This is a genomic window from Flavobacterium urumqiense, from assembly GCF_900108015.1.
In the GTDB taxonomy this organism is placed as follows: domain Bacteria; phylum Bacteroidota; class Bacteroidia; order Flavobacteriales; family Flavobacteriaceae; genus Flavobacterium; species Flavobacterium urumqiense.
Window position 1 is genome coordinate 173015 of record NZ_FNVP01000001.1, and the last position, 57671, is coordinate 230685.

The window sequence follows — 57671 nt, forward strand, 5'->3', positions numbered from 1 at the left end:
GGCGTTTTTTAGTCCAATAATTTTTTTGGTATTGAATAAATCCAACTCCACTAATTTATCCCACATAATATCGTCCTGATCAATCTTTAAAATCAGGCGTACTTTTATTTCAACGGAATCCGTTGGATGATAAGGCAAGAAAGAATTAACAAATTTACGGTAGCTCATGTTTTCAGAATCTTCCATAACGTAACTATCGTCAGTCATTCCTAATTGCACAAACATATTCCACGCTTTCGAAAACCCAACCCGACGGATTGTTCCTCTGTATAAGGTAAGTGCATCGTCTAGGCCATATACACTTCTGTATTTTAGGGAATCTCTATTAGAATAAGCTTCAAATCTTCCATAATCTTCTACTTCCAGAAATTCTGTTCTTCTAAATAAATTACAATACGGGATGTATTTATAAGCTCCTTCCTGAATAAACTTAGCAGCACCGCCTTGTCCTGCAAGAACAACGTTACGGGGAGCCCATGTAAATTTATAATTCCAAAGATTAGTGTCTGATTCTGGGGCTACAAGTCCACCACAAAAGGATTCAAACAAAAGCATTTTTCCACCCTTATCTCTAATTTCATCTATGATTTTCATAGCACTCATGTGATCTATTCCCGGATCTAAGCCAATCTCATTCATGAAAATAAGATTATTTTCTTTTGCAGCCGCATCTAATTCTTGCATGGCATCACTGACATAGGAAGCCGTAACCATACTCTTTTTATAAATAACACAATCTCTGGCAACCTCAATATGCAAATGAGCCGGTAACATCGAAATAACGATATCGGCTTTTTGTATCGCTTGCTTTCTTTGATTTTCATCAAAAATATCAAGAGCTATTGCAGTAGCATTGGGGTGATTATTGGTCTTCTTTTGAGCTAATGCCAATGATAAATCACCAATAACAAGATGTAAATTCTCTTTTTCTGATTTATCCAGAAGATAGTGTATCAACGACGAAGCTGATCTTCCTGCACCAATAATAAGTATTGTTCTCATTTTTTACATAATTATAACACAAAAATACAAAATTGTTGTATTTATAACAAATGACTCTAGTTAAAATTTTAAAATAACTCTACTCTATAAATAACTTCAAAAAAATATAAATATGCAGAATGTACCTTTGTGTAAAGTATCTGCTAAATTCTTTTAATTTGACTAGAATATGAGATAAATTTGCAGTGAAAAATAAAGGATAAAAATGGACAAAAAAATAATTTCGACTGGAGCAATGTTTGGAATGTTAGCGATCATATTAGGTGCTTTTGGAGCACATGCCCTAAAAAAAGTACTGTCTCTTGAACAACTTTCGACTTTTGAGACCGGAGTACGCTACCAAATGTACCAAGCACTCTTTTTATTATTCGTTGGCCTAATGACAGATTTGTCTCAAAAAACAAAAAAAACGATCTATTATCTGGTACTTTTTGGTGTTATTTTATTCTCAGGATCTATTTATTTATTGGCCACAAATACACTTACTTCTTTCGATTTTAAAGTAATTGGTTTTGTGACTCCTATCGGTGGGCTCCTATTAATATTGGCTTGGGGAGTATTACTCTTTCATATTTTAAAGAAAAAACAACAAAACTTAGATAATTAAATCCTATCTAAAATATAAGTTCTACTTTTGCAATCGATAAATTAAACAATACAATACATAATTTTATGAATAATAACACACCGTTTACGCAATCGATTTCGCTAAAAGACATAGGAATTGAAAACGCAAAGATTCATTACCAATTATCAGCCAACGAATTACATGAGATGACTATCGAATTGGGTCAAGGAATCGAAATTTCGAATGGCGCTTTAGCTGTCAATACGGGCGAATATACAGGACGCTCTCCACTAGATCGATTTATCGTGAAAGACAGCATCTCTGAAAATCAAGTTTGGTGGGGGAAAGTAAATATTCCATTTGAACCCAGCGCGTTTGATGCTCTATATAAAAAAGTTACGGCTTATTTATCAAACAAAGAAGTTTACGTAAGAGACTCTTATGTATGTGCAGATCCTAATTACAGATTAAATGTTCGAGTGGTGACAGAAACTCCTTGGGCAAATTTATTTTGTTACAATATGTTTTTGAGACCTGAAGTAGAAGAACTTGAAAACTTTACACCAGAATGGACTTTGCTATGTGTTCCTAGTTTTATGGCAGATCCTGCAGTTGACGGAACACGTCAAAGCAATTTTGCTATTTTAGATTTTACCAAAAAAATTGTTTTAATAGGTGGAACCGGGTATACGGGTGAAATGAAAAAAGGAATTTTTTCTGCTTTGAATTTTATTTTACCAGTTTTCAAAAACACTTTACCAATGCATTGCAGTGCCAATGTAGGAAAAGAAGGTGATACTGCCATTTTCTTTGGATTATCAGGGACAGGAAAAACAACTTTATCAGCAGACCCAAACAGAAAATTAATTGGTGATGATGAACACGGCTGGACAAATGAAAATACCGTTTTTAATTTTGAAGGAGGTTGCTATGCAAAAGTAATTAATCTTTCAGAAGAAAATGAACCAGATATCTTTAGAGCTATAAAAAGAGGGGCTATTTTAGAAAATGTAGTCATCAATAAAGAAACAAATGAAGTTGATTTTGAAGATGTTTCAATCACTCAAAATACTCGCGTAAGTTACCCTATTTACCATATAGATAATATTCAGCCTGGTTCTATTGGAAAAAATCCTAAAAATATATTTTTCTTAACGGCCGATTCTTTTGGTATTTTACCTCCAATTTCAAAATTAACACCTGGTCAGGCCGCCTATCACTTTATTTCTGGATATACTGCAAAAGTTGCCGGAACAGAAGCTGGTATTACAGAACCTCAGCCTAATTTCTCCGCTTGTTTCGGCGCTCCTTTTATGCCGTTGCACCCTACAAAATATGCTGAAATGCTAAGCAAAAAAATGAAAGATGCAAACGTAAAGGTTTGGTTAATTAATACTGGATGGACTGGTGGTCCTTACGGAATTGGAAGCCGAATGAAACTGAAATATACACGTGCTATGATTACAGCCGCATTAAACGGGGAACTGGATGATGTAGCATATGAAAATCATAAAGTCTTTGGAATTGCTATACCTCAAACTTGTCCTAACGTACCAGTTGAAATATTAAATCCTAGAAATACATGGGAAGATCCTGAACTGTATGATCAAAAAGCAGTTGAATTAGCTCAAAAATTCAAAGCTAATTTTGCTAAGTTTGAAGAATTTGCAAATCCCGAAATTATGGCGGGAGCTCCTATCGCATAAGTTAATTATAATTCAAAAAAGAAAAAGAGCTATTCAGTACGAATGGCTCTTTTTTATTTAAAGAAGTATTACATTTTGCCTTTTATCATTTTAAAGAAATTTTTGCTACAAGAGCTAAAGCTAATTAAAAACATATCAACTATTTATACCATTATTAAATTATTGGCGTTAAATTTGTAATCATCAATCACCTGAGCTAAAATATCAAACTGGCGCAGCAATCAAATCAATTAATCATGTTAAAACAATTTTTTATCCTCTGTTCCGGAGCCGACAAAGAACTCCTTAAAGGCTGCTCCGAGGGGGAGCAAACCAAATATGTTGGTATTGGCGCCACCGTTTTCTTCACTGCCGTTATGGCTTTTATTGCCAGTGCTTATGCCCTTTTTACTGTTTTTGACAATGTCTATCCTGCCCTACTTTTTGGATTAGTTTGGAGCTTACTTATCTTTAATCTGGATCGTTTTATTGTTTCCACCATTCGAAAAAGAGACAAATTTGGAAGTGAATTTCTGCAGGCAACTCCCCGAATTATCTTGGCAGTTATTATTGCCATTGTGATTTCGAAACCATTGGAAATTAAAATCTTCGAAAAAGAAATTAATACTGTTTTACTGAAAGAGAAAAATGCCATGGCTTTGAACAACAAAAAAGATGTGACTAATTATTTCAAATCAGATTTAGATAAAAATAAAATCGAAATCGATAGTTTAAAATCGGACATCACTAAAAAAGAAAAGGAAGTAAATACGCTGTATGAAACCTATATCACTGAAGCCGAAGGAACCAAAGGCACCATGAAACTAGGCAAAGGACCTGTATTTAAAGAAAAAATCGCTAAACACAATCTAGCTTCTGCGGAATTGGATACCATTCGAAAAAACAACTTAGCAAAAATTGCTGAGAAGGAAAAAAAATCTCAAACACTTCAAGCCGATTTAGACAAAAAAGTCATCGAGACGCAACCTATAATTGATAGTTTTGACGGTTTAATGGCCCGAATAAATGCATTAGACAAACTACCTTGGTTACCTTCTTTTTTTATAATGCTTTTGTTTTTAACAATCGAAACTTCTCCAATAATCGCCAAACTCCTGTCTCCAAAAGGAGAATACGATTTTAAGCTAGAAGATCTGGAAACGGCTATAAAAGCTACTTTGGAACAAGATAAATACCAACGAGGTTTATTGGTGAAAACGAGTGCTTCCATGCATGATAAAGTCTATGAAGATATTTCACAGGATAAAAATCTATACGACTTACAGCGGAAGAAAGCGACTGAATTACTCGAATTACAAGCACATAATTTTGTAGAAAAACAGAAAAAGACTTTATAATAGTAGAAAACCCGCCACTTGAAGTGTCGGGTTTTCTATTTATTTCCTACTTTGTACTAGCTTAGCGCTTCTTGAGGTTCAACTACATATGACTCAAAATTTCTTTTTTGTAAGCATCATATTCGCCTTGCAAAATCAATCCGTTATCTAGTAGTTTTTTATAATTCTGTAATTTTTCAAAAAGCTCATCTTGTGACAATCCGCTTAGTCCATTTTCTTTTGGAGTCTCAGCCAGAGTGCTGAATTGCTCCTTTTCCATAGCAAAAACTGGCGGCGTAACTGGCATTATTTCAGCAAAACTGGTTACTTCTTCCGTTTCCATTTCTTCAATAATCTCAAATTCTTGAAATGGTTCAACTAAAACGTCCTCAACGATCGTTGTATTTAATACAGCTCCATTTTTCAAAATATCCAATTGTTCTTTAGCATACGTAAAAATCTTTCTGGCTTGAATTTTAGGAATATAATCAATAGAAACCTCCATATTTGTTCGAGTTGTAAACGAAAACTCAGAACCTAGAATATTTTCTTTCACAAAAGTTCCTTCTATCTCGTCCCAAGTGTAATCAATAAAGTTCATAGAAAGACCCAGATTTTTTGGCTGGCAAATGATGATTCTTTTGTTTGTCAAGACAATGCTATCTGGCAAAACGGTAATTGCCGGTTTTTTTTGAACAGCTATATAACCGATTTCTTCATTTTTCATCAATAAATCACTTAATTTTGAAGCGATTTTTTCGATGGCTTTTGGATCTTGTTCTTCGTTTAAAAACTTTTTAAATTGTTCTTTCATTTTATGCTGAATTTATTTCAGTATGTGGTTATAATTTTTATTCTAATTTTCTTGGCAAAAGTAATGCCTAATTATCTAATTTAATAATTTCGTTTTGCAATTTCTTTGTTAAACTTTTGAAAACCACATGGTATACATAAAAAAAGAGACCATACAAATTGCATGACCTCCTTGACTTACAATATTAAAGCCAATTTATCTATAATGAATTGCTATTTGACCTATTTGAAAAATAATTTTAAAGGAATCCGTAAATGAAAGTTTTGATCCATCCATATGGACCCATCTATTTAATGGTTTCTCACATACCAATTTCTTAGTTTCTTCCGCTCCATATATTTTTTTCATTCTCATAAAAATTTCTACATCAAACAACCATTTAGTCAAGAACTTTTTTTGGAATGTTTTTTCTATAACTTCTTTGCTCATGATTTTAGCCCCACACTGCGTGTCTTTAAAATCCATTTCTAAAGTTTTTCTAATAATAAAATTAATTGTCTTACTAATAATGGCTCTTGCAGATTCCTTTGCAATATCTGCTCCCATTCTGTTAATTCGTGAGCCACTCACAATTTTATAATTTGAATTAGATATCGTCTGTACTAAATCATCAAAGTCCTCAAAATTAGTTGACAGATCAGCATCCAAAAAACCTATATAATCAAATTGGGTTTGTTTTGCTAAATGCAACATTCCCAATCTTACGGCTTCAGCTTTTCCTCCATTTTTTTCGCAATCATAAATACTAATATAATCTTCTTTTCCTTTACGCAACTCTTGCAAAACTTCTAGCGTCTTATCTTTACTGCCATCATTTACAAAACACAAATGATACCCTAAATTTTTATGGACAAATTTTTTAAATTCATCACCTGATAATCTTGATTCTTCATTATAACAAGGGATTACAACTCCTATGCAATTGTTTTGAATTAATCTATTATTATTGTCAACGGAACTTTCTTTACGTACACCAATCAATCTTTTGACCCTTGCCCCTATTTCATTAAGACTTAAAGGTTTTTTCATATAATCTGAAACCCCTAAATCAAATCCTTTTAAAATCACTTCTTCATCGTTATTACCTGACAAAATCATAACGGGAATATCATGTTTTTTAATCACTTTTATATATTTGACAATTTCTAAACCAGCTGCTTTCGCATTATTATCAATTGTCTGATCAGCTTCACATACACTATTAAATACGGGCATATTAATATCGGCAATAACCAGATTTGGTAAAAATTCATCATATTTGGCGATAGCATCAAAAACATTGTTAGAGCTTCTTACTTCATAACCCAAATCTGTCAAACATTTTTCTAACGAAAGCAAAACTAATTCTTGGTCATCTACAATAAGTATTTTCATTACTTTATGATTTTATAATATTAATATGGAACAAATATATTTTCCTTTTTTAATTTATTTATAAATATTAGACCAATGACGTCAAATGTATAGATGAATGGATAAAATAATATGAGCATTTAAAATTTAACGAACATATTGTTAATTCCCTATATTTACAAAATTGATAATAATAAATTTTTAGTGAAAGAAGAATCTAATAAATATTTAATCGCAGCTATTTTAATAGGACTTGTATTTCACTCTAGCGCAATCTTTTTTACTTTAGAAAATACTTATGATGCTTTGATTCATTTGTTTTTTGCTAATCATTATGCTTATAGCTGGTTTGAACCTTGGAATTACAGTTGGTATACCGGTTTTACGGTAATGGGTTATCCCCCATTGGTTCATCAATGCATTGGTATTTTATCATTAATTGGTGGATTAAAATTTGGATTATTCTCGATAGCCATAATTGGAATTCTGTTATTTATCACTGGAACCTATCGCTTTTCTTTGCTTATGACAGGCAACAGAACAGTTGCGGGATACACGGCACTTTTAGCCGTTTTTTCTTCTTCATTTGTAGAAACACTTCATATTTTTGGGCAATTACCCAGTATTATTGGAATTTCTGTTTTAATGCATTCGATGCCAGAAATTTATCTTTGGATTAAAACCGGCAAATACAAATACTTTTTTTCTTCAATATCATTATTAGCTGTAACCATCTGTTCACATCACGTAACGCCGATTTTCGGGATGATTTTTTTCATTTTCCCGCTAATAGGAATGGCCATTATGGATACTTCCCGAGAAAAAGTAACAAACAACAAAGAGGTAACTTTTAAAATTTTCTTTCAATCGTTCCTTTCCTTGTTAAAAAGAATCATACTATTTGGTGCCACATCTGTATTTCTTATCGTCTTTTGTATTTTACCGTATTGGATCAACTCAAAGAAAAATCCAATCACACAAGTCCCTATCCCACACGGAAGCAGGGATAATTTTATCGAAGTAACTTCCTCCGGACTAATGTTCTTTTTAATTCCATGGGGCATTTTACTATTCTTTTTACCTTATATTTTATACAGATATTACAGCAAACGATATTTATTTTTTGGTTTATCGATAACCTTATTAATAATCTTAGGAACCGGAGGCACTACTCCTATTCCGTTAATGGTTTTGGGGAAAAATGCATTTAATATCCTTACATTGGACCGATTCACACTATGGGCATCTATAATGAGTTTACCCATGTTTGGAGAGTTTGTATATCGATTTGTTGAAGGTGATTTAAAGGTGGCGATACAAAACCGATTTGGGTCCGTGTACTATAAAATTTTAGCTGGATTAATGGCAGGTGCCTTTTTATTAATGGCAGTTCTCACCATTACAATTGGATATTTCAGACCATTTCAGCCACAAAAAATAAACACATTACCCATAATTAATTTCCTAAATGAGGATCAGCACGATCAATGGCGTTATTTACCGCTGGGTTTTGGCGATCAAATGGCAACTTTATCGTACCAAACTAAGGCTCTTACAGTGGATGGCGACTACCACTCTGCCCGTAGGCTTCCTGAATTGACTTCTAGATCAGTAGAACGATTAGAAAATTCAAAATTTAGAGGCGTGGAAGGAATTGGCTCTTTACAACAATTCCTTACCGTTCCTGAAAAATACAATTTGAAATATGTTTTTTCGAATGATAAATTTTATGATCCTATTTTATATTTCTGTGGCTGGCATCGATTAACACTGCTTGAAAATGGAATTGTGGTATGGGAAAAGCTAAATATTCTACCGTTATCTAAAATCCTCCCCATGGAGGATGTACCGGTTTACCAAAAATTAATGTGGGGAATTATTCCCTTATTATCGGTGCTAATTGCATTTGTACTGAACATTCAAATGATTTTGTATCAAGCACTAAAATTAAAACCAGCGTCTTCTCCTGTTTTCTTTAATTTTAAAGTTTCATATACAGCCTTTTCAAGAAGATTAATTATAATTTTACACGTCTGGGCTGTTATTTTACTTCTAATTATTGCGAGTTTCGTTTATAAATTATACCTCAATAATGCCACTCAAATAAGTCCAAAAAATGTCGTTAGATCCTACTACGATGCTATTGATTTCAAAGAATTTGAAAAAGCGTATTCTTTTATGAATCCGCAAAGCAAATTATCAATTTCTCAATTTATGTTGGAAACTTCGGTTGCTGATGGTATATTGAATTCCTATGCTAAACTAGATGCTATTGACATTACTATTTTACACCAAACAAAAGACAGAGCTAGAGTATTGGTACAAACAAAATGGATAACTCCGCTCGAAATTATAGCCAAAAAATACACTCATAATTTGGCAAAAGCAAATGGAAAATGGTTTATTAACCCAGTACACCTTGATTTAGATATTCCGCCGGATCAGTTTGTTACGACTAATGGAACGGGATTTTTTAAGCATGGCCGAAGAGTAATTTCGACCCAGCAAACTTATCACGATGATGAATTAAAACAACCCGTACTTGAAATTCTTTCGGCAAAACTTATCAAAATCAATAACGAATATATGATAATAGGCGAAGTTCAAAACGTAGATAATTTTCCTGCAGATGTAACATTGAAAGCAACTTTGTATGACAAAAACAATAAAAAACTAGCTTCACATAATGCTAAATATGTTATAAAACACAAATTAATGCCAAAAGAAATCACTAGTTTCAAAGTGAATTTTGAAGACATTGCTTGGCTAAAAAACACAGATGTAAAACCCACAACTTTTAATCCCAATGAATTTACCCCCTTAGAAATCATTAAAATTCCAGCAACATTTGATATTCAATGTGCCGGAAATATTGCCATCACTGATCTATATTCGCAAGTTGGATTATCCGATTTAGAAATTACCAAAAACCATTTAAAAGGGACATTATTTAATTTTGGAATCCAGGAAGTAACTATTCCGGAATTATTAATTTCGTATTTTGACAGTACTAAAAATTTACTTTATGTGGACCACTTCTTTGTGCGAGCGGGAATAAGGGTGCAGAGAAAACAATATTTTGACTATACTTTTATGGATTTAACCAAAATAAAACTTTTACAATCCTCTTTGCAAAATTGCTTTGTAAACGGATTATCAAACGAATCAATTGGTAAGGAGGTAGTCCCAAATAGAAATAACAACAGTGAAAAAGAACAATTACAAAAGGTAAAAGGTAAAGGTTATGATTTTATCAAAATAGAAATTAACAATTATATTGGAAATCCACGATAATGAGAAAAGTAGTTTACATCATCTTTTTAATGTCAATCGTCCTTCTTGTGGCATTTGGCACTTCACTGGAAACAACAAAAAAAGCAAATTTCATACTGGATACAAAAACTAAATTTTTTGTTGCAGGAAAGGAGGTGAAAATTCAGTTTACATCTAATTTACAAGCCACCGTCCCGCAGCTTTACATCGTTCATTCCTATGGCAAAACTTTAATACAAGGAACTAATAAAAATGGCAAACTGACATTTAAGCTACCACAAATTTACTCTAATAAAACTGGCATTGTATCCTGGTTTTTAATTTTTAATGAAGAAATAGTAACACAAGGTGTTTTTGAAATCACACCCAATAGAAACAAACAAACTAAAATTGAAAATTATTTAGGGCCTCGAAGTATTCTAGCGGGTGGAAAACAATCTACGATGATGGTAGCCGTTCCAACGGATGGACTTGACAATCCAGTTATAGAAAATACGCCAGTACTAATCAAAAATCAATTTTTCAATAACATTACAATTGATGCCAGAAAAACCAAAAATTTCATTGCTTGGAAAAATATATTCTCTGATAGACAGATTGGCAAAATTTTATTTTCAACAGAATGCAAAAACATAGTTACAAAAGAAATCGACACAGAAGTCTGCCCTAATATTGCCTCTAATTTCAGCATCCATTTTACACGGAATCACGAATTTGCAGATGGTAATCAAATCACAACTTTATCAACATCAATAATTAAGGACCAATTTGACAATATCGTCAGCGATGGTACTTTAGTCACTTTTATTATTATTAATCAAAAAAGTACAATCTTAAAGACTTTTGGAACAACAATAAAAGGAATTGCAACAGGTCAATTATTACATCCTGATCATCCCGATTTGTACACCGTAAAAGGGTATATCACTGGGATTTCAGAGAGTAACTCTTTGTTTATTAATTACAAACCCATATTATCCGCATTCAATTTTACGTTTTCTGATCAAAACAGAACAATTACTGTAGGTCCATTAAAAAGTTTTATGAATCAACTAGTTCCTGATGGAATAAAAGTTACTGTAAAAATCATTCACGAAAACAAATTAGTCGCCACTTTACAAGAAGATTCATCAAACGGAATTACAACTTTTCACATTTTGGCTGATTTTTACAAAGCAAAAAATTATCGTTTTGAAATTACTACTTTAGGCATTACTCAAAAATCACAATTAAAATACTATGACCTTAATCAATAATAAAAATATTACTCGGGCAGTTCTCATCTTATCCTTTATTCTTATAAATGTTTTATTGCTCTTGGGCATTAGTAAAGTGCTTGATTTTCTTAATTCTGGCGCTGACAGAAGCTCTATGCTGCATTTAGAAAAAGAAACCTTTAATACCTATTTACCAAAAGTAGTTTGGGAAAGAAGCGAGAATCCTGGCAGAATTATGGAGCTTAACACCTTAAAAAAAATCGAAAAAGACTATCTTTTTTCGTGGTACGTTAAAAACAAATCGCTGCAAGAAAATTCAAAGTCAGGAATAGCCGATTATTACACCCAAAACACACGTCAAAATTTATATAATACCTTAAAATATAATATCAAAAATGAAATTACGATTGAAAGTACCACTTTAAAACACAATCCAAAATTAGATTTTTATAGTGCTGATGGCCAATTAGTAGTTTTCACCGATAAAAATGTAGTTGAATTTCAAAAAATTTATCAAAAGAAAAAACTCATTGCTGCAGTTCAGGATACGGCCACTTATAAAGTGATGATGTTATTTGAAGATGGTTTTTGGAGAGTACGCCATCTACAAAAAATAGAGAAAACAATATTTTCCTCGGATACGACAAAATCAAATCCCGTGTTTAAAGTCAAAGGAGATAAAATCACGACGAACAATTTAAATTTTACAATCAAAGGGATTAATTATTATCCAAAAAATTCAGCTTGGGACACTTTTGGAAATTCTTTTAATATAGATATTATTAGCAAAGATTTTGATATTATAAAAAATGCAAAACTTAATACTGTTCGGATTTTTATTCAATATGAAGATTTTGGGAAAGCTGACGTCAAACAAGAAAAAATAGATAAACTCAAAAAAATATTGGACTTAGCCACGAGTAAAAACCTTTTTGTTATAGTTACTCTTTTTGATTTTTATAGTGATTATACACTAGAGAATTGGACATTAACACATCGTCATGCAGAAAAAATTGTTTCCTCATTTAAAGACCATAAAGCTATTTTAGCATGGGATTTAAAGAATGAACCCAATTTAGATTTTGAAAATAGAGACAAAAACAATGTCCTTAACTGGCTGGAACAGATGATTACTGTTGTTAAAGAAAGTGACCCCAATCATTTAGTGACTATTGGCTGGTCAAATTCTACAGAAGCAACGCATTTAGCAAACAAAGTTGATTTTGTTTCCTATCACTTTTACAATGCAATTGAAGATCTTGAAAAAGAGACTAAGACTTTTGAGCAAATTACCAAAAAGCCCATTGTAATCGAAGAATTTGGAGTTCCATCATACAAAGGGATATGGAACTTAAACGGTGCTAATGAAGAAGAGCAAGCTCAATATCATAAAAAAATGCAAGAATTATTCAAAAAGAATAACTTTGCATTTATGTCTTGGACTTTATATGACTTTCCTCACGTTCCGGATCAAGTTGCCGGTAAATGGCCTTGGCAAAAGAAAAGACAAAAAAGGTTTGGATTTATTAATGTTAATGGAGGTAAAAAACCTTCCTTTTTGTACATTAACCATTAACCCATCTTGCTATTTTATCATAATTAACTTGTTTAAAATCGCGGATATACATTTGAACTATTTTATCCATAGAAAGTTGACAAGCGGCCTTATAATTAGTCTTCGCTAGTTTTCTTCGGTAATCGTCATCATTTAAAATTGCTTCAATGGCTTTTGCAAGTGATTCCGTACTTTCAGGATTAAAAAACTCCCCTTTATACCCTTCTTCTTCAACTAAAATACTTAAATCTCCTAAATTCGGCATTACAACTGCCTTACCGTAACTACCCGCTTGGTGTAAAACGCCAGAACTTCCGGTAGTAGATGTATATGGGAAAACTACCATGGCACTTTCATTAAAAATGGTAGCAACCTCATTTTCTTCAACATAACCCGTAAAAATTATTCCGGGAACATGAGCATATTTTTCTTTGACTGTCTGTAAATATCCCGGAGTATTAGGACTATCTGTTCCAGCAATTACAATTTCTATTGCTTCGTCACTGTTTTTTCTGATTAATTCAACTGCATCTATTAAAATTTCAACTTTTTTATAAGTTCCAAATTTACCAAATGCCATTACCTTTTTAGAACCTGGGGGCAAATCAAAATTGGGTTTTTTTGGTATCTCAAAGGTCCCATGAGGAATTAATATTACATTATCTGTTTTGTATTTTTCATTTAAAATCTCCACATATTTATTAATGGTCACAGCAACTTTATCTGCTTTGAGAATACACTTAGTCAAACATGTTCCGATAAAATTATAGGCTTTCTTCGCTAATTTATTATCTGTAAAACCTGCACTTTCGAGATCAACTTGTTCTAATATGTTGTGCAATAAAACAATTGTATTGAAACCAAAAAGTCGCGAAATCATAGGTATTAATAAGCCCAAAGCAGCAGGAACTTTTTTATCTCCAAATTTTACAAATTGTAAATTGAACAAAACAGCATCTGGTTTTTCATTTAAAATAGTTCTACAAATAGTGAATAGATTAAAATAACTATTAAATTTCCAACATTCTCTCACAGAAACTTTATGACTGTTTTTAAAATCCAGTTGTTTTGGTTCTTTTGTTTTATCAGTAATCAAAAGTAGCTCCGCAACTTCCACTCTTTGCACGAAATTCTTTACCAAATGATAACCATATTCATTCAAGGTTACTTTGCTGGGCGGGAATGATGTTACTACAGCTATTTTCATTGGGTCTTCGTTTTTAGTACTATAAATATCTTTGTTCACAAGATTTTAATCTGTTATTTTCGACGACTGGTCTATTAGTTAAGACGAACATTCTTTTTATTATGATAAAAGAAAAAGCACAATTGAAAAAACAACAGTACCACCATAGCAATAACCTGCATTTCTACTACTTGTTCAAGAGAATTATGGAATAGAACTATTAGTGCAATTTGTGTGATTCCCAAAACTGCAGAGATAACAACTGGTATATATTTATTAATGGATAAAAAATAATATGCAAAAATGTTCGCAATAGCAAAAACTGAAGTTGCTAATGCGTATTTCCATAATAGAAAAGCAATAGAAATATACTTTTCTCCAAACATAACCTTTACGACAAAATTAGGAAACAAATAGGTAAAAAGTACAATTCCTATTGATAAAACAGTAATATAACTTATATATTTCATTAGGATAGGCAGCGTGTTTTTACCTTCTTTTTTTAACAATATAACCTTTGGTAAAAGCAACATAACAAACATCCATGCAACAAAATATACAACTCTTCCTATTAATGCTAAAGAAGCATACAAACCAGCCTCTTTATTATTAAAATAGTGTTTTACCAAAATAATATCGCTGTTGTTTATAATAATTTGTGTGAGTTCATAAAAGGCTGTTAATGCAAAAAAAATAATGATACTCTTTGTATCTAAAACTTCATTTGTAAAGGAAATATTTGTTTTGACAACGATGCTTTTTTGAAAAGGGAAAAGCCCAAAAATAAGTGATATCGATATTCCAGCAGCTACTGCTACTGAAGTAGGCAAAGAGGGAACCAGAAGGACAAGCGCCAGAGTCAGGAACAAACGACTTAACATTTCGGTTATATAAGTAACCGACATTTTTTTCAAATCATTTTTACCTTGATACAATCCTCTGTTTACACTCATCAAAAAATACAAAGGAATTCCTATTGCAAAAATCAGAAACATCGTTGCTGTTTTGGTGTGAAAAAGAGTTTGAAGTTGACTATTAAAAATCATTATGATTGCTCCAAAAACAACACCAACCAAAACTGCGATTTTTGTTATCGTAACAATAAATAATTGCAATTTTTGATTTTCAAATAAAACGGAATATTTTGCAGCAACAATTTGAAAAGTCATTCCAAGAAATGACAGTATTAATAAAAAAGTGATTAAAATTGCCGCATCCGAAAATTCAGTTGGACCCAGAATTCTACCCAATAATAAGTTATAGATATAATTTCCAGCATTAACAACTAACATTGTTAACATAAAGACATGGTCTGAACTTAATTTTTTAGGAATTGAAGGTAAATTCAAAAGGGGGAACTTTTAAGAATTAATAGCGACAATAATACAAAAATAATCATGTGAAATAAAATTAACCTTAAAGTATATTTTATTAGTCCTCGTCTTAAATACAATTGAAAAAAAGAAACATTCATCTTTGAAATCAGATATTTGTTCGGTGAAAAACATTTTACTATCGTTCAAATATGATCCCTTTATCCTAACTTGCGCTGAAATTATTAAAGAATAATACCGAATGAAATTATTAAAAAAATTAGTTTTTATTATCTTGATTTGTTGCGGTTTTATCAGTAGCGCTCAAGATATGAATAGAGGTTTTAGCCATCTTGAAAAAGGAGAATTTGACAAAGCCGAGATGTTTTTTGAAGATATTTTAAAATCCTATCCCCAAAACAAGACAGCACAACTTTGTTATGCCAGAGCAATTGGTCTAAACAGTCAACCCGAAAAAGCTTTAACTCTTTTTATCAATCTAAAAAAAGAATATCCTGGTGATTTAGAAATCGAATTGAATTATGCAGAATCCTTACTTTGGAACAAAAAATTTGTTGAAGCTAAAGCATTCTACAGCCTTTTGGTTCAAAAAAACACAACTAATTTTGTGGCCCATCTTGGCTATGCAAATACGCTCTCTAATTTAAAAGAATTCAAAGAGGCACTATTTTATGTAAATCGAGCTTTAGAAATTTCTCCCGCAAACCCTGGGGCATTAGTTTCCAGAAAATATATAAAATTAGGATATGCCAATCATAAAGTAAATGAAAAATTATATAGCGAAGCCGAAACCTTTTATGATGAAATTTTAATCGATTTCCCAAATGATAAAGAAACACTCTTAAACAAAGCCAATTTATTTCTAATTACTAAGAATATTGCTGAAGGAAAAAAAAACTATTCTCTTATTGCAAAAAATGACCCAATAGTTGCATTAAATGGGTTATCATTGATTGAACATATAGATGGAAAAGACAAAAAAGCTTTAACTTTAGTTGAAGAAGCAACCCAAAAAGCCAAAAGCAGCACCGATGCAAATTTAATTAAACAAACGCAGGAACGCTATGTACAGGCTTTGATTTGGAATAAAAAATACAAACTGGCTGAACAAAAAATAAGTGAATTAAACACTAAATATGCTAATGAAAATTGGTTGCTGGCCCTATCCGCAACTTTAGCTATTTACCGAAGTGATTTTAAAGAAAGTATCAAATATTACTCTGCTATATTAGGAAATGATTCGAAATCTTTTGATGGAAATCTTGGAATTGCTAATGCATACTATGCATCTGGCGAAGTGTCTAATTCATTAAATGCTGTTACTAAAACCTTGGAAATTTTCAAAAATCAAAATGATGCCGAAAACTTCTTGAAAAAAATAAAGGAAGAGCATACTCCAACTTTAGAAGAGAAACTTAGCTATTCCTTTGACAATGGTAATAACACGGCAATTAGTTCTCGAACTAATATAATTTTTCCCTTATCTACAAAATGGTCCATAAATACAACCTATCAATATAGAAAAACCGGTAATAAAATAACTAATGTTAAAGCAAATACAAATGATGTGCTAATAGGAGTTGGATATAAGTTTCATCCAAAAATTAATTTTAATTTGGAAGCGGGTATTACATCAGCGAATTCGACAGCCGTTAAATACACACAATCTTTGATTAACCTTTATTTCAAAACAAAACCATTTAAATTGCAAGATTTAGAAATAGGATACAAACGTGATTTACAAAATTTCAATACCGATTTAATTGACAAACAGATTGCAACAAACAATTATTATTTGAATTACAATATTGGCAGTAACTTTAATTTAGGTTGGTTTACTCAGTATTTTTACACCACTCAAACAGACAATAATACTAGAAACTTATTATTCACCTCCCTGTATTATAATTTCATGTCGCAGCCCGTTTTAAAAGGCGGATTTAATTATCAATTCATCTCTTTTAAAGATCAGGTGCCCACCGTTTATTTTAGTCCCAAGAAATTTAATGCTTTTGAAATCTTTATTGATTTTTTAAAGGACGAAAAAACAGCAGTAAATAAAAGCTGGTTTTATAATGTAAATGCCGCGGTAGGATATCAATTTATAGAAGATAATGACAAGCAACTTACTTACAGAATTCAAGCTCGTTTTGGCTACAAATTCTCTGATCGATTATTAGCCAATATTTATGGAGGACGAAGTAATATAGCTTCTGTATCTGTTGCTGGATTTACCTACACCGAAATGGGACTTCGCTTAAAATGGAATTTATTTGACAAACCTGTTTTCAAATTACAATAATCATATATTACCAAACTATTTTAAACCAAAAAGAGGTTGCCAATTTAGGTAATCTCTTTTTTTTTGCAATACTTAAAATTGCTAAAAGTCACATAATTATTTCATCGTTAATAATTAAAATAACTTGTTAGGAGTAATTAATTTATTTGTGTTTTAATATTATTTATTGGCCTGTCAAAAATGAATTTATTGATAAATGGTTCTAAAGTTAACGCGGTTATTCTATCCAAAATTCTAGTTTTAAAGCCCCGAAAAAACCTTGCAAAATTTCTTCTGATCATAAATTAGTCACACAATTAAGAGACTAAAGTTTCTATACGTTTTCTTGATTTTCTAAAAACTAAACTAATAGAAACTACCACTAAATTAAATTTTTTTTCTATCAACTCCAGATTTTTTTCTTAATTACAATTCAAAGAATTTTTAACCTGAAAAACTCTAAATTATTTTTTTACTAAATTTGACATTGTTAGTGGTTGATGAAAAAAATTTACTTCAAAGAATTACACCCAGTGGTTTTGGTAGAAGATTTCTAAACACTATTTACAACCATGCAATCTCGTTTTTTGTAATTAATAAAGCAATAACCTAAAATTATTGACCAAAAAAAAGCGACCCAGTTGGATCGCTTCGCAGTTCGTTGTGGCATTCTTAGTTAATCATAAATTTGGTTTGTAATGTTTCATTTTCTTTTGTTTTGACAATTAATAGGTACAACCCTTTGCCTAAATTATCTAATGGTACTTGTATTTCATTATTAGATGGTATCGTTTTATACTCTTTTGTGATCAGAATTCTTCCAGAAATATCCATCACTTTTACACTTGCACTTTGTGTTATTTTAGGTAAGACTAGCGTAGTAAAAAGTTGGCATGGATTAGGATAATTGTACATATTCTTACCAAATTCATTTGCAAAACCAACAGTGCTTAAAGAACCTGCATTTTTAAAAGCTAAGTGCGATACATTGATCTCAAAAGGTTGAAAACCGCTATAATTTCCTTGGACAGAGAAAACAAGTCCTTTAATTTTTTCGTTATTGTATTTTTGCCCTTTTGGATTACTAAACTTATTAAAAAGAACATTCATCTCTGAAATAGTTGAATTTGCCGAAATCTGAAAACGTAATCTATCATTCCAGTCTGTTGTATTATCTGTTACCAGAATTACCTCAACAGGCAATGAATTTTGAATTTTAAAACCTATTGCAGTAAATCCATTTGCATCAAAAACTAATTCTCCTGGAAGAATATTTCTAAATAAATTCATGGTCCCATAAACAGTTCCACTAACAGCAGCATTTCGTTCTATTGCATATTGGTCGCTCGCAATAGCAGTATTTACGCTACTATCAATTTTAAATGATGAAATTGTAGTTTCTAGTTTAGAATAATCCAATCCCCACGGACCGTCTGCTAAATACAATGCATCTATTTGGGCTGATTTATTTCCTAATACAGAGAAACCAATATCAAATATACCGCCTAAGTCTGTTATTACATCTTGTTCGTAAGAACCTGATAAGTTTATGTTTTGAGATACAAACTCTGTTGCCGCTAATTCAGTTGTTTTTTTATTTCCTTCGAAAAGCACCTTTGAAGCACCCGTTTTATTAATTAAAGAAAGATGCAATTGACCATTTTTATAAAATCCTTTTTTTACAAAAACACTTGGAATTCTGTTACTAACTACATCGGCGCTAACAATTCCTTTTGAAGTAAATTTTGCCAAAATACTATTAGCAATGCTACTTACCTGTCCCATCGAAGAACCCCAAATTTGAAAATTAAGATAATCCCCAGACGGATACTGAGCTAAATTCCAGTAACTATGTAATTTATTTTCTGTAGGTAATTGTTGCATAGAAAAATTCAAGGCATATTCAACTAATCCATTGGCTCTTTTTAATTTTACCATTATGATTTCATAACCATTTAGATTAACCGTTCTAATATCCTCTAGAGAAGAACTATTTAAACGATCACAAATCGCTTTTGAATGACTGTAAATACCTCCAATTGTTTCTGTTGCTAATACTGCTGCAACACGACTAGCGCCTTGATAGTAATCGACTGAATATACTTGTTTTGCATTTGTGATTCCCAGTAAATCTTTTGGACTTGAAACATAAGTTGTTTCAGTTCCATACATTCCGGTAATAGGAAGTAAACTTGCAAAATCTGTTACTGTTGTTTTACCAGTTAAATTAGCAACCGCAAAAAATTTCTTTTGCAACTCTTTTTTATCAGCAAAGCTATTTGATTTTATTCTATTAAAGTTTCTTTTAGCGATAAGTGTCGCTAAATCTCCATTGCTCTCTAAACCTCCATTATTAGCCGAAGAAACATCAGTGGCACTGCTTACATCCGCAACATTATTGGTATCGAAAGATTCAAATGGAGCTGCTGAAACGTAAAAAACAGCGTCATTGAAATCGTTGTCACAAGAAGAATTATCTCTTCTTATATCCTCGAATCCTAGAATTATTCTTTGATTTTCTGCGTCTTTCAAGAGTACGTTATGTTGTCTTAAATTTGAGTGGGCCTCTGGATTAAAATTTGGATTAGAAAATAATCTCGACAATCCATCAGTCACATGAGTATCATCCCATCCATTAGCCAAAAGTACCCATCCTATTCCTGTTCCTGCATCAAAATTTCCAATTTTGACTTTGTTTCCAGTCAATAAACTACCACCGCTTCCCGCAGCTGAAACATTAGGAAAAACAATTGTAATGTCAGTTGCACTTGGAGCTACCGTTGGGGGATTATTAATATCGTAGGTATAAAATCCTAAAACATTTTTATATGCTGTATCTTCGGAAACAAATGTTACCCATACATCCGCATTTTTTTTTAACAGTAGCTCCGTATCATATTCAGAAAAAAGATATTGAGGATTATACGTTGGAACAGGATAATTTTCTGGCAAAGAATTTTTAATTAGATTAATTGATTCTGTGCTGACAATATCGCTTGTAGCAAAATACTGTGGTGTACCATCTGTAGTGTAGTTGCCTAAAAAATTATAAGACGAACTCGCTGGAGAAATTGTCGCTTTTGTTTCATAAACGGAAACGGCCCCAACATTTGAATATAAGCTTCCGTTTAATGTACTGCCTGCTCCCATAGAAACAGCTCCATCATATCCTATTAAGATACCATTCATTGTAGTTCCTGCACCCATAGCAACTGCTCCGTTTGCAAGCCAAATAACATTTGCAGCTACCGCACCATTCGTCAAAATAATAGCTGTATTGGCAGCTGCTGAAAGAGCTCCTCCTATTTTAAAAATAAATAAAGCGTTTGGATTTCCGCGAGCATCTAATGTAAGAGATCCAATAATAGATGCGGCTGCTCCTGCAGAATAAACGCCTGGGACAAGAGTTTCTCCATTTCCATAAATAGTGCTGTGATTCGTGATTGTTGCCACTGTATTTTGAAGTTGAACGCAGGCTGCATTTAAATCTGAAGCAGCTTGTGCGGTAACTGTATTGACATTTTCTATTGTTCCGTCTATAGTTGTAGGTGATTCAAAACCGGAGATCGCACCAATATTTGCTCCAACTTTTCCTTTTAAAGTAGAAGTGCCCGTGTTTGATATTGCGCCATTTCCAGAAAAAAGGACAAATTTACCAGCTGTTCCAAAACTAGGCTTGGTTTGAGCATTTACTTTACTTTCAAATCCAAAAATCAATAAAAAAGAAATAAAACCAATAAAACCTAAAAATAAATTTTTATTTTTATATTGTGTAGAGTTCATCATGTATTTTGCCTTTAAAATATCTAAAATTATTTTCCGCAATTACTGAATTAAATCTAAGTTAAATTTATTTATCAGTTTATTTCGCAGTATCTATAGTTCAAATACAAATTTGTGACGACGAACTGATTACAACAAATTTAATCTCTTCATTAATTCTGGTCTATTGGCGCGACTTACAGGAATCACATCCTTTGCTATTAGCACACTGTTATCCTTAATATCGATAATTTTATTGGTATTAATTATAAAGGAGCGATGTACTTTTAAAAATAAATCTTTAGATAATTTATCTTCAATTTTTTTAAGGGTAGAGTGAACAATATAATTTTTATTTTCTGTTTTTATATGGATATAATCTCCTTTGGCTTCTACTATATTTATGGATGCTATGTCTATTTTTATCAGTCTACGATCGATATTAATGTAAAATTCATTTACGTTGTCCTCGATTATTGGTTTTATTTCTGTTGCTTTGAAAGTGTTTTTATTAGAACTTGCTTTTTGAATTGCTTTTTGAAAACGATCTTCAGTAATAGGCTTTACTAAATAATCTACTATACATTCATACTCAAAAGCTTCGAAAGCAAAATTTTTGTCGGAGGTAACTAAAATTACTTTCGGAGGATTTTTTAAACTTTGGATAAAATCAAAGCCCGTAAAATCAGGCATATGAATGTCTAAAAAAATTAAATCAACCTCATTATGATTCAAGAATTTTATAGCCTGAATGGCATTGGGAAATTCTTGAATTAGTTTAAGTTCCTGATATAGACTGATCTTCTGAGTCATAATCGCTCTCGCCATCTCTTCGTCATCAATAATAATGCAATTCATACGGTAAGCGTTGTTACAAACAGTTTACAAACTCTTGCATGATTTTTAAAATATTTTTAAAATCAGCATCCAGATTTGTTGAGTTATTTTTTAGATTAACTTCATATTCTTCAGCAATATAATAACTTTTTTCTAAACCAAGTATAGATATTTTATGTTTTAGTTTATGAACTAACTGCGAAGCCTGGTAAAAATTGGCGTTTCCCATTTGTTCTGAGTAGTCTTTTACTTCCTTTGGAAGTTCATTTTTAAGAATACCAATTAATTTCGTTTTGAATTCAAGATTATCTCCTGACAATTCATCTATATAGTTTAGATTAGGATGTTCCATCGTTTTTTTGCTATTGTAAAATAAAAAGTTATACCTATCCCTTGTTGACTTTCGAGCCAAATTTATCCGTTGTAAAAATCTATAATTTTTTTAACAATAGAAAGCCCTATCCCTTAATTTTTGATTGGCAGCAAAAAGTTCATCAGAACTAATTTTCATTGCATTTTGCAGCAAAAATATCTGATTTTCATAATTTTCAAAGGAATTACTAATTAAATTAAAAAAATATCTAAATCATTCAGCCCTGCTTTACGTTTATTATCAATTTCTCTTTTTAATAATGAATTCATTATTCGCTAATTAGAGTTAGGGTCATCGTTTGATTGTGAAGTTCACAAGAAATGCCTTCATTAAAAGGCGCAATCTCACCGTAGGAATAAAATCCTTTCACAGGAATTTATTCCCTAATAACCTCCAGAACTTGCTTAAATCCCTCTTCTACTCTTTGGTTCATTGCTAATTTTCTTTGTACACAACTTACTAAGATTGCTAATTCCGGATTATTTTTCCTGTTTTTAATTGCAAATTCAGCTGCTGTTTTTGCTCCTTCCGCTATTTCGTCCAAAGATGCCATCATCAATTGAACTTTTGAATTCTTTGGCACATCACCTGCTAAAATGATGGATCGATTATCATTATTAATATTCAAAATAGTTCTTACCACAGGTTCTTTTTTTCCCTCCTCAGTTACATTTAATGGAAATAATAAAGAAGCTTGTGGTAATGCACTTGCATTATCTCCCAAGTATTATTTATACAAGTTAAGTGCTGGCTGTCCAGCAATTTCGTAAAGAATTTTTGAATCTAATTTTGTAATAATTCTCACTGGTCCAAATGGAATCCAACCGCCGAAACTCGAGTAAATTATTTCTAGTGTTTCGCCATAAAAACCTATTAAAACGACTTCACCTACTTTTGGATTTTCTTTGTAAGATGCAACTTTTTTTTCAAATCTTGCATTACCACGACACGGTGCAACCGTTATAGAAACTTGAAAATCAACATCGATTTCTAAGCCTCTTATTAAGAACTTTCAATTACGAAACTTCCTTCAGACAAAACAAATAAGTGTTTTAGTTCTCTTTTGGAATTTCATTAAACAGTACTTCCTCTACTGTTTTAGCATTTTTATCGTTGTCTAGAATATTTTGTCTTTCAACTAGAAAAGAACTTTTTTCAAATTCTATAGCTATTCCCAAAAACTAAAATCAAACGGTTTTTTAATATTGATTTTTCCTGTAGATATTTCCATTCTTGATCTTTAAATTTCGAAGCCTAAATAATTTTCATAATCTACTTATTAAGTTTGAGAAAAAAGGTTGAACCTTCTCCTAATTCACTCTCAATCCAAATCTCACCATTATAAGTGTCGATTACTTTCTTAACAATAGCAAGGCCCAACCCTGTTGAATCCTCACTTTTTGTATAAGCTTGAAAAGTATTAAATATTTTTTTGTGATGTTCTTTTGCAATTCCAACACCATTATCTTTGACAGAAAAAACATAATGATTATCAAATTCTTCCGAAGTTATTTCGACTAAACCAGTTTCTCTTTCAATATAATTAACGGCATTCCCTATGATATTCTGAAATAATTGATGAATTCTATAACGATCCGCTTTTATTACTGGCAATTTGTTTTTTATTGTTATCGTGATATGTTTTGGAATATGAATAATATCAACGATACTTTGTATAATTTGGTGCGTGTTTACATTTTCTTTAACCATCTCCTCTTTATCAATTTTTGAATAGGTCAATATCCCTTCAATTAAATGATCCATTTTTTCTACTTTATTTTCAATCATAGAAAAATATTTTAAGGTTTGATCACTAAATTCTCTATCACTATCCTCTTTTATCCATGAAATCAAAGAATGAATACTTCGTAAAGGCGATTTTAAGTCATGTGAAACTATTTGGGCATAATCTTCCAGTTCTTTGTTAGTTTTTGCTAAACTCTCTAGTAATTCTTCCCTTTGATTTTCTAATAATTTTTTGTCGGAAATATTTTCTTCTATAGAAAAAAACCGAACTATCTCTCCCTTTTTATTATATAAAGCCTGCCCTTGAATTTTTACCCAATATTTTTCACCTGATTTGGAATAATTTAAAATCTCACATTTAAAGGGTTGCCCTTTACTAATTTGATTTTTTAAGTAATCAGTGGTTTCAGGATCTGTTTCTACTCCTTGTAAAAGGAACTGTGGATTAACTCCAACTAATTCTTTTTTAGTGTAGCCCGAAATTTTTTCAAAACTGGAATTAACCCACTCAATCCTACCCTCTACATCAGAAATTACAACTGAATTTATATTTTTTTCAGCAATTAGGGAGAGTAAATAGAGCCTTTCTTCCTGCTCTTTTTGTTCCGTTATGTCTAGATGAATACCTATTGAACCAATAATTTTTCCATTAATATTATAATTTGGTGCGCCACTTATTAACCAATGCCTTTTTTCTCCTTTTTTGTTTTTTACTTGTACCTCATAAGAATCTGTCACCCCTCGAGTTCGCAATTCATTTTTATTTTCAATAAGCACTTTATTTTCTTCGGATAGAAATGTACTTGATGCATTTTTTCCAATTAGCTCCGCTGAAGTATAACCGCTAATTTCACAAAAACTATGATTTGCTAAAGTGATCCTATCGTTTTCATCAACCTCAATTAAGCCCAAGTTCATATTAGCAATAATATTGCTGTATTTCTCTTTTTCGTTTCGTACTAGTTCTTCATGTTTTCTTTTTATCGTAATATCAACGTAGGACCTAAGATTACCTTTATAAATACCATCTCTAAAAACTGGAATATAACTTCTTTCAAAAAATCTACCGTCAACAAGCTCTAATTCTTCATTATAAACTGGTTCATTGCTTTTGAATATTTTATTTAATCTTTCGACATATAAATCAGGATTTTTAAACAATCGTTTTGAGTCCTCTACAGAATTAGAACAGTCTATCCCAATAAAATTATCCGGATCGCCTTCAAAATCAAACATGGTACAGAATTTTTTATTTGCAAGTAAAAGCTTTCTATTTTCATCTTCTAAAATTATACCCGTTTGAAGATTAACAATAAATAATGAAAGTCTGTTTTCGGATTCAACTAATTTAAAATTAGAATTCTTTTTTTCAGTTATATCTTCAATCATTGCAAAATACTGAATCACATTTCCTACTGAATCCAGAATTGGCTGGCCTTTTGTTTTAGTCCAAAAATAACTTTTATCTTTTCGGCCGTGAATCAACTCTACATCAAACATTTCCCCTTTAAAAAATAGACCAGTCATTTTCTTTAAATCTTCCTTATTTGTATACTCGCATTTACCAACCTCAATAAGCGTTCTTCCAATTACTTCCCCTTTAGAAAAACCTGTCAATTTTAAATAAGCATCATTACACCAAAAAATCACACCATCAGGTTTTGTAAAAACAACTCCATTTTCATTAGCACTTGCAACAAGTGAAAGCCTGTTTAACTCGTCCTGATCATTTTTTAAATCTTTTTTTTGATTATTAATTTTAATTAATAATTCTTTTAATTCTTGGGTAGTTATTTCCTGCGTCTTTAAAACGTGAAGAAGATCTATAAGTGGGTCGTGAAAAGCGAAATCATGAATTGTTAATTTTCTTTCGCTAACTTGATTTACAGAGATAAACCAAGGAGATCCTACAAATAAAATGCAGTCGTTGTGCTCCTGAAATTGGCCTCTTAAATCAACCGTATCAGAAGTTGTCCGCAAAATGACTAATTGATCAAAAATCGATTTTATTCCATCAAAAGTTGGATTTTCAACAAAGTGTGTTTTAACTTCAAAAGTGGAAGAAAAATCATCATTTAATTTAACTGATGGAAAAGTCTTAGCTAAACTTTTACCAAATCCTTTTATTTTTAAATTAGAATCAATTAGAATGTAAAAAGGAAATAACTTATTGAAACTATCTTCGTCAAAATTAAATCTTAAATTTTCCATGCTTTTTTACCAAATTATATTAAAAATTTCATGTGAGCCACCTTCGTTTCTAGTTTGAATTAAATTAATTTTAACGGGAGTTTGGTACATTATTCCTAATCCCTGAAGAAGTCCACGCAGAAAGTCTTGAAGCCCCTCTCTTTTTGAAAAATAATGCAAATTAATGCTGTTTTCTGTAATATCACTAATTCTGAATTCTGGCGGAGTAAGTTTTGGATAAATCAGCATTATTCGATTATGAAAAAGGGGTAAGTTTATTAAAAATTCTTTCAAATTATTTCCACCCGCTTCCATTAATCCACCATATTTATCTTTTGTTGTTTTTAAAACCCACCATTCTCCAAAAGCTATTAAAACGGCACTCAATGTCATGCCTGTCTCTTCAGAAACTGCCTGAGCTAATTTAAAAGTGATAGCATCATCATAGGGCTCACTGCTTATAAAATAATCTATATCAATTCCACTACGCTGTAAAATCGCCTCCCATTTATCCGCACCAAAATGGACTGTAACTAATTCTTCAATTGCTTTATTTACAATTCCGTACATTTTTATTGCGATATTAACTCATTATAACTCCAATATTCTATTAGTGCTTTTATTCTGTCAATGTAATCATCATATTTAAGAGGTTTCAATAAATAACCCGCAATGCCAATTTTGTAACATTCCAAAACATCTTTTCGATTATTTGATGTCGTCAAAATTATCGCAGGTATATACTTTAAATATTCATCTGCTTTTAAGATGGTTAAAAATTCCATTCCGTTAATTTTTGGCATATTCAAATCTAAGATTATTATATCGGGGATAATTTCTTTAACCTTCAGAATAGTTAATGCTTCTTCTCCATTGTTAGCTTCAACAATTTTATGTTTAACATTTAAGGTACTCAAAACTCGATTGAATTTCATTACCTCAATTACATCATCTTCAATTAATAAAATATTTAGTAATTTGCCCATTTGTCTCTATATGAATTGTAATTGCTAAATGTAGATAGATTTCAGGTAAAACAACTCCATTTTTCGATAAAAATTTAATTAATATAACAGAGCAATTATAAAGTCTAGAGGAATGAATTCGCTTTTTTAAAGCTCCAATTGTATTTTCGTACTTAAACTTTTAAATACTAATTCATAAGAATGATCCACTAATTTCTTAATCCGTACCTCCTGAACGGATTTGTTAATCACAATTGTATTCCAATGAATTTTGCTCCTCTGAAACCCAGTCTTAATAGCATCATATTGCGCACGCAATTCTTGATCACGATCTGGATTGCATTTCAAATTATCTGCTGGCTTGTCTTATTTTCATTGGTTTAAAGATGATAATGCAAACATTTTTCCACCAACTTTAAAAAATAAAGTATCTTCATCAAAAGGAAAATGTTCTGTCAATCCTTTTTTAGAAAGACAATATTCGTACTATATTTCTAAATTCATAAAATGATTTTTGATTTGAGAATAGTAATTCTTGCTATTTGATACAAATCTGCATTCATTACTTCGCGTTCAAAAATCTTAAATTATAAAGAACGGGTTTACTCGGACTTGCATCATTCTCAAACGAAGCAATTTGCAGATTCAACAAATAGCTTCCGTCTTCTGCTTCATTCGGAACAAAAATCATTTCTGTAATTGTAGATTCTAATCTTGCATCTGCATTCAAAACAGTAACGTCATTTACATTCCAAAATGCTTTATGTGCCAATAATTTTCCCTCATCATATTCTTTATCTACACTTGGCAAATCAATCAGTAAATGTTGTATTCCACTTTCGCGAATGAATAACGCGGCATCTTCTTTTAGATAAGGCGGATTCGTATTTGAATATTTTTTGGATAATTTAGCATTCCTATTTGGCAAGGTCCTAATGACAATAGCTTCTGGATTTTTACCATTCAACCCTTTTTCAATCTGACTTTTAGTAATCACTAAATCTTCGCCTTGCAATTCCGGTTGAATTGAAACCAATTCTGCCAAAAAGAAAAACTGTTTTAACGACTGATTTATGCTGTAAAATTCTCTTGTAATATGCCCCAGACATTCGGTGTGCGTTCCATGTCCGTGTGGATTGAAGAAAATATTATTGAAATTAGTAGAAGATCTTCCTTCCGAAACTTTCCCTATCCAATCCCCAAAAATAACGGGTTCTATGACTGGTTTCTCGATATACCAAGCAATTGGATTTTCATCGGTATTCGTTAACGGAATCGAAATATCAATAGGTTTTGATAAATCGACTTCAATGGCTTGGTTTTTATGCTGGATTGTTGCTAACACAAATTATTTTTTATGCCGCTAAGGCGTTAAGGCGCAAAGTTCCAAATCAAACTTTACTTATTTCTTTGTGCCTTTGTGTCTTTGTGGCGGATTTTAACTATTCCAAATTTAAGTAAAATAAATCTGATGCAATTCCATCTGTCAAAAATTTTCCTTTCGGTGTTGGTTTCAAGATATTGTTTTCGATAAAAACTAAATCATCATTAAGGAATTTCTGAGTCTGTTTGTTCAAATATTCCAAATATTTGCTTCCGAATTCCCTCTCAATTCTATCTAAAGAAACGCCCCAAATCGTTCGTAAACCAGTCATAATATATTCGTTATAACGATCCGTAATCGAAAGGATTTCTATTTCGTTTGGTAGTTTATTTTCTTGAATTGATTTTAAATAAAGAGAATTGTTAGAAATATTCCAGCTTCTGGAAACGCCATCATAACTGTGCGCCGAAGGACCAATTCCTATGTATTTTTTCCCCAACCAGTACGCCGAATTGTTTTTAGAGAAGTAATTTTCTTTTCCAAAATTCGATAATTCATAATGGATAAATCCATTCGCTTCGAGTGCTTCGACCAAAATAGCAAAATGCTCTTGGGCAACTTCATCTTTAGGTGCGACAATTTTTCCCGTTTGAATGAGTTTATTTAAAGCTGTTTTGGGTTCTACCGTCAAAGCATAACTCGAAATGTGCGGAATTCCGAAAGACAATGCTGTTTCTATATTTTGCTTCCATTTCTCATTGCTCATTCCCGGAATTCCATATATCAAATCAAGGGAAATATTGTCGAAATACTTGGTGGCTACTTCAAGGCATTTTTTGGCTTCCGCCGAATTATGAGCCCTATTCATAAGCTGTAAATCGTCTTCAAAGAAAGACTGGATTCCAATGCTTAACCTGTTGATTTTACTTTTAGACAATTCAATTATCCGTTCACTTGACAAATCATCAGGATTCGCTTCAAGCGTGATTTCAGGATTTTCTGAAACGGAATAGCTATTATAAACTGCAGCAATCAGAAAATTAATCTCTTCAGAAGTTAAAACCGAAGGCGTTCCTCCACCGAAATAAATGGTTTCTACCGTTTCGCTTTTAAACTCGCTTTTGCGCATTTCAATTTCTTTGGCAATAGCCAAAACCATCTCCTCTTTCTTCTTCATCGAAGTCGAAAAATGAAAATCGCAGTAATGACATGCCTGCTTGCAAAATGGGATATGGATGTAGATTCCGCTCATTAATTTAGTGTTGTGTGTTCAGCTTTTCAGTGTTTAGTAGCAGATACAAAAATTATTCATTTTTAACTCCAAATTTCTCCCGTTTCAATATCATATAATTAATTAGTTTTCCGATTTTTAAACTTTCAGAAATTAGTTCTTGATAAATAGTTTCTGAAATATATTTACAGGAAAATGCGAATTCTAGTCGTACTTGTGTTTCTGAATTTTCCCCATCAGAATCACTCAAATTACTTTAAAAAAGTTTAGGGTAAATCCTCTTTATATATAATTCAGCCTTTATAACGGGAACACTTCTTCAAGAAAGTCGCATTTGACCTGTCAATGAATAGGTTTCTTCCTTTGGAAACGATTTTGTTATTTCAAAAATCTTCATTGCTAATGCAAATGATTTTTTATACGCCAATAAATCTTGAAATATCATATCTACATTTTTAAAACTCAATACTCAAATTTAATTAAAACTACTGAACATTAAAAATATGAAAACTGACTACTTTCCATACCCAACACGACTGAATACTAAAAAAACTGATTATTGATCACTTTTTTATTCGTTCTGCATTATTCTTCACAAAAGCATCCCAACCGGTATAACTTTTCTCACCCACCACTTTTCCTGAATTAAAAAAATGACAAACCGCTGCTGCCAAACCATCGGTACTATCTAGGTTTTTAGGTAATTCTTTCAGTCCTAAAAGTTGTTGCAGCATTTTAGCGACTTGTTCCTTGCTGGCATTTCCGTTTCCCGTAATTGCCATTTTTATCTTCTTGGGTTCGTATTCCGTAATAGGAATATCTCTCGAAAGTCCCGCTGCCATAGCTACACCTTGTGCGCGTCCTAACTTCAACATTGATTGTACATTTTTTCCAAAGAAAGGAGCTTCAATAGCAATTTCGTCTGGATTGTGGGTGTCGATTAACTCGATAGTACGTTCAAAAATGATTTTCAGTTTTTGATAATGATTATCATATTTGGACAATTGCAATTCATTCAATTGCAAAAACTCCATTTTTTTATTGACAATTTTGATCAATCCAAAACCCATAATTGTTGTTCCGGGGTCAATTCCTAATATGATGCGTTCGTTTGCCAATGATTTAGTTTAAAGTTTAAAGTCTAAAAGTTTAAAGTTTTGTTACTTTGCACCAATGATTTCAATTCCACACAAAACTAAACAATTCCTTGTACTTCTAATCAAACTTTTGATTGTAGGTGGCGCCTTTTATTTTATTTACGATCAATTGGCGAATAACAACAAACTTGATTGGCAAAAATTTATTGTTCTATTCAAGAAAAACCAATCGGTTAGCGGAATTGCCTTTCTTTTATTTCTTAGTGTTTTGAATCGATTTTTTGAAATCTTGAAATGGCAGAATTTGGTTGGGTTTATCCATAAAATTTCGTTGGGCGAAGCAACCAAACAGGTTCTTGGTGCACTGACTGCCGGACTGTTTACACCAAACGGCCTCGGCGAATATGCCGGAAAAGCACTTTTTTTCGAGAAAAATGAAACTAAAAAAGTTATTTTTTTAAACCTGATTTGCAACGGAATCCAAATGATTTTGACTGTTATTTTTGGGGTTTTTGGTTTATTGTATTTCAATCAACAATACAATGTGATTACCACAAAAACCGTTATAATTATTTTTGGGATTTGTTTTTTGGCATTTGGAATCTTATTTTCTTTGAAAAAAATAAATATTAAAGGCTATTCCATCGAAAGGTTGATCGATAAGATTAACGAAATTCCAAAACCCATTCATCAAAAAAATATCTTTTTGGCGATTTGTCGTTTTCTGGTTTTCTCGCACCAATATTACTTTTTGTTTCTGGCTTTTGATGTTGACTTGCCTTATTTAACAGCCATTTCCACGATTACAAGCGTTTATTTTCTGGCTTCCTCCTTGCCTACTTTTCAGTTTTTGGATTTTGCCGTAAAAGGAAGTGTAGCCGTTTATTTCTTTGGAATTATTGGCGTAAACGAATGGATTGTGATTTTTATAACCACCCTTATGTGGTTTCTGAATGTCGTTTTACCAGCACTAATTGGCAGTTATTATGTGTTGAATTTTAAAATCCTCGCCCCAACCCTCTCCAAAGGAGGGGAAGACGAAACTTTATAAAATAATCATGATTACAATTGTTTTACACATCATAATCCTCTCTTATTGCTTGGCGATAATTGCACTGATTTATGGTTTTACCAAAGTAAATACTATTAATTACATTGGCTTACAGCCAAAAACAAAATTTTCGATTATAGTTCCTTTTCGTAATGAAGCCGAAAATCTACCGGTTTTATTAGACAGTTTATCCAAGTTGGATTATCCGATGGAATTATTTGAAGTGATTTTAGTGGATGATTTTTCTAAAGAAGAGTTTAAAGTTCAAAGCTTAAAGTTTAAAGTTTCGAGCATAAATAATATTAGAGTATCAAACTCCCCGAAGAAAGATGCAATTGTAACCGCGATGCAAATCGTAAATACCGATTGGATCATCACTACAGATGCTGATTGTGTAGTCAATAAAAACTGGTTACTGACGTTGGATAATTACATTCAGCTTCATAATGTTTCGATGATTGCCGGCGCAGTAACGTATGATTGCAACAATTCGTTTTTGCATCAGTTTCAGCAATTGGATTTAGCAAGTTTACAAGGCGCTACGATTGGAAGTTTTGGTATTAAGAAAGGATTTATGTGTAATGGTGCCAACTTTGCTTATACAAAATCATTTTTTCAAAAACTGAATGGTTTCGAGGGAAATGATGGTATCGCCAGTGGTGACGATGTTTTCCTGCTGCAGAAAGCCGTGCGCTACCGAAACTTCGGGACTGAAAAAACCCATTATTTGAAGTCTAAAAATAACATTGTTATCACAAAACCATTGAATGATTGGAAATCTTTATTCTATCAAAGAGTACGCTGGGCATCGAAAACAAGTTCGTATCAAAGTTCTTTTGGAAAAGGATTGGGAATATTGGTTTTTATGGGAAATTTAAGTTTAGTTCTAGGTCTTGCATTTTCGGTATTGGGCTTATTTTCATTCTTAAATATCCTTTCGTTATTCGCACTGAAGTTTGGCATTGACAGTGTTTTAATTTACAAAACGCATCATTTTTTGAATAAAAACAAAATCCACTATTTGATCATAAGCAGTTTAATCTATCCTTTTTTTAGTGTTAGTGTTGCCTTCTATTCGCTGTATGGAAAATACGAATGGAAAGGGAGAAGCTTTACTAATTAGTTTTTGTATTTCTAAAAATCAATCCTGTAAATGTAATTGCAAGTACCAATGGAGAAATAATACTCACTACAGCATTCCCAATTTTATTCAATTGCGTTCCAAAATAAAAGCGAACAGCAATTAAAACCACTGCAAAAAGAATAGAAAGGAACCAATAATTAAAATCAATTATTTTGATGTTTTTATTTTTTTCTGCTAGTTTATAAATATAGAATAAAATCCAGCTTAAGCCAATTATAGAACTTGCATGCTGTGCAATTTTAAACAAAGGAACGGTAAACACTTCTAAATTAAAAACAGAAAATCGTTGCACCATATAACCATCCCAATGCGTCATTGAGTCCCATAAAATATGTGACACAGCCCCTACAAAAAAGGAAATCAAAACAGTTAAAACAGCACTTTTAAAATACGTTCCCCAATTGAAATCCTTTAATTCCTGCAATTTGTTTTGAAGAAAAAGAGGTGAATTTTCTATGAGAGGACGTTTTATAATTTCATGAAAAACGAACATAACTATAAAACCTAAAGGAAAATCAATTAGAAATATTCCTGAAAGCGTATCACTGATTTCGCTTTACATTTTCATTCTGAAAAAATATTCAAAATCAGGAGACATAGAACCAATTATCAAAGCAGTTGCTGACAATTTTTTATTTTTTAAAAATGGTAAAATAATAGCTGGATGTGAAAACGTAAATGGCATTACTTACTCTACTTTAAGAATTACGGGAAGTAAAAACTGTGTTTTTACAGGAATTCCGCGTTTAATAGCTGGATTTACTTTTGGAAAATCGACTAAACGCGCTTGAAGTATACTGTCGATTTTTACTTTATCATAAGCCACTGAATCTTGAGGGAATTGAGGTTCGAATTTGATAGTAGAATTAGGGAAAACGGTGACTTTTACCTCAATCGTGTCCAATTCCGGATAGAGAACCGCAAGTGTATCCACACTCAATTTTTCCTGAATAAGCTGGGTTAAAACCTCAAAAAAACATTGTTGACGTTGTGTTTTACTCTCTATTTTTTCACAATCTACGACCGATGGGTATTCATCGACTTCTTTCCAATTGATCGTTTTCAATTCCTTTTGCAACAATTCCTTTTCTGTAGGTACTTGTTTGTCGAAGTATTGACAGGAATTAAAAAGTAGGAATACTAATAAAGGGTAATATTGCTTCAAGGTTTTGTTTTTGAATGGGACTAATATTTTATAAAAATACAATTATTTTTTTGGAGATGCCTTAGACAACAAATAATCTTGATACGATTCTGCGAACCACCTCTTTTTATTTTCAGCGGCAATTTGTTTTTGCGCGGGATATAAAGCAGCTTGTCGATCTGAGAAAATAGCGATTTGAATCGTATAGTTATAAAATTCTGATTTGGTTAATATCAATTTTGAATCTGATTTCTTCTGGAAAAATTCAAAAAAAAGTTGATCAAACTGCTTTAGAGAATAATTCAATACCTTTACTTTATTGACAACATAAAGAGAGTCTTTTAAAAAATCATCGCCACTTGCTGTCTTTTTTTCTTGGCCGTTTAAAGCCCCAAAAGGCAAAGTGAAATAGAGTAAAACGGAATATATTAAAATTATTTTTCTCATACTCATTTACAAAATAAGTGTTGCTTGCTTGTTTTTCAAAAATACTAAAAATTAGCTTATGGACATACTGTTTTTGATTCTTGGTTTTATTTGCTTATTTGTGAGTATTTTAGGCAGTTTTTTGCCAGTTTTACCTGGCCCGATTATTAGCTGGATTGGTTTACTTTTGCTTTATTTTACGAATGCTGTTCCGGCTAATTATTGGATACTTGGAATTACTTTTTTCATTACTGTATTCCTATCTGTTTTAGAATATATAATTCCGGCTAAAGGAACCAAAAAATTCGGAGGAAGTTCGTATGGAATTTGGGGAACCAATATTGGATTAATAGTAGGAATCTTAGCTCCTATTCCTTTCGGATTTATTATTGGCCCTTTTGTTGGCGCCTTTCTGGGAGAACTCCTTTATGACTCTAAAAATCACAAGCGAGCTTTAAAGGCTGCCACTGGATCATTATTGGGGTTTCTGGCATCTAGTTTTATGATGTTTCTAGTCTGCGTGATATACTTAGGACTGTTTCTGGCAATTGTTTGGCAATATAAATCAGAGTTGTTTTGATTGCCCTATAATCATTAAAATAAAAAAAGCCTTTCAGTTACGAAAGGCTTTCCCCAATATTAGCGGTCTGGACGGGACTCGAACCCGCGACCCCATGCGTGACAGGCATGTATTCTAACCAACTGAACTACCAAACCTGCTGCTTTATTGCGGTGGCAAAGATACAATAGATTTCCATTTATACACTGGAAACTTAAAAAATATTCTTCACAAATTTTATAAAATAAAGAACGACAACTAACTTCCTTAAAATCAAAAAAGCTATCCACAAAAGTGGAAAGCTTTTCATTGGTCTAACTACTAAACCCGCTACGAGTTACAAATTCGTAGCAAACAACACAACTAACGTTAAAAACCTTATGGGGCAAAAAAGCCTTTCTGTTACGAAAGGCTCTCCCCAATATTAGCGGTCTGGACGGGACTCGAACCCGCGACCCCATGCGTGACAGGCATGTATTCTAACCAACTGAACTACCAAACCTGCTGCTTTATTGCGGTGGCAAAGATACAATAGATTTCCGTTTAAGCAAGTGTTTTTGTGATAAATATTCAATAAAATTTCACCCCATTATCCAAAGTTTTGTTTTTCAACCAAGTATGTCGTCAAAATATTTTCAAAACTTTCGCCAACACTCACCGGAACGTACTTTATTCTGTTTTCTGCACAAGTTAACGCAAGCTTTTTGAAGTATCTTTCTGTTTGTTTTTCATATTCTTGTTTCACATTATCTGCAAAAATGGCCACTTCTTCACCCGTTTCTACATCAATAAACTTCCTTGGAGCATTATCAAAATCAAAATTTAGCTCCGTTTTGTTATCGACAACATGAAATAAAACTACTTTATGCTTATTATGTTTCAAATGTTGCAAGGCATTAAACAGTGCTTCTTCATTGCCAGACTGAAACATGTCTGTAAACAAAATAATCATTGAACGGCGGTGAATCTTCTCCGCTATCTGATGCAAAAAGGTAATTGTGTCGGTACTTTTTTTAGTTGTTGGTTTTTCCAACAGGTTTTCAAGCGCATTTAATATCATTCGATGGTGACGGTCGCTACCTTTTTCAGGAGCATAGTATTCATAGGTGTCCGAAAACACGCTTAGTCCTATCGCATCGCGTTGCTTCTTTAACAGATTCATTAAAACCGCCGAAGCCAAAACCGAAAATCCGATTTTATTTTCATAAAAAGCTTGTTTGTCTTTTAATTTTGGATAATACATCGAGGAGGAATTGTCAATAATAACATGACACCTCAAATTCGTCTCTTCTTCGAAACGCTTCGTATACAAGCGGTCTGTTTTCGCAAATAATTTCCAATCTATGTGCTTGGTGCCTTCTCCTAAGTTATAGACTTTATGCTCCGCAAATTCAGCTGAAAATCCATGAAATGGACTTTTATGCATCCCTGAAATAAAACCTTCTACCACCTGATTGGCGAGCAATTCTAAATTCTGAAAGCTAGAAATTTTCTCAATTTGCGATTCGATTTTCATATATCAAATATAGTAAAAGAGGAAAGCATTTAAAAATTAAACGATTACAAATAAAATTTAATTAAAAACTAGATTCGTAGTGCCTGAAATAATAAGCAAAAAAAAGGCCTGACTTTCGCCAAACCTTTTATATAAAATCATAATCTACCGATTACAACAACGCGTCTAAGCTATCAGCGTAGGTCTGTTTCGGAGCTACTCCTACTTGTTTACCTACTACTTCTCCGTTGTGAAAAACCAACACTGTTGGGATATTTCTCACTCCGTATTTTGCAGCAAATTCCTGGTTTGCATCTACATCAACTTTACCTATCACTACTTTACCTTCGTATTCCGCGCTAAGTTCGTCAATGATTGGTCCAACCATTCTACAAGGCCCGCACCATGCTGCCCAAAAATCTACCATTACTGGTTTGTCTGATTTCAAAACTACTTCTTCAAAAGTAGCGTCTGTTATTGCTAAAGCCATATTGTTTTTTGTTTAAAGTTTAGTATAAAGTTTCACGAACCTTAAATATAATGCAAATTTAGAGATTAAAAGCGAACCAAACACAATTCTCAAATTAGTTTTGATTATAAATGTATTGTCAATAGTTATTTGAAGCTATTTCCTGCTATACACTGTATCTTTTGGGCTGCCCATAAGTATCGGGACAATCGTAAAAAGATGCTTCGCGAAACTTCGGGATATTCAGGGATAAAAAATCTGCGCCTATAATTATGATTTATTTCAAAAAAATCAAATTATAAAAAAAGAGGCTGTCTTCTAAAACAGCCTCTCATTTATAAAATATCGTAATGTATTACAAGTTATATTTCAATCCAAGTGTCAAACCAACCCCACTAATACTGATGTAAGAGCTTAATTCATCCGTCGGCTTAGTCTTGTCAAAACCAGCATTATTTGTTTCCTTATTATTAGAAGTGCTATTGATTTGATTTGAATAATTAGTGTGGATATCCGATTGACTTCTACTAGCCAAAGCATCTGCACCATTAATAGTAAACACAGTAGTTTCTTTTGTTTTACCATGTACTGTAAAGTTACGGTATTCAACTTCCCCAAATGCAGATAAATTCTTTCCTAATTTATAAGATGTACCAAGTGCAGCTAAAAATCCTACTGTAGGATTAGGCTTAACCTCATCTTTACTGAATACATTTACTCCAGGAGCAGCAACTGCATTAGTTTTAATAGTTAAATCACCATTAACCGGAATTATAACACCTACTTTTGAATATGTTTCAAATCCTTTAACTTCTCCTAAAAACAACACAAGAGCTGGAGCTAAATCTAAAGCTTTAACCTGCCCCTCAGACTTTAAAACAGTAGCGTTTTGAGAAATAGTTTGCACCATCGTTTTGCTATTGCTATTGTAGTAATTGATACCCATTTCAACTCCTAAACGATCAGTAAAGCGATATCCAACATTACCACCGTAACGGAAACCTTCTCCAAAAGATCCTGTAACGCTTTCTCTGGAAGTTAATTTACCCGCAACATAAACGTCTTTATTTGCCGCTCTTCCTCCTACTGTTGGAAATTCAGTTGCGGTAGCTTGCACGAAGTAAGAAGCCCCTAATTTAAAATACCAACCGTCTTTGTTGTTTTCTTTTTTTTCAGTTTGAGCGACCATAGACATAGCACAAACCATTAATCCTAATGCAAAAAGGTTCTTTTTCATAATTTTGTTTTTTGTTTTACAACAAACTTATATAATTTTAACCAATGCTTTAATGTATTTCTTAGAGAAATATGAACATAAAAATAAAATTATATGCATGCATATAAAAATCAAGCGATTACGAAAAAAAATTTAACATTTTAAATCCACAAAAAACAACAAACAAGAAGCAAAAAAAACAATCTTAGTAGATTTAAACCATATTTTGACCCTACCAACCATAAAATCAACCCTTTCGATTCTATATTATTCTAATCTCGGCTTTTAAATTTTATTTATCTTCTCTGTTTAGAAGACCTAATTCAACTTAAAATTAATCTGCATTTTTTCCAATTCCACTAACAATTCATTCGAAATTTTTACTTTCAATTTTCTGCTAGGCATCGTAAGCTTGGTTACCACGTTAATTTCTTCGATTTCTTCTACTTTTGCAACAGCATTTGTTTCTAAAATTTCGAGAGTTTCCATTTCAGAATCTTCATTATCATCTACAAAAGCAGTTTCTTCATTCTCTATTTCAACAGGAGCAATAGTAACGATCCGTTTCGTTTTTTCTAATTCCATGATTTCAAAAGACACGGTATTATCGCCTTTATTTTCCTGAAAAAGATGACTTAATTTATGGATAAAATCAGTTTCTAGATCCTTAATATTCAATAATACAATTAATTTTTTAGCAAAAGTTTCCAATACATCCTGTAATTGTTTCACCTCCACAAATTGCAGTCTTGGCTCTCCTTTTTTCCCGGTATCGCGGTCAGTCCAACCTTCTTTCACCAATACTTTCATAAATGTAAAATTATTCTGGATAAAGAAATGACGAAATTTTAGATACTCTTCCCCAAAAATCCGAAACTCATAACTTTCATCATATCCTTCTAGTGTAAACATGCCCCAACCCTTTCCGTTTTTAGCCACACGATGTTGTACATTATTTATAATCCCCCCAAATGCAAGGTTTTTATTCAAATGAAGCTCCATTTGTCTCAACGCTTCCAGCTTGGCATTACAAAAATGTTTCATTTCAAATTTGTAATCGTCCAACGGATGTCCTGAAATATAAATTCCCACAACTTCTTTCTCTTTGGCGAGTTTTTCCATTGTACTCCAATCCTCGCAAGGCGGTACAACAGGCTCAGCGATTTGCACATCGCTAGAATCACCAAACAAACTTACTTGCGATGAATTCTCATTTTCCTGATACTTCGAACCATATCGGATTGCTTTTTCATAAAAGGTAATACCATCGCCATCATCATGAAAATATTGCGCTCTCGTGGTTCCTAAAAACGAATCAAATCCTCCTGCCAAAACCAGATTCTCCAACGCTTTTTTATTCGCCGCACGTAAATCAATACGTTTGGTCAAATCAAAAATAGACTTGTATCTTCCGTCCTTTCTGTTCTCCACAATTGTTGCCACAGCTCCAGAACCCACGCCTTTTACGGCTCCCATTCCAAAACGCACCGCATAATCATCATTTACCGTAAACTTGTAAAATGACTCGTTGACATCAGGTCCTAAAACTTGTAATCCCATACGCTTGCATTCCTCCATAAAGAACGAAACCTGCTTAATATCACTCATGTTATTGGACAATACCGCAGCCATATATTCGGCTGGATAGTTGGCTTTTAAATAAGCAGTTTGGTATGCAATCCAAGCATAACAAGTGGAGTGTGACTTATTAAAAGCATATTCCGCAAAAGCTTCCCAGTCTTTCCAGATTTTCTCTAACTTATCTTCCGCATGACCTTTGGCGGCAGCCTGAGAGATAAATTTAGGTTTCATTTTATCCAAAACATCTTTTTGTTTTTTTCCCATCGCTTTACGCAAAACGTCAGCATCCCCTTTGGAGAAATCCGCTAGTTTTTGGGACAAAAGCATTACTTGTTCCTGGTAAACGGTAATTCCGTACGTATCTTTTAGTAATTCTTCACAGGCATCCAAGTCATAAATAATTTCCTCTTCACCATTTTTTCGCTTAACGAAACTCGGAATATAGGCAATTGGTCCCGGACGATACAACGCATTCATGGCAATCAAATCGGGAAAAACCGTTGGTTTCAATTCCTTCATGTATTTCTGCATTCCCGGACTCTCATATTGGAAAATCCCTACCGTCTCTCCTCGTTGAAAAAGCTCGTAGGTCTTTAGATCATCAATCGGAAATTCATCCGGATTAAGATCAATTCCACTTCTATATTTGACCAATTTGACCGTATCTTTAATCAGAGTAAGGGTTTTCAAACCCAAGAAGTCCATCTTTAATAAACCGGCACTTTCCACCACCGAGTTGTCAAATTGCGTCACATACAAATCCGAATCTTTGGCGGTAGCCACAGGAACAAAATCAGTAATATCACTTGGCGTAATAATCACTCCACAGGCGTGAATTCCTGTATTTCTTAAGTTTCCTTCTAAAACTTTGGCTTGCTGAATGGTTTCTCCACCCAGATCATCTTCATTCGCAAGGCCTATTAATTCTTTTATTTTATCGTATTCTTCCGGACGAACCGCTTTTTTAATTACATCTTCTTTTTCATTTAAAAAACGTGCCAAATTCCACTTCGACGGCATCATTCCAGGAATCAATTTGGCAATCCTATCGGCTTCAAACAAAGGCAAATCCAATACACGAGCGGTATCCCGAATCGCAGATTTAGTTGCCATTTTACCGTAGGTGATAATTTGCGCCACTTGTTTCGAACCGTATTTACGGATCACATAATCCATTACGCTGCTTCGTCCTTCGTCATCAAAATCGATATCAATATCGGGAAGTGACACACGATCCGGATTCAGGAAACGCTCAAAAAGCAGGTTGTACATCAATGGATCGATATTGGTAATCTTCAAACAATAGGCCACCACCGATCCAGCCGCAGAACCCCTTCCCGGCCCTACCGAAACGCCCATGCTTCTCGCCTCGGCAATTAAATCCTGTACAATCAGGAAATATCCCGGATAACCAGAATTAGAAATTGTCAATAATTCAAAATCTAGTCGTTCCTGAATTTCTTCGGTGATTGCAGGGTATCTGCGATTGGCACCTTCAAAAGTCAAATGTCTTAAATAAGCATTTTCCCCTCGTACTCCGCCATCAACTGCATCTTCGGGATTATTAAATTCAACCGGAATTTCAAATTTTGGTAATAAAACTTCCCGCGCCAAATCGAAAATTTCAATTTTATCCACAATCTCCGAAATATTTGAAATCGCTTCGGGTAAATTTGCAAAAAGCTGCTTCATTTCGTCTCCCGACTTGAAATAATATTCCTGATTCGGCAATCCGTAACGATAGCCGCGACCGCGACCAATAGGTGTAGTTTGTTTTTCGCCATCACGCACACAAAGCAAAATATCGTGCGCATTTGAATTTTCCTTGTCTATATAAAAGGTGTTATTTGTCGCTACAATTTTGACATCGTGCTTTCTTGCCAATGAAATCAAAGACGCATTTACTCGATTTTCATCTTCCTGATTGTGACGCATCACTTCAATATAAAAATCTGCTTTAAACTCGTTTTTCCACCAAAGCAACGCCTCTTCGGCTTGGTTTTCACCTATATTTAAAATCTTATTTGGGATTTCACCATAAAGATTCCCGGATAAAACAATAATATCTTCTTTAAATTCCTGAATGACTTTCCTGTCGATTCTGGGCACATAATAAAAACCTTCAGTATAAGCGATGGAAGACATTTTAGCCAAATTGTGATAGCCCTTTTTGGTCTTCGCCAAAAGTACTATTTGGTATCCATTGTCCTTAACTTTTTTGTTTTTATGGTCTTCACACACAAAAAATTCGCAACCTACAATTGGTTTCATCGGAACTTCGGTAGGCTCTTCACCATTTTCGATTGCCGCTTTATTCTTGGCTTCAGCCGCTTTATTGTGGTATAAAATATCACGAACAAAATGAAAAGCACCCATCAAATTCGCATGATCCGTCATGGCAACCGCAGGCATTTTTTGTTGTGCAGCCGCTTTTACCAATGCCGCAATACTAATAGTAGATTGCAACACCGAGAACTGCGTATGATTGTGCAAATGCACGAAAGGCGCATCTGTAAGTACTTTTTTATTCTCAGAAAGCGCTGCTCTTGAAACGGCCGGCGCTTGTTTTTCGCCAAACTGCTGGCGAATTTTATCCGAAGCTTCCTTAAGATTAATATGTTTTAAACCAATGAGTTTAATCTCGCTTGGATTTTTATTTTGAAAATCTTGAAAATAACTGACTGGAACATCGAGTTCCTCTTTTGTAAAAACATCACGACGAATCAGCTCTAAGAAACAACGCGTAGTTGCCTCGACATCCGCAGTGGCGTTGTGCGCTTCGCCAAAAGGTTTATTAAAAAGATAACTATGTAATTCCGTTAAGGTTGGCAATTTGAATTTTCCACCTCGCCCACCTGGCAATTTTAATAAGGAAGCGGTAACTTCAGTACAGGTATCCAAAATTGGCATGGAACTCATTTGGCTTTCAACGCCCATTCTATAAAATTCGCAACCCATAATATTGATATCAAAACCTAAATTCTGACCAACAATAAATTTGGCTTTGCCTAATGCGATATTGAATTTTTCTAAAACTTCTGCCAAAGAAATCCCATCGGCTTCCGCCAATTCAGTAGAAATACCGTGAATTCGTTCCGCATCATACGGAATATTAAAACCTTCGGGCTTGACCAAATAATCTTGATGCTCGACGAGTTTTCCCATATCATCGTGCAACTGCCAAGCAATTTGAATACAACGTGGCCAGTTGTCCGTATCAGAAATAGGTGCGCCCCAACGCTTTGGTAATCCTGTAGTTTCGGTATCGAATATTAAGTACATATCTGGAAGTGAAGTGTTTGTAATTTTAAAAAATCGCAAAAAATGAATTTCAAATTTAGTTTTTTTTAGACAAGAATAGTAGCTAAGTTATCAACAAAACCAAATTTATTTCCGTGGACTATTCTCTTATTAAAACTACAATCACTTTCAATAAATCATCTTGGTAGTATCTTGTTAAAAAGATAAAAAGAGTCCTTATTGATTTTTTGGACGTCGTAGTATTTCATCAAAAAAAAACACTGAAATACGGCTAAAAAATATGCCTTTTAGTAATAAAATCATGTTTAAAAACAACTTCAACTAAAGTCAAATATTAAATTTAAAATAAAAAAAAAGTCAATTTTAATTCTATTTAATTAAATATTCATAAATCTAATAGCTTTTTATAAGCATATTTTAGCAATTCGATAATTATAAAACCCCGCCGAAAATTGATTTTTTATTATTTCTAAATAAAAAACTTCGCTACTAAAAAAGAAGCTTGAAATCCAAAAATCAGTAAAGAAATATCCGAATACGGTTTTGGGTATCGTATATAATGAAATATTAAAAAATAAAGACTTGATTCTTTTTTTAGTTTTGCTTTCATTGTTATCATCTTAGTCAACTTGGCTACAAAAAATACATTAAAACATATTAAAATGAGTACTACATTATTTGACAAAGTATGGGATTCGCATGTTGTGCGTAAAATTGAAGATGGACCAGACGTGTTTTTTATTGACCGTCATTTCATCCATGAAGTTACTAGTCCTGTAGCTTTTTTAGGTCTAAAAGAAAGAGGAATTTCAGTGTTATATCCAGAGCGTACTTTTGCTACTGCCGATCACAATACCCCAACTATAAATCAACATTTACCAGTTCAAGATGCATTATCTGCAAATCAATTAAAAGCATTGGAAGACAACGCAGCAGAATATGGTATTTCTCACTGGGGATTAGGTCACCAAAAAAATGGTATCGTGCACGTTGTAGGTCCTGAAAACGGAATTACTTTGCCAGGCGCCACTATTGTTTGTGGAGATTCTCATACTTCTACGCATGGCGCTTTTGGTGCTATTGCTTTTGGTATCGGAACTTCGGAGGTAGAAATGGTTATGGCAACACAATGTATTATGCAGCCAAAACCAAAGAAAATGCGTATCAACGTGAATGGTGAATTAAGTAAAGGCGTGGGTCCAAAAGACGTGGCCCTTTATATTATTTCTCAATTAACTACTTCTGGAGGTACCGGTTATTTTGCGGAATATGCAGGAGATGTTTTTGAAAACATGTCAATGGAAGGTCGTATGACCGTTTGTAACTTGAGTATAGAAATGGGTGCTCGTGGCGGTATGATTGCTCCGGACCAAAAAACATTTGATTTCCTAGAAGGACGATTATATGCTCCAAAAGGCGAAGCTTGGGACAAAGCTGTTGCGTATTGGAAAACATTAAAAACAGATGCTGATGCTGTTTTTGATACCGAATTAAATATCAATGCTTCAGACATTGAACCAATGATTACCTATGGTACAAATCCTGGAATGGGAATTGGCATCTCAAAAAACATTCCAAACGCCAACCAAGTTAAAGATGGCGCCGAAACATATAAAAAATCTTTAGCCTACATGGGCTTTGAAGAAAATGACGCAATGATTGGTAAACCAATCGATTTTGTTTTCCTAGGAAGCTGTACCAATGGTAGAATTGAAGATTTCAGAGCTTTTACAGAAATTGTGAAAGGCAGAAAAAAAGCCGACAATGTTACCGCATGGTTAGTTCCAGGTTCGCATGTTGTAGAGGCACAGATTAAAGAAGAGGGTCTTTTGGACATACTTAACGAAGCTGGTTTCGTATTGCGTCAACCTGGTTGTTCAGCTTGTTTGGCCATGAACGATGACAAAGTGCCTGCTGGAAAATATGCGGTAAGTACTTCAAACAGAAATTTCGAAGGTCGTCAAGGTCCGGGTTCAAGAACATTATTGGCAAGTCCAATTATGGCAGCTGCAGCTGCAGTTACTGGAGTACTTACGGATCCTAGAGATTTATTCTAGTTGAACGTCGATTGCAATAACAATATCAAAAATTAATAAAATGTTTTAGTTTTTACGATTCCGTTTTCTAAACAAGAAACCTGAAATCTAAAACCTGAAACCTGAAACCTAAAAAAATGGCATACGATAAATTTAACATCCTTACGAGTAGCGCAGTGCCGTTACCGATAGAAAATGTGGATACTGATCAAATCATTCCTGCGCGTTTCTTAAAAGCAACTGAACGTGTTGGTTTTGGCGATAACCTTTTCCGTGACTGGAGATACAATGGAGATGACACCGCAAAAGCAGATTTCGTATTAAATGACGCAACTTATAGTGGAAAAATATTGGTAGGCGGAAAAAACTTTGGTTCAGGTTCTTCCAGAGAACACGCAGCTTGGGCAGTTTACGATTACGGATTTCGCGCTGTTGTTTCTAGTTTTTTTGCCGATATTTTTAAAGGAAATTGCTTGAATATTGGTGTTTTACCAGTACAAGTTAGTCCAGAATTTGCTGAAACCATCTTCAATGCTATCGAAGCTGATCCAAAAACAGAACTGGAAATAAATCTTCCAGAACAAACCATTACACTAAAAGAAACGGGGCAAAAAGAATCTTTTGAAATCTCTGGTTACAAAAAAGACAATATGGTTAACGGTTTTGATGATATTGACTATTTACAAAACATCAAAGAAGAAATTGTTGGATTTGCCAATAAACTTCCTTACTAAAACTATTCTTAAAAAATACGCGGATATTGAACATTCTTTTTTAAGGTATACTTCAATAACTGTTTTTAATGTTTTATAAAAGCAGGATTTCGATTCATAAAATCGAAACCGTTTTAGCATCAAATTTAAAATGAAAAAAAGAAAGATTGAAATAATGGATACGACACTCCGTGATGGTGAACAAACCTCAGGAGTATCATTTTCTGCTGCAGAAAAACTAACCATTGCGCAATTGTTATTGGAAGAATTAAATATTGATAGAATCGAAATTGCTTCAGCAAGAGTGAGTGAAGGAGAATTTCAGGGTGTTAAAGGGATTATGACTTGGGCGGATGAGAAGGAATATTCAAACCGAATCGAGGTTTTAACCTTCGTTGACGGAGGCCTTTCAATCGATTGGATGAAAAAAACCGGAGCTAAAGTCCAAAATTTATTAACCAAAGGATCTCTCAACCATTTAACACATCAGTTAAAAAAAACACCCGAACAACATTTTACCGAGATTGCTCAATCCATTGCTTTGGCTCAGGAAAATAATATTGAAACAAATGTCTATCTTGAAGATTGGAGCAACGGAATGCGTAATTCACCAGAATATGTATTCCAATATCTGGACTTTTTAACCAAGCAACCTATCAAAAGAGTATTACTACCGGACACACTGGGCGTTTTAATACCTTCTGAAACTTTTGAATTTATTTCGAAAATTGTAACGAGATACCCTGATACTCATTTTGATTTTCATGCGCATAATGATTATGATTTAAGCATTGCCAATGTCATGGAAGCAGTAAAAGCCGGAATTCAAGGACTTCACGTAACCGTAAACGGAATGGGAGAACGCGCCGGAAATGCACCACTTGAAAGCACTGTCGCTGTAATAAATGACTTTTTTCCACAAATAGAAATCGGTGTGAAAGAATCTTCATTATATTCTGTGAGTAAGTTGGTAGAAACATTCACAGGATATAGAATTCCTGCTAACAAACCTATCGTTGGCGACAATGTGTTTACGCAAACAGCGGGTATTCATGCCGATGGTGACAACAAAAATAATTTATATTTTAATGATTTACTTCCGGAACGTTTTGGAAGAACAAGAAAATATGCATTAGGAAAAACATCTGGAAAAGCTAATATTGAAAAAAACCTTCAGGAATTAGGTTTAAAATTAAATTCGCACGACTTAAAATTAGTCACCCAACGCATCATTGAATTGGGCGACAAAAAAGAAACTGTTACCAAAGAAGATTTGCCTTACATTATCTCTGATGTTTTGGACAGCCAAACCTATCAGGAAAAAATTGTAGTTGAGTCGTACATATTATCTCATGCAAAAGGCATGCGTCCATCAACTACTTTATCTTTAAACATAGATGGTGAAATCATTGAAGAGCACGCGCAAGGTGATGGTCAATTTGATGCATTTATGAACGCATTGGCAAAAATATACAAAAGCAAAAATTTAGAATTGCCTAAATTGATCGATTACGCTGTTCGAATTCCTCCAGGGAGCAGTTCTGATGCATTATGCGAAACCATAATTACATGGACAAATAATCAAAAAGAATTTAAAACCAGAGGATTAGATTCGGACCAAACGGTTGCCGCAATTATAGCAACCCAGAAAATGTTGAATGTGGTCGCAGCTCATTAATAAATAGAAATACATTAATATAAATTAGACCTAATGAAATTTACAATAGCCCTTTTAGCCGGAGACGGAATTGGACCCGAAGTAATTAATGAAGCTGTAAAAGTTTCGGACGCAATTGCAAAAAAATTTAACCATGAAATCACTTGGACTCCTGCACTTACTGGAGCTTGTGCCATTGATGCCGTTGGAGTTCCTTATCCTGACGAAACACATGAAATTTGCATGAAAGCAGATGCTGTTTTGTTTGGAGCCATTGGGCATCCAAAATACGATAATGATCCAACATCACCCGTTCGCCCAGAGCAAGGATTATTGTTGATGCGTAAAAAATTAGGTTTGTTTGCCAATATTCGTCCAACATTTACTTTTCCTTCATTGATAGACAATTCTCCATTAAAAAGAGAGCGTATCGAAGGAACTGATTTGGTATTTATAAGAGAACTTACCGGAGGAATTTATTTTGGGGAAAAAGGAAGAAAAGACGATGGCGAAACAGCTTATGATACTTGTACTTACACTAGAGTCGAAGTACAACGTTTGGCTAAAAAAGGGTTTGAATTGGCGATGACTCGAACTAAAAAACTATGCTGTGTGGACAAGGCCAATGTAATGGAAACTTCCCGTTTATGGAGAGAGACAGTACAAGCAATGGAAAAAGATTATCCAGAAGTTGAAGTAAGTTACGAATTTGTAGATGCAGTAGCTATGCGATTGGTGCAATGGCCGAATTCCTATGACGTCTTGATTACTGAAAACTTATTTGGTGACATTTTAACGGATGAAGCTTCAGTAATATCAGGTTCTATGGGCTTGATGCCATCAGCATCAGTAGGAGAACATACATCATTATATGAACCTATTCATGGTTCTTATCCACAAGCTACAGGTTTAAATATTGCTAATCCATTGGCGACTGTATTATCTGCGGCAATGATGTTTGAAGATACTTTTGGTTTAAAAGAAGAAGCAGCGGCAATAAGAGCTGTCGTTAACAAATCGTTGGAACAAGGAATTATTACAGAAGATTTAGCTATCAAAGATGCTAAAGCTTATAAAACCAGCGAAGTTGGTGATTGGTTAGTTGCCAATTTATAAAAAACGTTTAAAGTTCGGTAACCGTAAAAGTTTTTTGCATACAAAAACATTACACTTTTTTAAGCTATGGCTCAACTTTAAACAAAAATATATTAAACAAAAAAGGTGTCAATAAATTGACACCTTTTTTTATATTTTAGAGAAAAATATTAATATCCACCTCTGTTTCCACCACCACGGTTTTCTCCACCACGGCTGTTTCCACCACCATAACCACCGCGTGAATCTCCACCACGACTGTTATTGTTAAAACTTCTTCTTTCGCCTTCTGGTTTTGGCTCAGATTTGTTTACAACGATTGCACGTCCTTGAACAGTAGCACCATTCAATTCGTCAATAGCTTTTTGAGCTTCATCATCATTTGGCATCTCAACAAAACCAAATCCTTTACTTCTTCCAGTAAATTTATCAGTAATAATTTTAACTGAATCAACTGCTCCGTAAGCCTCGAAAGACTCTCTTAAATCTGCTTCCTCAATACTGAATGGAAGACTTCCAACAAAAATATTCATATGTACTTATTTAAATAATAGAACAAATATACATTTATTTTTTTCTAATACACTATATATTAGCTTATTTATGTTTTTTATTTTTTAAAAAGAATAAAAAAAATACTTGAAAGCGACTCACGTAACATTTTCAAGAGTACACTTTACCTTAATTTACTGAACAGATGAACTTATAGGCACTTTATAAAAAACCCCCTGCTGAAAATTTATTACTGAACCTGCAAGTGGATTATTGTAAGTATTTTCTATGTTAAATTTAAACGTTCCACTAACCGTATTATTTACAGCGTCATACTCCGTTATTGAAACTTGACCATTTCCGATACCAAAACCTGTAGAGAAAGATATCAATCCACTAGGATCAGATAAAACATAATTTACGGTATTGACATTATCGATACCTAAAAAATAATTTTTTTTAGCAGTAGATGCTAATTTAAAAGTCAACGTCTCATTTCTGGTATACGCCACAATAAACAAAGAACCATTAACTAAAGTTGCCTTAGATTCAATTGCTCTCCAAAAGACATTGTCTTTCATTCCCTGCAAAGAAGGATTATTGAACCGAACGTCTTCTTGACACGAAATTAATGCGAATAGAACTATAATAATTAAAAAAAGTTTTTTCATAATAGTTGTCATTGATCTAAACAAAAGTAAATCATTTTCTACAAAAAATTTAAAAACAAAAACAAAAAACACATTACTTTTCCCCAAAACCTATTATGACTCATTAAACACTAATGGGATTAGTATTTATCAATAAAAAATGTATCTTTGCACCCTTAATTAATAGAGGTCGAGTACCTCAAAATTTAATCACAAGATTATGTCAGTAAAAATTAGATTACAAAGACACGGTAAAAAAGGAAAACCTTTTTACTGGGTTGTAGCAGCAGATGCTCGCTCAAAAAGAGATGGTAAATACTTAGAGAAAATCGGTACTTACAATCCAAACACAAACCCAGCAACTATCGATTTAAACATTGATAGCGCAGTAAAATGGTTGCACAATGGTGCTCAACCAACTGATACTGCTAGAGCAATTCTTTCTTACAAAGGCGCTTTATTGAAACATCACCTTGATGGTGGTATCCGTAAAGGGGCGCTAACACAAGAACAAGCTGATGCAAAATTAGCAACTTGGTTAGAAGAAAAAACAGGAACAGTTGATGCTAAAAAAGAAGGTTTAACAAAAGCACAATCAGATGTTAAAGCTAAAGCTTTTAAAGCAGAACAAGATGTAAACGCAAAACGTTTAGCTGCAGCTGCACAAGCTGAAGCAGATGCTATTGCTGCTGCTACTCCTGCTGTAGAAGAAGAAACTGCTGAAGTGGAAGCTGAAGAAGCTCCTGCTGCAGAAGAAAATAACGAAACAACTGAAGCATAATTTAGAAGGCGAAGATGCGTAAAGAAGATTGTTTCTATTTAGGTAAAATCGCTAAAAAATTTAGTTTCAAAGGGGAAGTTCTTGCCTATTTAGATACGGACGAACCTGAGTTATACGAAAACTTGGAATCAGTGTTTGTTGAATGCAACAAACACTTGGTTCCTTTTTTTATTGAAAGCAGTTCACTGCACAAAAACGATTTTCTTCGAATTCGTTTTGAAGACATGAATACCGAAGAAGATGCCGATGCCATTATTGGTAACGCCATTTATCTTCCTCTCAAAATGTTACCAAAACTTACCGGCAACAAATTCTACTTTCACGAAGTTATTGGTTTTGAAGTTGAAGACAAACGCCTTGGTGTTGTCGGAAAAATTCAATCTATAAATGACACTACCGCTCAACCTCTTTTTGAAGTTTTAAATGGCGATGTAGAAATTCTTATTCCTATGATTGATCATTTTCTGGTCAAAATTGACCGCGAAAATAAGAAAGTTATCATGGATTTACCAGAAGGACTTATTGAAATGTACCTTTAAATTAGTGTTCAGTATTCAGTTTTTAGTGTTCAGTTCCTCAAAAATCGTTAATCTACAATCTGAAATCAAAATTTTCTATGTCCAAATTCCAATTCAAACAATTCTCTCTTGAACAAGATCGTTGTGCCATGAAAATTGGAACAGATGGCGTATTGCTTGGCGCTTGGGCACCAATAGAAAATAATCCTTTTAGCATTTTGGATATTGGAGCGGGAACAGGCGTAATCGCTTTGATGCTCGCACAAAGAAGTAATGCGGAACAAATTGATGCTTTGGAAATCGACGAAGAAGCCTACGAGCAATCCGTAGATAATTTTGAAAACTCCCCTTGGAGTGATCGCTTATTTTGTTTTCATGCCGGCTTGGATGAATTTATGAAAGAACCTGAAGATGAATACGATCTAATTGTTTCGAATCCACCTTTTTATACTGATGACTTTAAATCCGCAACGGAACAAAGAGATTTAGCCCGTTTTGCTGACGCGATGCCTTTTGAAGATTTAATCGAGGCCGCTGATTTATTGCTTTCAGAGAAGGGAACATTCGCAGTAATCATTCCTTTCAAAGAAGAAGAAAATTTCTTGGCTACAGCCAAAGAGTATGAATTATATCCTTTAAAAATAACCAGAGTTAAAGGAACTGCGACTACCGAAATCAAAAGGAGTTTATTAGCTTTCAGTCGCTATGAAAAAATTGACTTTCCTATTGATGAATTGATTATCGAGACTTCAAGACACCAATACACACTAGAATATATCGAATTGACAAAAGATTTTTATTTGAAGATGTAATAAAAATTACAGGTAATCGGCAAATTTGGTCTTTGAAAACTACTCTTAAACCGTATTAAAAAGAATACTTTCTCTTTTAATACAATCTTACATTATTTAAATTAATACTTTTTAATGAAATTAAAAAAATATAACATTTTTTAATGCTTTTGTTATATTTCTTTATGTAAATTTGTTCTTTTAAAAATCATAACCATGAAACCAGATTTATTTCAAGCTCCAGATTATTACAACCTCGACGATTTACTAACAGAAGAACACAAATTAGTACGTGATTCTGCTCGTGCATGGGTAAAACGTGAAGTGTCTCCTATTATAGAAGAATATGCTCAAAAAGCGGAATTCCCAAAACAAATTATAAAAGGTTTGGGTGAAATTGGTGGATTTGGTCCTTACATTCCTGAGGAATATGGCGGCGCAGGTTTAGACCAAATTTCATATGGTTTGATTATGCAAGAAATTGAGCGTGGAGATTCTGGTGTTCGTTCTACTTCATCCGTACAATCTTCTTTAGTAATGTATCCAATTTGGAAATATGGAAACGAAGAACAACGTATGAAATACTTACCAAAACTGGCTACCGGTGAGTATATGGGTTGTTTCGGATTAACGGAACCTAACTATGGTTCTGATCCCGGAAGTATGATTACCAACTTTAAAGATATGGGGGACCATTATTTATTGAACGGTGCTAAAATGTGGATTTCAAATGCTCCGTTTGCCGATATTGCAATCGTTTGGGCAAAAAGTGAAGAAGGAAGAATTCACGGCCTAATTGTCGAAAGAGGAATGGAAGGGTTTACCACTCCGGAAACGCATAACAAATGGTCGCTTCGTGCCTCTTCAACAGGAGAATTAATTTTTGATAATGTAAAAGTACCAAAAGAAAATTTATTACCAAATAAATCTGGATTAGGAGCACCATTAGGTTGTCTCGATTCGGCACGTTATGGAATTGCCTGGGGTGCTATTGGCGCTGCTATGGACTGTTACGACACCGCTTTACGTTACGCTAAAGAAAGAATTCAGTTTGACAAACCCATTGCAGGAACTCAATTGCAACAAAAGAAATTAGCCGAAATGATTACTGAAATCACCAAAGCACAATTGTTAACTTGGAGATTAGGTGTTTTGAGAAATGAAGGGCGAGCTACTACAGCCCAAATCTCTATGGCCAAAAGAAATAATGTAGATATGGCGATTCATATTGCTCGTGAAGCCAGACAAATTTTGGGTGGAATGGGAATTACTGGCGAATATTCTATCATGCGTCACATGATGAATTTAGAATCTGTTATTACTTATGAAGGAACGCACGATATTCACTTGTTAATTACAGGAATGGATATTACTGGAATTCCGGCTTTTAAATAGTAATAAACAACTATTAAAGTATTTATAAAATTGATGGTAAAAGCTTCTTGGAAACAGGAAGCTTTTTTATATTTACATCAAAAAATACCACTATGAATATTGAATCAATTAATAAGACGATTCAGTCCCAAAAAGAATCGTTATTACAACATTCCTTATATAAAAAAGTACAAACAATTGAGGATTTACATACTTTTTTAGAAAACCATGTTTATGCAGTTTGGGACTTTATGTCTTTATTAAAAGCATTACAATCAAAATTAACTTGCACAACTACTCCATGGTTTGCCACCGAAAATCCTGAAACAAGATATTTAATTAACGAAATTGTTCTGGCTGAAGAAACCGACCTAACGATGGACGGCCTTCATCAAAGTCATTACGAGATGTATATTGAAGCCATGAAAGCTTGTGGAGCGAATACGCAAGGGATTGAGCGTTTTTTAGCTGAAGTTCATTCGTTTAAAAATGTGTTTGTTGCCATCAAAAAAAGCAATTTACACCCTAATATTAAAGCCTTTTTAGACTTTACTTTTAGAGTAATAGACGAAGGAAAAACGCATGAAATCGCCGCTGCATTTACTTTTGGAAGAGAGGATTTGATTCCAAGTATGTTTACCGCAATCTTGAAAAATTTTCAAGAAAACTTTCCTGAAACTGATTTAAGCAAATTGATTTATTATTTCGAAAGACACATCGAATTGGATGCTGAAGAACACGGTCCAATGGCGATGAAAATGATAACGGAACTTTGCGGAACTGACCCACAAAAATGGTCTGATGTAGAAGAAGTATCTATTTTAGCATTAGAAAAAAGAATCGGACTGTGGGATGCTATCGAAGAAACAATTGTTATGAATGTTGAATTAGCCTAAAATCTATACTTTCAAATAAACGTAACTATTAGTTAGAAATTATCATTGTTATTTCTAAATAACGAAAAAATAATTTAAAAAAATAGTTGCGTTCTTTTTACTAACAAGGATCAGCAAATCAATCAAGGATTTCTATAGAAATTGATGCTGATCAGGCTTTCGCCAAAAAATACTTCATCGACAAAACAATTGAATTTATAAATAGTACTAATGTCATCAGACAAGGTTTAACGAATACAAATCTTGTCGCTCAAGATGGATTGCATCCCCAGGAATCAGCCTATTCTTTATTTGTAGAATGGATGGTACCAAAAACGTTTACAGTAATTCAAAAAAAGAACTTTCTATTTTAAAGAAGTTATTCTATAAAACAACTTACATAGTTGTTTTTACATATCTTTATTTTTTTTAAAATAAATAAATGTCTTCCCAAGAACGATTAACAAAAGCCTACAAAGAAGCAAAAAGAATTTCTTTTGACGATCAGTCAAAATTTATTCTATTTAGCGACTGTCACCGAAGCGATAATAGTTTTGCTGATGATTTCGCAAATAATAGAAACGTGTATTTTCATGCTATGAACCAGTATTACAATGATGGTTTTGAGTATTGTGAGTTGGGTGACGGCGATGAATTATGGGAAAATATTTTCTATAAAACCATATTTGAAGCCCACAAAAACGTATATCTTTTATTAAAAAAGTTTCATGACTCCAACAGATACCATAAAATTTGGGGTAATCATGATATGGTTTTTCGAAATAAAGATTACGCAGAAAAAACACTTACAACTTATATAAATACCCAAAATGACAGGATTGAACCTTTATTTACCGGTATAAAATGTCACGAAGCCATCGTTTTAGTCCATCAGGAAACCAAGCAAGAACTATTTTTAACACATGGTCATCAAGCGGATTTTATGAATTATGTGGGTTGGAAAATTAACCGGTTTATGGTTGCTATATTATGGAAACCTCTACAAATTTGGGGTATCTCTGACCCAACAAGCCCTGCGAAGAATTATATAGAACGTATAAAAGTCGAACTGCGCATAAAAAAATGGATCGAAAACAATAATAGAAAAATTACCATTGTTGGACATACACACAGACCCAGTTTCTCTTATCCAAGTCAAAACGCAACCCCATATTTTAATGACGGAAGCTGTGTACACCCGCGCAGTATTACCGGTATTGAAATTGTAAATGGAACACTAACATTAATAAAATGGTATATCGACACAAAGGATAATGGTATTTTACAAATTGTAAGAGAAGTTCTTGATGGTCCAACAAATCTGAAAGATTATAAATAAAAAAAAACGAGAATCTCTTCTCGCTTTTTTGTTAATTTTCCGGAGCCAACTCCAATTCTAATCCTTCGAGGCTTTCGGTGATTGGGATTTGGCAACCCAAACGGCTGTTTGATTTTACGTAGAATGCTTCAGAGAGCATCGCTTCTTCATCATCGCCCATTTCAGGCAATGCAACATCATTAAGAACGTAACATTGACAAGAAGCACACATGGCCATACCGCCACATGTCCCTTCCACAGGAAGTTCATAGGCTTTACATAATTCCATGATGTTCATGGCCATATCTGTGGGAGCCTGTAATTCATGCACTACTCCTTCTCTATCTTTAATTTTTATTAATACATCCATAAATCAGCTATGAGTTATAAGTTATGAGTTGTGTGTTTGCGTGAGGGATAAAAGCTAGCTACCGAAGTAGCGCGGATAGCCCGACCGTTTTAAGAAAAAAGGCAAATACTCGTTGTATTGAGTAGCCTTTTTTCTTAAAAGGGGCACGCCCTAAACATTTATAAGATATTTACAACAGTTTCTATTTGAGGAGCAAACTTTTTGATAGTGGTTTCAACGCCAGCTCTCAATGTCATTTGGTTTACACTGCAACTGGTACATGCTCCTTCAAGACGCACTTTTACATGTTTGCCGTCTTCGATGGAAATAAGGGTAATGTCTCCGCCATCAGAGTTCAAAAAAGGTCTGATTTCTTCGAGTGCTTTTTGAACTTCTAGTGTTAATTCTTCTGTTGTCATAATTTAGACTTATTAGATTTTCAGACCTTTTAGATTTTTAGATTTCTTAGTTAATTTAAGTAGCCTAAAAATCTAAGTAATCTATTTTTTATTTACTGCTGAACAACCTGCCATCGTCGTAATTTTTACCGCTTCAGTAGCAGGCAAACTTTCGTTTCTTCTTACTACTTCTTGCACTACATTACGGGTTATTTCTTCAAAGACAGTTTCAATTACAGAACCAGTTTGCATGGCAGCAGGACGACCGTAATCTCCGGCTTCGCGTATTGATTGTACAATTGGCACTTCTCCAAGGAATGGAACGTCTAAATCTTCTGCAAGATTTCTGGCTCCTTCTTTTCCAAAGATGTAATATTTATTTTCAGGTAATTCTTCGGGTGTGAAGTATGCCATATTTTCAATAATTCCTAATACAGGAACATTTATTGCTTCAGACATAAACATGGAAACCCCTTTTTTAGCATCAGCCAAAGCTACAGCTTGTGGTGTGCTTACAATTACAACACCTGTGATAGGTAATGATTGCACGATTGAAAGGTGAATATCTCCTGTTCCCGGTGGTAAATCAACCAACATAAAATCTAATTCTCCCCAATCTGCATCGAAAATCATTTGGTTCAATGCTTTGGAAGCCATAGGTCCTCTCCATATTACCGCTTGACTTGGTGCTGTAAAAAATCCTATAGAAAGAATTTTTACCTCATAACTTTCAACCGGTTTCATTTTTGATTTCCCATCTACCATTACAGAGATTGGTTTTTCGTTTTCTACGTCGAACATGATTGGCATCGATGGTCCGTAAATATCGGCATCAAGAATTCCCACTGAGAAACCCATTTTAGCCAATGATACGGCTAAATTTGCAGTCACAGTAGATTTTCCTACTCCTCCTTTACCAGAGGCAACTCCTATAATATTTTTTATTCCCGGTATTGATTTTCCTTTAATTTCTGGCTTATCCGGAACCTCAACTTTACTATTAATTTTGATTTTAGCATCAGGCGATACTAATTCAAGAATTGTTTTTTTGATATCGTCTTCTGCACGTTTTTTAATGTGCATTGCCGGTGTGTGTAATACTAAATCTACTACAACCTCATCGCCAAAAGTAACTACATTTGCTATTG

General features: G+C 33.4%; 47 protein-coding genes, 2 tRNA genes and 5 pseudogenes (2 of these 54 running past the window's edge). 20 read left to right on the plus strand and 34 right to left on the minus strand.

The features are described 5' to 3' along the window. Positions 1 to 1002, minus strand: partial view of a saccharopine dehydrogenase family protein gene (locus C4S35_RS00735; protein WP_103998337.1) — the 5' portion only. Its footprint begins 369 nt before the window's first position; the window shows 1002 of its 1371 coding nt (coding positions 1-1002); its start codon is at positions 1000 to 1002; its stop codon lies beyond the left edge, outside the window. 205 nt (positions 1003 to 1207) lie between these two features. Here C4S35_RS00735 and C4S35_RS00740 point away from each other — a divergent pair, with 205 nt between their 5' ends. The 3 genes from C4S35_RS00740 to C4S35_RS00750 all read left to right on the plus strand — a co-directional run bounded on the left by C4S35_RS00740 (position 1208) and on the right by C4S35_RS00750 (position 4613). After that, positions 1208 to 1609 carry a DUF423 domain-containing protein gene (locus C4S35_RS00740; protein ID WP_103998338.1) on the plus strand — a complete coding sequence of 134 codons (402 nt, stop codon included), beginning with the start codon at positions 1208 to 1210 and terminating at the stop codon, positions 1607 to 1609. 65 nt (positions 1610 to 1674) lie between these two features. Beyond that, on the plus strand, positions 1675 to 3276 hold the full coding sequence (gene pckA, locus C4S35_RS00745) for a phosphoenolpyruvate carboxykinase (ATP) (RefSeq protein ID WP_103998339.1): 1602 nt from the start codon (positions 1675 to 1677) through the stop codon (positions 3274 to 3276). A gap of 236 nt (positions 3277 to 3512) precedes the next feature. Continuing rightward, the gene (locus C4S35_RS00750; RefSeq protein WP_103998340.1) at positions 3513 to 4613 is read left to right on the plus strand and encodes a DUF4407 domain-containing protein; all 1101 of its coding nucleotides are present in this window, start codon (positions 3513 to 3515) and stop codon (positions 4611 to 4613) included. An 82-nt stretch (positions 4614 to 4695) separates the two neighbouring features. On the opposite strand, the gene C4S35_RS00755 is transcribed toward C4S35_RS00750, so the two are convergent. After that, entirely contained in the window at positions 4696 to 5406 is a 711-nt protein-coding gene (locus C4S35_RS00755) for a PH domain-containing protein (protein WP_103998341.1), read from the minus strand. Between the two features lie 195 nt (positions 5407 to 5601). Continuing rightward, positions 5602 to 6780 (minus strand): glycosyltransferase, encoded by a 1179-nt coding sequence (locus tag C4S35_RS00760; RefSeq protein ID WP_103998342.1) that lies wholly within the window; start codon positions 6778 to 6780, stop codon positions 5602 to 5604. Positions 6781 to 6963: 183 nt separating this feature from the next. Between C4S35_RS00760 and C4S35_RS00765 the strand changes: the two genes are divergently transcribed. From C4S35_RS00765 to C4S35_RS00775, 3 genes are read left to right on the plus strand one after another with little or no spacing between them, the layout of a single operon-like run. Beyond that, complete coding sequence (locus tag C4S35_RS00765) at positions 6964 to 10053, plus strand: hypothetical protein (protein ID WP_103998767.1); 3090 nt, start codon at positions 6964 to 6966, stop codon at positions 10051 to 10053. After that, entirely contained in the window at positions 10053 to 11288 is a 1236-nt protein-coding gene (locus C4S35_RS00770; protein ID WP_103998343.1) for a hypothetical protein, read from the plus strand. The genes C4S35_RS00765 and C4S35_RS00770 overlap by 1 nt, the downstream gene beginning before the upstream one ends. Continuing rightward, the gene (locus C4S35_RS00775) at positions 11272 to 12825 is read left to right on the plus strand and encodes a glycoside hydrolase family 2 TIM barrel-domain containing protein (protein WP_103998344.1); all 1554 of its coding nucleotides are present in this window, start codon (positions 11272 to 11274) and stop codon (positions 12823 to 12825) included. Before C4S35_RS00770 ends, C4S35_RS00775 begins: the two co-directional genes overlap by 17 nt. On the opposite strand, the gene C4S35_RS00780 is transcribed toward C4S35_RS00775, so the two are convergent. Continuing rightward, complete coding sequence (locus C4S35_RS00780; protein WP_103998345.1) at positions 12815 to 14011, minus strand: glycosyltransferase; 1197 nt, start codon at positions 14009 to 14011, stop codon at positions 12815 to 12817. The two genes, C4S35_RS00775 and C4S35_RS00780, sit on opposite strands and share 11 nt — an antisense overlap. Before the next feature lie 74 nt (positions 14012 to 14085). Continuing rightward, positions 14086 to 15339, minus strand: a complete 1254-nt coding sequence (locus C4S35_RS00785; protein ID WP_244175166.1) for an oligosaccharide flippase family protein — start codon at positions 15337 to 15339, stop codon at positions 14086 to 14088. Between the two features lie 226 nt (positions 15340 to 15565). On the opposite strand from C4S35_RS00785, the gene C4S35_RS00790 reads away from it, so the two are divergent. After that, positions 15566 to 17626, plus strand: a complete 2061-nt coding sequence (locus C4S35_RS00790; RefSeq protein ID WP_103998346.1) for a tetratricopeptide repeat protein — start codon at positions 15566 to 15568, stop codon at positions 17624 to 17626. 137 nt (positions 17627 to 17763) lie between these two features. On the opposite strand, the pseudogene C4S35_RS00795 reads toward C4S35_RS00790, so the two are convergent. The 15 genes and pseudogenes from C4S35_RS00795 to ruvC all read right to left on the minus strand — a co-directional run. Beyond that, positions 17764 to 17967, minus strand: a pseudogene (locus C4S35_RS00795) (IS982 family transposase); the annotation flags it as partial. A 310-nt stretch (positions 17968 to 18277) separates the two neighbouring features. Then, positions 18278 to 21391 (minus strand): ice-binding family protein, encoded by a 3114-nt coding sequence (locus C4S35_RS00800; RefSeq protein ID WP_103998347.1) that lies wholly within the window; start codon positions 21389 to 21391, stop codon positions 18278 to 18280. A gap of 126 nt (positions 21392 to 21517) precedes the next feature. Continuing rightward, on the minus strand, positions 21518 to 22225 hold the full coding sequence (locus C4S35_RS00805; RefSeq protein WP_103998348.1) for a LytR/AlgR family response regulator transcription factor: 708 nt from the start codon (positions 22223 to 22225) through the stop codon (positions 21518 to 21520). Between the two features lie 13 nt (positions 22226 to 22238). After that, positions 22239 to 22556, minus strand: coding sequence for a histidine kinase (locus tag C4S35_RS00810; RefSeq protein WP_103998349.1), 318 nt, complete (start codon positions 22554 to 22556; stop codon positions 22239 to 22241). Beyond that, positions 22538 to 22669: pseudogene (locus tag C4S35_RS16285) on the minus strand (ATP-binding protein); the annotation flags it as partial. The pseudogene C4S35_RS16285 and the gene C4S35_RS00810, both read right to left, overlap by 19 nt. 284 nt (positions 22670 to 22953) lie before the next feature. Beyond that, positions 22954 to 23301: an FIST C-terminal domain-containing protein gene (locus C4S35_RS15890; RefSeq protein WP_244175167.1), complete on the minus strand. Its 348-nt coding sequence runs from the start codon at positions 23299 to 23301 to the stop codon at positions 22954 to 22956. A gap of 3 nt (positions 23302 to 23304) precedes the next feature. Then, positions 23305 to 23580, minus strand: coding sequence for an FIST N-terminal domain-containing protein (locus tag C4S35_RS16240; RefSeq protein WP_341865116.1), 276 nt, complete (start codon positions 23578 to 23580; stop codon positions 23305 to 23307). 269 nt (positions 23581 to 23849) lie between these two features. Next, positions 23850 to 26534: a PAS domain S-box protein gene (locus tag C4S35_RS00820; protein ID WP_103998350.1), complete on the minus strand. Its 2685-nt coding sequence runs from the start codon at positions 26532 to 26534 to the stop codon at positions 23850 to 23852. Positions 26535 to 26540: 6 nt separating this feature from the next. Next, positions 26541 to 27083, minus strand: a complete 543-nt coding sequence (locus tag C4S35_RS00825; RefSeq protein ID WP_103998351.1) for a heme NO-binding domain-containing protein — start codon at positions 27081 to 27083, stop codon at positions 26541 to 26543. Between the two features lie 2 nt (positions 27084 to 27085). Continuing rightward, entirely contained in the window at positions 27086 to 27499 is a 414-nt protein-coding gene (locus tag C4S35_RS00830) for a response regulator (RefSeq protein ID WP_103998352.1), read from the minus strand. A gap of 126 nt (positions 27500 to 27625) precedes the next feature. Then, positions 27626 to 27937, minus strand: a pseudogene (locus tag C4S35_RS00835) (MmcQ/YjbR family DNA-binding protein). 103 nt (positions 27938 to 28040) lie between these two features. Beyond that, positions 28041 to 28823 (minus strand): cyclase family protein, encoded by a 783-nt coding sequence (locus C4S35_RS00840; RefSeq protein ID WP_103998353.1) that lies wholly within the window; start codon positions 28821 to 28823, stop codon positions 28041 to 28043. Positions 28824 to 28920: 97 nt separating this feature from the next. Beyond that, the gene (hemW, locus tag C4S35_RS00845; protein WP_103998354.1) at positions 28921 to 30054 is read right to left on the minus strand and encodes a radical SAM family heme chaperone HemW; all 1134 of its coding nucleotides are present in this window, start codon (positions 30052 to 30054) and stop codon (positions 28921 to 28923) included. Positions 30055 to 30106: 52 nt separating this feature from the next. After that, positions 30107 to 30478, minus strand: a pseudogene (locus C4S35_RS00850) (four helix bundle protein). Between the two features lie 118 nt (positions 30479 to 30596). Further along, positions 30597 to 31151: a crossover junction endodeoxyribonuclease RuvC gene (gene ruvC, locus C4S35_RS00855; protein WP_103998355.1), complete on the minus strand. Its 555-nt coding sequence runs from the start codon at positions 31149 to 31151 to the stop codon at positions 30597 to 30599. A gap of 55 nt (positions 31152 to 31206) precedes the next feature. Between ruvC and C4S35_RS00860 the strand changes: the two genes are divergently transcribed. Both C4S35_RS00860 and C4S35_RS00865 read left to right on the plus strand, forming a co-directional pair. After that, positions 31207 to 32181, plus strand: a complete 975-nt coding sequence (locus tag C4S35_RS00860; protein WP_103998356.1) for a hypothetical protein — start codon at positions 31207 to 31209, stop codon at positions 32179 to 32181. A gap of 7 nt (positions 32182 to 32188) precedes the next feature. Next, entirely contained in the window at positions 32189 to 33304 is a 1116-nt protein-coding gene (locus C4S35_RS00865; RefSeq protein ID WP_103998357.1) for a glycosyltransferase family 2 protein, read from the plus strand. On the opposite strand, the pseudogene C4S35_RS00870 reads toward C4S35_RS00865, so the two are convergent. The 3 genes and pseudogenes from C4S35_RS00870 to C4S35_RS00885 all read right to left on the minus strand — a co-directional run bounded on the left by C4S35_RS00870 (position 33297) and on the right by C4S35_RS00885 (position 34916). Next, positions 33297 to 34010, minus strand: a pseudogene (locus C4S35_RS00870) (DUF4184 family protein). The gene C4S35_RS00865 and the pseudogene C4S35_RS00870 overlap by 8 nt on opposite strands. Before the next feature lie 3 nt (positions 34011 to 34013). Beyond that, positions 34014 to 34490, minus strand: a complete 477-nt coding sequence (locus C4S35_RS15535) for a hypothetical protein (RefSeq protein WP_103998769.1) — start codon at positions 34488 to 34490, stop codon at positions 34014 to 34016. 42 nt (positions 34491 to 34532) lie between these two features. After that, positions 34533 to 34916, minus strand: a complete 384-nt coding sequence (locus tag C4S35_RS00885) for a hypothetical protein (RefSeq protein ID WP_103998360.1) — start codon at positions 34914 to 34916, stop codon at positions 34533 to 34535. A 58-nt stretch (positions 34917 to 34974) separates the two neighbouring features. On the opposite strand from C4S35_RS00885, the gene C4S35_RS00890 reads away from it, so the two are divergent. Next, the gene (locus C4S35_RS00890) at positions 34975 to 35475 is read left to right on the plus strand and encodes a DUF456 domain-containing protein (RefSeq protein WP_103998361.1); all 501 of its coding nucleotides are present in this window, start codon (positions 34975 to 34977) and stop codon (positions 35473 to 35475) included. A gap of 63 nt (positions 35476 to 35538) precedes the next feature. On the opposite strand, the gene C4S35_RS00895 is transcribed toward C4S35_RS00890, so the two are convergent. The 6 genes from C4S35_RS00895 to dnaE all read right to left on the minus strand — a co-directional run bounded on the left by C4S35_RS00895 (position 35539) and on the right by dnaE (position 43497). After that, a tRNA-Asp gene (locus C4S35_RS00895) sits at positions 35539 to 35612 on the minus strand. Between the two features lie 270 nt (positions 35613 to 35882). After that, positions 35883 to 35956, minus strand: a tRNA-Asp gene (locus tag C4S35_RS00900). A gap of 87 nt (positions 35957 to 36043) precedes the next feature. Then, positions 36044 to 36970 (minus strand): DUF58 domain-containing protein, encoded by a 927-nt coding sequence (locus C4S35_RS00905; RefSeq protein WP_103998362.1) that lies wholly within the window; start codon positions 36968 to 36970, stop codon positions 36044 to 36046. A gap of 151 nt (positions 36971 to 37121) precedes the next feature. After that, positions 37122 to 37439: a thioredoxin gene (trxA, locus tag C4S35_RS00910; RefSeq protein ID WP_103998363.1), complete on the minus strand. Its 318-nt coding sequence runs from the start codon at positions 37437 to 37439 to the stop codon at positions 37122 to 37124. A gap of 334 nt (positions 37440 to 37773) precedes the next feature. Continuing rightward, positions 37774 to 38655, minus strand: a complete 882-nt coding sequence (locus C4S35_RS00915) for an outer membrane beta-barrel protein (protein ID WP_103998364.1) — start codon at positions 38653 to 38655, stop codon at positions 37774 to 37776. 297 nt (positions 38656 to 38952) lie between these two features. Beyond that, positions 38953 to 43497 carry a DNA polymerase III subunit alpha gene (gene dnaE / locus C4S35_RS00920; protein ID WP_103998365.1) on the minus strand — a complete coding sequence of 1515 codons (4545 nt, stop codon included), beginning with the start codon at positions 43495 to 43497 and terminating at the stop codon, positions 38953 to 38955. Positions 43498 to 44138: 641 nt separating this feature from the next. Here dnaE and leuC point away from each other — a divergent pair. The 4 genes from leuC (at position 44139) to leuB (ending at position 48998) form a co-directional block, all read left to right on the plus strand. Continuing rightward, on the plus strand, positions 44139 to 45533 hold the full coding sequence (gene leuC, locus C4S35_RS00925; protein ID WP_103998770.1) for a 3-isopropylmalate dehydratase large subunit: 1395 nt from the start codon (positions 44139 to 44141) through the stop codon (positions 45531 to 45533). Positions 45534 to 45649: 116 nt separating this feature from the next. After that, a complete protein-coding gene (gene leuD / locus C4S35_RS00930; RefSeq protein WP_103998366.1) occupies positions 45650 to 46246 on the plus strand; it encodes a 3-isopropylmalate dehydratase small subunit in 597 nt (198 codons plus the stop codon). 130 nt (positions 46247 to 46376) lie between these two features. After that, positions 46377 to 47903, plus strand: coding sequence for an alpha-isopropylmalate synthase regulatory domain-containing protein (locus C4S35_RS00935; RefSeq protein WP_103998367.1), 1527 nt, complete (start codon positions 46377 to 46379; stop codon positions 47901 to 47903). A 33-nt stretch (positions 47904 to 47936) separates the two neighbouring features. Next, a complete protein-coding gene (gene leuB, locus C4S35_RS00940) occupies positions 47937 to 48998 on the plus strand; it encodes a 3-isopropylmalate dehydrogenase (protein WP_103998368.1) in 1062 nt (353 codons plus the stop codon). A gap of 149 nt (positions 48999 to 49147) precedes the next feature. On the opposite strand, the gene C4S35_RS00945 is transcribed toward leuB, so the two are convergent. Then, positions 49148 to 49510, minus strand: coding sequence for an RNA recognition motif domain-containing protein (locus tag C4S35_RS00945; RefSeq protein WP_066079550.1), 363 nt, complete (start codon positions 49508 to 49510; stop codon positions 49148 to 49150). A gap of 153 nt (positions 49511 to 49663) precedes the next feature. Further along, a complete protein-coding gene (locus tag C4S35_RS00950) occupies positions 49664 to 50140 on the minus strand; it encodes a DUF6252 domain-containing protein (protein ID WP_103998771.1) in 477 nt (158 codons plus the stop codon). Positions 50141 to 50339: 199 nt separating this feature from the next. Between C4S35_RS00950 and C4S35_RS00955 the strand changes: the two genes are divergently transcribed. The 6 genes from C4S35_RS00955 (at position 50340) to C4S35_RS00980 (ending at position 55797) form a co-directional block, all read left to right on the plus strand. Then, positions 50340 to 50900 carry a 30S ribosomal protein S16 gene (locus tag C4S35_RS00955; protein ID WP_103998369.1) on the plus strand — a complete coding sequence of 187 codons (561 nt, stop codon included), beginning with the start codon at positions 50340 to 50342 and terminating at the stop codon, positions 50898 to 50900. 14 nt (positions 50901 to 50914) lie between these two features. Beyond that, positions 50915 to 51439 (plus strand): ribosome maturation factor RimM, encoded by a 525-nt coding sequence (rimM, locus tag C4S35_RS00960; protein WP_103998370.1) that lies wholly within the window; start codon positions 50915 to 50917, stop codon positions 51437 to 51439. Positions 51440 to 51516: 77 nt separating this feature from the next. Further along, positions 51517 to 52230, plus strand: a complete 714-nt coding sequence (locus tag C4S35_RS00965; protein WP_103998371.1) for a tRNA1(Val) (adenine(37)-N6)-methyltransferase — start codon at positions 51517 to 51519, stop codon at positions 52228 to 52230. 195 nt (positions 52231 to 52425) lie between these two features. Further along, complete coding sequence (locus tag C4S35_RS00970; protein WP_103998372.1) at positions 52426 to 53604, plus strand: acyl-CoA dehydrogenase family protein; 1179 nt, start codon at positions 52426 to 52428, stop codon at positions 53602 to 53604. 92 nt (positions 53605 to 53696) lie between these two features. Continuing rightward, complete coding sequence (locus C4S35_RS00975) at positions 53697 to 54479, plus strand: DUF3050 domain-containing protein (protein ID WP_103998373.1); 783 nt, start codon at positions 53697 to 53699, stop codon at positions 54477 to 54479. A 421-nt stretch (positions 54480 to 54900) separates the two neighbouring features. Further along, positions 54901 to 55797 carry a metallophosphoesterase family protein gene (locus C4S35_RS00980; RefSeq protein ID WP_103998374.1) on the plus strand — a complete coding sequence of 299 codons (897 nt, stop codon included), beginning with the start codon at positions 54901 to 54903 and terminating at the stop codon, positions 55795 to 55797. A 31-nt stretch (positions 55798 to 55828) separates the two neighbouring features. On the opposite strand, the gene C4S35_RS00985 is transcribed toward C4S35_RS00980, so the two are convergent. From C4S35_RS00985 to C4S35_RS00995, 3 genes are all read right to left on the minus strand, one after another. Beyond that, entirely contained in the window at positions 55829 to 56146 is a 318-nt protein-coding gene (locus tag C4S35_RS00985; RefSeq protein ID WP_035668621.1) for a 2Fe-2S iron-sulfur cluster-binding family protein, read from the minus strand. Between the two features lie 158 nt (positions 56147 to 56304). Further along, positions 56305 to 56544 carry a NifU family protein gene (locus C4S35_RS00990; RefSeq protein ID WP_103998375.1) on the minus strand — a complete coding sequence of 80 codons (240 nt, stop codon included), beginning with the start codon at positions 56542 to 56544 and terminating at the stop codon, positions 56305 to 56307. 81 nt (positions 56545 to 56625) lie between these two features. Then, a protein-coding gene (locus tag C4S35_RS00995; protein WP_103998376.1) for an Mrp/NBP35 family ATP-binding protein crosses the window boundary here: on the minus strand, positions 56626 to 57671 show its 3' portion. It continues 85 nt past the right edge of the window; the window shows 1046 of its 1131 coding nt (coding positions 86-1131); the start codon falls outside the window, past its right edge — the gene reads right to left on this strand; it ends in the stop codon at positions 56626 to 56628.

Excerpts from the sequence above, each read along its gene's own strand:
- C4S35_RS00740 (WP_103998338.1), top strand. The coding sequence starts at position 1,208 with ATGGACAAAAAAATAATTTCGACTGGAGCAATGTTTGGAATGTTAGCG.
- pckA (WP_103998339.1), top strand. The coding sequence starts at position 1,675 with ATGAATAATAACACACCGTTTACGCAATCGATTTCGCTAAAAGACATA.
- C4S35_RS00750 (WP_103998340.1), top strand. The coding sequence starts at position 3,513 with ATGTTAAAACAATTTTTTATCCTCTGTTCCGGAGCCGACAAAGAACTC.
- C4S35_RS00755 (WP_103998341.1), bottom strand. The coding sequence starts at position 5,406 with ATGAAAGAACAATTTAAAAAGTTTTTAAACGAAGAACAAGATCCAAAA.
- C4S35_RS00760 (WP_103998342.1), bottom strand. The coding sequence starts at position 6,780 with ATGAAAATACTTATTGTAGATGACCAAGAATTAGTTTTGCTTTCGTTA.
- C4S35_RS00770 (WP_103998343.1), top strand. The coding sequence starts at position 10,053 with ATGAGAAAAGTAGTTTACATCATCTTTTTAATGTCAATCGTCCTTCTT.
- C4S35_RS00775 (WP_103998344.1), top strand. The coding sequence starts at position 11,272 with ATGACCTTAATCAATAATAAAAATATTACTCGGGCAGTTCTCATCTTA.
- C4S35_RS00780 (WP_103998345.1), bottom strand. The coding sequence starts at position 14,011 with ATGAAAATAGCTGTAGTAACATCATTCCCGCCCAGCAAAGTAACCTTG.
- C4S35_RS00790 (WP_103998346.1), top strand. The coding sequence starts at position 15,566 with ATGAAATTATTAAAAAAATTAGTTTTTATTATCTTGATTTGTTGCGGT.
- C4S35_RS00800 (WP_103998347.1), bottom strand. The coding sequence starts at position 21,391 with ATGATGAACTCTACACAATATAAAAATAAAAATTTATTTTTAGGTTTT.
- C4S35_RS00805 (WP_103998348.1), bottom strand. The coding sequence starts at position 22,225 with ATGAATTGCATTATTATTGATGACGAAGAGATGGCGAGAGCGATTATG.
- C4S35_RS00810 (WP_103998349.1), bottom strand. The coding sequence starts at position 22,556 with ATGGAACATCCTAATCTAAACTATATAGATGAATTGTCAGGAGATAAT.
- C4S35_RS00820 (WP_103998350.1), bottom strand. The coding sequence starts at position 26,534 with ATGGAAAATTTAAGATTTAATTTTGACGAAGATAGTTTCAATAAGTTA.
- C4S35_RS00825 (WP_103998351.1), bottom strand. The coding sequence starts at position 27,083 with ATGTACGGAATTGTAAATAAAGCAATTGAAGAATTAGTTACAGTCCAT.
- C4S35_RS00830 (WP_103998352.1), bottom strand. The coding sequence starts at position 27,499 with ATGGGCAAATTACTAAATATTTTATTAATTGAAGATGATGTAATTGAG.
- hemW (WP_103998354.1), bottom strand. The coding sequence starts at position 30,054 with ATGAGCGGAATCTACATCCATATCCCATTTTGCAAGCAGGCATGTCAT.
- C4S35_RS00860 (WP_103998356.1), top strand. The coding sequence starts at position 31,207 with ATGATTTCAATTCCACACAAAACTAAACAATTCCTTGTACTTCTAATC.
- C4S35_RS00865 (WP_103998357.1), top strand. The coding sequence starts at position 32,189 with ATGATTACAATTGTTTTACACATCATAATCCTCTCTTATTGCTTGGCG.
- C4S35_RS00885 (WP_103998360.1), bottom strand. The coding sequence starts at position 34,916 with ATGAGAAAAATAATTTTAATATATTCCGTTTTACTCTATTTCACTTTG.
- C4S35_RS00890 (WP_103998361.1), top strand. The coding sequence starts at position 34,975 with ATGGACATACTGTTTTTGATTCTTGGTTTTATTTGCTTATTTGTGAGT.
- C4S35_RS00905 (WP_103998362.1), bottom strand. The coding sequence starts at position 36,970 with ATGAAAATCGAATCGCAAATTGAGAAAATTTCTAGCTTTCAGAATTTA.
- trxA (WP_103998363.1), bottom strand. The coding sequence starts at position 37,439 with ATGGCTTTAGCAATAACAGACGCTACTTTTGAAGAAGTAGTTTTGAAA.
- C4S35_RS00915 (WP_103998364.1), bottom strand. The coding sequence starts at position 38,655 with ATGAAAAAGAACCTTTTTGCATTAGGATTAATGGTTTGTGCTATGTCT.
- dnaE (WP_103998365.1), bottom strand. The coding sequence starts at position 43,497 with ATGTACTTAATATTCGATACCGAAACTACAGGATTACCAAAGCGTTGG.
- leuC (WP_103998770.1), top strand. The coding sequence starts at position 44,139 with ATGAGTACTACATTATTTGACAAAGTATGGGATTCGCATGTTGTGCGT.
- leuD (WP_103998366.1), top strand. The coding sequence starts at position 45,650 with ATGGCATACGATAAATTTAACATCCTTACGAGTAGCGCAGTGCCGTTA.
- C4S35_RS00935 (WP_103998367.1), top strand. The coding sequence starts at position 46,377 with ATGAAAAAAAGAAAGATTGAAATAATGGATACGACACTCCGTGATGGT.
- leuB (WP_103998368.1), top strand. The coding sequence starts at position 47,937 with ATGAAATTTACAATAGCCCTTTTAGCCGGAGACGGAATTGGACCCGAA.
- C4S35_RS00945 (WP_066079550.1), bottom strand. The coding sequence starts at position 49,510 with ATGAATATTTTTGTTGGAAGTCTTCCATTCAGTATTGAGGAAGCAGAT.
- C4S35_RS00950 (WP_103998771.1), bottom strand. The coding sequence starts at position 50,140 with ATGAAAAAACTTTTTTTAATTATTATAGTTCTATTCGCATTAATTTCG.
- C4S35_RS00955 (WP_103998369.1), top strand. The coding sequence starts at position 50,340 with ATGTCAGTAAAAATTAGATTACAAAGACACGGTAAAAAAGGAAAACCT.
- rimM (WP_103998370.1), top strand. The coding sequence starts at position 50,915 with ATGCGTAAAGAAGATTGTTTCTATTTAGGTAAAATCGCTAAAAAATTT.
- C4S35_RS00965 (WP_103998371.1), top strand. The coding sequence starts at position 51,517 with ATGTCCAAATTCCAATTCAAACAATTCTCTCTTGAACAAGATCGTTGT.
- C4S35_RS00970 (WP_103998372.1), top strand. The coding sequence starts at position 52,426 with ATGAAACCAGATTTATTTCAAGCTCCAGATTATTACAACCTCGACGAT.
- C4S35_RS00975 (WP_103998373.1), top strand. The coding sequence starts at position 53,697 with ATGAATATTGAATCAATTAATAAGACGATTCAGTCCCAAAAAGAATCG.
- C4S35_RS00980 (WP_103998374.1), top strand. The coding sequence starts at position 54,901 with ATGTCTTCCCAAGAACGATTAACAAAAGCCTACAAAGAAGCAAAAAGA.
- C4S35_RS00985 (WP_035668621.1), bottom strand. The coding sequence starts at position 56,146 with ATGGATGTATTAATAAAAATTAAAGATAGAGAAGGAGTAGTGCATGAA.
- C4S35_RS00990 (WP_103998375.1), bottom strand. The coding sequence starts at position 56,544 with ATGACAACAGAAGAATTAACACTAGAAGTTCAAAAAGCACTCGAAGAA.